Raw genomic sequence first — 56,862 nt, forward strand, 5'->3', positions numbered from 1 at the left:
GTCGGCGCCGACATCGCGCTCGCCTACCGCTACCTCACCGACACGATCGCGGTGACCGCGATGGCGCTCGCGCTGGCCACGCTGCCGCTGCGCGGGGCCGTGGAGACGCTCACCCCGACGCGCACGTCACCCTTCCTCGACGTCCCCCGGCGGGTCGCCGTAGCGACCGCGGTCGTCGCCGCTCTGGGGCTCTTCTCGTCCTACTCCTACGTCCAGGGCTGGCACGAGGACGACAACACCCGGCGCTACATCGACACTGTCCGCGCCGACCTGGCCGAGGTCGAGGAGCCGCTGCCGATGGCCGACGGGCCGGTGCCCCAGTGGATGGTCTGGGGCGCGTCGTACCCCTACAACCAGGTGAGCCGGGTCCTCCGGCCGCTGTCGGACAAGATGGCGTTCCCACGGGCCAGCACCGACAATCTCTACCTGGTCGACGAGGACGGACACATCCGGCCCGCCCTGGTCGAGCCCGAGCGACGCTCGGTCGGCGCCGTCGACCCGACACCGAGCCTGGACAAGTGCAAGCTGCGCGTGCGGCAGACGCCGCTCGAGGTGGGCCTGGACGGCGGCGTCGACGGCGCCGGGTGGTGGATCCGGGTCGCCTACGTGGCTGCCGCCAAGGACGCGGGCCGGATGCGGGTGACCGCCGGCGACCACTCCTACGACGTCGAGATCGAGCCCGGGTTCCGCAGCCTCTACCTGCGTACGGGCGAAGGACGCTTCGACACCATCGGCTTCCAGAGCCTGACTCCGGGGTCGAAGCCCTGCCTGGGTGGCATCGAGGTCGGCAGCCTCGTGCCGTTCGGCGACCCGATCTCAGGGCCCGAGGACGAAGGCTGATGATGGCTGGCCGAAGCGGAGCCCGAGTCGATGTGGATCGTCGATTCCTCACGCTCGACGCGCTGCGCGCCGTCGGGGCGCTGATGGTCGTGCTGACCCACGTCGCGTTCCACACCGGCCGCTACCCGCAGGGCTGGACCGGGGCGATGCTCGCCCACTTCGACCTCGGCGTGGCGCTCTTCTTCGTGGTCTCCGGGTTCCTGCTGGCCAGGCCCTGGTTCGTCGCCAGCGCCGCCGGAGCGCCGCCGCCGAGCACCGGACGCTACCTGTGGAAGCGTGCCCTGCGGATCCTGCCGCTCTACTGGGTCGTCGTGGCCGTCTGCCTGATCGCCGCGCCCGCGAACTCCGACGTCGGCGTCGGCGGCTGGATCGCCAACCTGACCCTGACCCAGATCTACACCCAGGACACGCACGCCTACGGCCTGGCGCACATGTGGAGCCTGTGCACCGAGGTCGCCTTCTACCTCGTGCTGCCGCTGGTGGTGCGGCTGCTGACGCCGCGAGACCGCCTGGACGTACGCCGCGTGCTGGTCCTCTGCCTGCTGCTCTCGATCGGCGGCGTGGCCTTCGCGGCCGGCGCCCGGACCTGGTTCGACCAACCGTTCGCTGCCGAGTGGCTGCCGGCCTACCTGCCGTGGTTCCTGGCCGGCACCGCGCTCGCGGCCTGCTCGGTCGACCCGGGCATGAGGGCTCGGCTGGACGCCGCCGCGCGCGACCTGGCCGGCTGGTGGCTGCTGGCGCTGGGGCTCTTCGTCGCGGCCTGCACGCCGATCACCGGCCCGACCGGGCTGGTGGATGCGCCGACGCCGGCGGAGTCGGCGCTCAAGTGCGTGCTCTACGGCGCGGTCGCGGTGTGCGTCATCTTCCCGCTGGTCTTCGGGCCCGAGCTCGACGGCCCCGTACGCTGCTGGCTGGCCAGTCCGGTGCCCAGCGCCCTGGGCGAGATCTCCTACGGCGTCTTCTCGATCCACATGTTCGTGCTGCTGATGGGCATGGAGCTGCTCGGGTTCGGCACCTTCAACGACCGCTTCTGGACCGTCCTGGCGATGACGCTCGCCGTCACCATTCCTATCGCGGCGCTGTCCTATATCTTCTTCGAGCGCCGGATGATGCGGCTGCGCGGCTGGCGTCCCTCCGGGCGCCGGCCGAAGCGGCGGCCCGAGCCGGAGCCTGACGCCGAGACCGTGCCCGAGTCTGCCTCAGAGCTCGGTGAGACCGAGGCTGCCGCGGCGACCAGCACGATCGCGACCAGCGACAACGCCTGAGCCGTCCAGGCGGGCGGGTCCCAGGGCAGGTCCCAGGCGGTCGGAAGGATCTCGACGGCCAGGGCGCCGGCGAGCAGCGCTGCCCCGGACCCGGCGGCCAGGAGACGTATGAGAGCCGGCCGTCGGCCGGTCAGACGCGGCAGCAGCCAGGCGACCACGGCGGCCAGCGCGCCCCACCAGCCGGCGAGCAGACCGGCCACCAGGACCAGCAGCCCGCCGTCGTACCACCGCCACGGCGCGGCCACGGGGAACAGCTCCAGGCTGGGCGGGGTGCCGCGACGGCGCCATGAGGTCGCCATCGCGAGCGCCAGGACCAGCACCATGCCGCCCGCACCGGCGAACAGGCCGGCACGGTAGGTGTCCTCGGGCGCGAAGCCGAAACGTACCTCTCCCCCGGCGCCGGCGGGCACGATCCAGCCCTGCTGCCAGCCGTCGACCCGCTGGGCGCGCAGGACCTTGCCGTCCAGGGTCGCGGTGGCGCCGGTGTTGATGTTCTGCGGGAGCACGAGGACCCGGTCGTACGCCTCGGCCGAGACCGTCGCGGCGACCGCGGCGTCGCGCTCGTCGCGCTCCACCTCGACCGCCTCTGGGGCCTCCGCGTCCGCGATCACCTCGGCACTGAGCTCGAGGCTGTCGACACGGAGGGCGCCGACCGGATCGGCGAGCAGAGTGTTCTCGCCTGCGGCGAGGCCGACCGGGGCCGTGCCACAGACCCTCAGCGGCACCTCGCCGCCGCGCAGCAGGTCGGAGAGCGACCCGTTGACCGCCGTACGCAGCACCCGCTCGCCCACGCGGATGGGCGGACCGTCGGCGCAGCCTGCCCGGAGCGCGCCGTCGCCGAGCGGACGGCCGTTGACCTCCAGCTCGGAGATGCCGGCGGGCAGCTCGGTCGCGTCGGCCATGCTGGAGGGCTGGTCGTAGGCGGCGTCGGTCTCGGTGATCCGGATCCGGAGCCGGTCGGTGCGCCAGCCGCTGGGCACCGCGACGTCGCCGTCCGAGTCGACCTCGCGGGTGACGGTGCGCTTGGGGCGGCGCAGGTCGGTGATCTCGACCTCGGTGGGGATGCTGACCGGGGCGGCCTCGTTGACCACGAGCCGCAGGGACCTGATCCGCTGCCGCTCCGGCAGCCCGAGGGTCACCGTGGCCGGACCGGTCGACGGCGCCCGCCAGGACGTGCCGTCGTCGCCGTCGGCCATCGCGAGCGCCGACTGGGCGATGTCTCCGCTGCTCGAGGCGGTGACGTCCACACCGGCGAGGGCTGCGGCCGCCGCGGCATAGGAGTGGTCGCGGCGCAGCGACACGGTCCCGGTGACGTCGAACGACTGCCCGCGGGTGAGCGTGATGAGCCGGTCCAGGTCGTCGCCGTCGTCACCGGTGGCGGCCAGGAACGGCTCGCAGTAGAGCACGCCGCCCTGGTCCGCGCTTCGCGCGGTTACTCCCTCGCTCGGCGCGAGCGGACGAGCAAGCTCGCCGCTCGACCTCGCTCCGGTCGTCGCGATGCAGCCGCTGCGATCGGTGTCGCGACCGAGCCGGATCTTGCGGATCGTGGTGTCCTCCGGCGGCTCGGGGAGCGAGACCAGGCGCTGGGCGTCTACGCCCTCGATGTCGAGCTCGCTGATCCCCCAAGGGCCGTAGGCAGTGGCTCCGCGGGCGGTGATGGTGAGGTTGCGCGCACTGAACCCGGTCAGGTCGTACGTCGCCTCCTCCCCCGGCAGCGGGGCGTAGACCTTGCGCATCTGGGCGCCGGCGACGAGCTCGAGGCGTTCGACCCCGACGACGTTCGCAGGGATCGTGATGGTGACCTTGCCGAGGTCGGTCTCGTCCTCGAACCGCACCCGGAACCAGGCGCCCTCCGGGGTGCGGTCCCAACCGGTCTCGGTGCGCCACGCGGTGTCGGGGTCGCCGTCCAGGGCCGCCGAGGGCGCCCGGCCGCGGTCGACCGGGACCTCCTCCGGGGTCGCTGCCGAGCTGGAGGCCTCCACGGCCTCGACCCCGCGCCAGACCATGGTGCTCTGCCACCGCTCCTGGTCCTCCAGGTAGCGGTGGAAGCTCTCGGGCTGATCGGAGTCGACGCCCTCCTCGGCGGTGCGGGTCGCGGAGGAGTTGGCGCGGACCCCGGAGAAGAGGGTCGTACGCCGCCGCTGGCCGTCGGTCAGGATGACGTCGGCCCTCTCCTCGGAGCCGTCGGTCGCCGACCGGGTGTCATCGGCGGTCAGCACCGCGGGCGCCCCGCTCGCGGGCTCGCCGGGGTCGCCCATCACGGTCGTCTTCGCCGGGATCAGGGTGCCGTCGGAGGTGGCGTCGTCGACCTCGTAGATCTCGATCGGGGGGTACTCCCCGGCCAGCCCCCCGTCGACGAGGACGCGGGTGCCCTTCTCGCGGTGGTAGGTGGTGTTGCCGAACTCGGTGCCGAAGCTCGCCTCCCGGGTCAGCCCGGGCGACTGGGCGAGGGTGGCGTGCACCAGCGAGGGCGGTGGGGCGCCGGTGGTGCCCCAGTGCAGGTCGTTGCGCACCAGCAGCCGGGTCACCCCGGCCTTGGCCAGCATCGGGGCGAGGTCCGCGCTGGGGGTGCCGCGCTCGATCTCCTCGGTGACCCGGTCGAGCCAGACGACGTTGCCGGGCTCGGCCAGCGGCACCACGCCGCGTACGGCCCATCGGGAGTCGGCGTAGGGCTGCAGGACCTCGTCGTGGGTGCTGCCCCACAGGTAGTCGCCGAACCGGGCGGCCGGGACCACGAGCGTCACGCCGCCGTCGTCGTTCTCGGAGAGGTAGTCGGCGGCGTCGGTCCAGAAGGCCGGGACATTCTCGATCGACCCCGGTGGCGGCACCTGGCCGCGCACCCAGGGCACCGCCAGGCCGGCCAGCGCGGCCACCACGGCGATGACGAACACCCTCCTGAGCCACTGCGCGGCCTTCGTGGCCGTCCCGGAGGCTCGCGCCAGCTCGGCGCGGAAGAGGATGGTCTCGACGGTGAGCACGACCCCGGCGGCGAGCCCGAGACGGAGCACCGCGTCGTACTTGTGGCTGTTTCGCACCGCGGCCAGAGCGCCGTCGACGAGGTCCTGACGGGCCTCGGCTCCCCAGCCCGCCAGCGCACCGGTGTAGCCGATCCCGACCAGGACGGCGCCGGCCAGCACGCAGCCGATCAGGAACCGGGTCTCGGGGTGGCGACGCGCGCGGCCCACGCCGGCCAGCCCGGCGAGCCCGATGGCGACGACGGCGGCCGCGTCGAGAACCAGGAAGGGCGTGGCGTGCAGGCTCTGCCCGGCCGGGTAGTAGAGCGGGTCGGCGTACGCCACCCAGTCGGAGGTGCCGAGGAGCGTCGGCAGCAGGCCGGTGGTCGAGGAGGTCACCGCGGCGGTCTCGATGTAGTCGAGGAACGGCGGGATGTAGCGGCCCTGGAGCACCAGCGGGATCGTCCACCACAGGGTGGCGAGGATGGTGAACACGCCCCACAGCGCCAGTGCGGCGAACCTCCGGGCACCGGTCCTGGTCAGCAGGAAGATCACGCCCGGGACGATCACCGCCGAGACCGCGGTCGCGTTGACCCCGCCCGCGCAGGCGACCGCGAGGGCGGCCACGGCGCACCAGCGCACCAGGTCCTTCGCAGTGGTGGTGCCACTGGCCCGGATGACGGCGAGCAGCACCCACGGCGCGACCGCGGTCGGCCACAGCTCGGCCGAGTTGGCGCCGAGGATGGTCATCACGCGCGGCGTCAGGACGTACGCGGCGGCACCCGCGACCTGGGCCCACGGCCGCCCCAGCTGCAGCTCCCGGGCCACCACCAGCACGCCGAGGAAGGCCAGGTTGAGCAGCAGCGCCCACCACAGCCGCTGGATCACCCACTCCGGCAGCTGCGCCAGCTGGCCGAGACCGTAGAAGGGGCCCATCGGCCACAGGTAGCCGATCGCCTGGTTCTGCACCTGGCCGAAGGCACCCTGGGCGTCCCACATGTTCAGCGCCCGGGCGAGGAAGGTCCACGGGTCGGCGCTCAGGTCGAACTTGGTGTCCGCGACGATCCGGCCCGGGGCCTGGGTGAACGTGATCGCGGTCAGGATCGCGACGTACGCCGTGATCCTCAGCTTGGACGTGGCCGAAGCGGAGCCCGAGGCAGTGGATGCAGTGGATACGGCGCTGGGTGGATCCGGGGTCACGTCTTGCGCAGCACGAGCAGGAGGTTCCACGAGAGCACCTCCCTCACCACCGGGACCCGCATCAGCCACGCCGCCCACGCCGGGTGGTAGCGCGGAACCGCAGCCAGGATCTCGGCGTTGCCCGCCTTGCGCTGGGCGCGCGCCCAGCGCAGCCCGGCGGAGGCGGTCGCTGCGTACATCGACTCGCCGAACTTGTTCTTGGGCTCGTGGCCGTGCTTGCGCAGGTAGCGGCGGCGCGCGTACCGGCCGCCGAGCAGGTGCCACGGGCTGGTCTCGTGGCCGCCCCAGGGACCCCACCACAGCGTGTAGGAGCAGAAGACGACGCCCCCGGGCCTGGTGACCCGGAGCATCTCGTCGAGCATGGCAGTCGGGGTCGGGACGTGCTCGAGCACGTTGGAGGAGTAGCAGGCGTCGACCGAGCCGGTGCGGACCGGCAGCCGCATCCCGTCGCCCAGCATGCTGCCCTCGGCGACGATCCCGGCACCCTGCATCTCACCGGCGTCGGCGTCGAGCGCGAGGTAGGTCGCGCCGGCCTTCATGAAGGCGTCGCGGAAGTAGCCCGGGCCACCGCCGACGTCGAGCAGGACCGTGCCCTGAAGCGTCTCTCCGTCGGTGTAGTGCGCGAGCTGGCCGACCGAGTCTGCCGCCAGCGCGGTGTAGAAGCGCGCGGGATCGGTCTGCTCCACGCGGAAGTCGCTGAAGAGGCGTACGGAGCGCCGCAGCGTCGCCCGCCAGCCGCTGCCGACCGGGGCGTCGATCTGGTCCCCGCTCCGGGGGTCGAGGAGGTTCGGCACGGCGGGAACCCTAACCGAATTACCCCAGCGGGTGTGCATTTGGTCACGAAGTGTCCTACTCTCCGGTAACTGCGTGACCCCTGGGGAGGGAGCGCTCAGTGCGGGGAAACTGCGAGTCAGGGGAGAACTGAGTTTTGCGCGCCAACGAGGGAGCGCAGCTGGAGGGTCGCCATGTGGCGGTCTTCAGCTGGCGCGATACAGACAACCCTGAAGCCGGTGGAGCCGAGCACTATCTCCACCAGATCACCGCCGGACTGGTCGGCGCGGGAGCACGGGTCACCGTGTTCACCGCCGCCTATCCGGGTGCGCGTGCCCGGGAGGAGCGCGACGGCATCCGCTACGTACGCCGCGGTGGCAAGCTGAGCATCTACCTGTGGGGCGTGCTGCTGCTGGCGCTGGGCCGGCTGGGCCCGATCGGCCGCGTCGACGCGGTCATCGACGTCCAGAACGGGCTCCCGTTCTTCTGCCCGCTCGGCACCAGGGCGCCGGTCACGGTGCTCGTCCACCACGTCCACCGCGAGCAGTGGCCGGTGGTCTACCCCGGGCTGTCCGGACGGATCGGCTGGTGGGTCGAGTCGTGGCTCGCACCGCGGCTCTACCGTCACAAGCAGTACGTCGCGGTCTCCCGTGCCACCCGGGCCGAGCTGGCCACGCTCGGCGTCGACCCCGCCCGGGTCGCGGTCGTGCACAACGGCGCCGCGCCGGCACTGAGCGACCGGCCGGCGAAGACCGAGCACCCCTCCATCTGTGTCGTCGGGCGACTCGTGCCGCACAAGCGGGTCGAGCTCGCCGTCGACGCGGCGGTGGCGCTACGGGCGTCCTACCCGGACCTGAGACTGAGCATCGTGGGCGGCGGCTGGTGGGCCGACGAGCTGGCTGCGTACGTCTCGCGGGTGGGGGCCGGGGACTTCGTCGAGATGCTGGGGCATGTCGACGAGGAGACCAAGGAGTCGGTCTACGAGCGGTCCTGGCTGATGGCGCTGCCGTCGCTGAAGGAGGGCTGGGGCCTGGTCGTCACCGAGGCCGCCCAGCACGGCACCCCGACCGTCGCCTTCCGCGACGCGGGCGGGACGACCGAGTCGATCGACGACGGCGAGTCCGGGGTGCTGGTCGACGACCAGGCCGGCTTCGTGGCCGCGCTCGACCAACTGCTCGGCGACGAGATCCGCCGCAAGGAGCTGGCCGAGGGTGCCCGGTGGCACGCGCGCAAGCACACCTGGGAGCAGAGCCAGCTCAACTTCAACGCCGTGCTCGCCTCGGCGCTCCAGGGGCACGTGGTCAGCGCGGACTGACTGCTCTGGACTGTCGTAACTGTCGTCAATATCGAAAGAGGCCCGGCGGATCACCGCCGGGCCTCTTTCGCTTTGTCGAGCTCAGTCGTTGGTGCCGTACTGAACCGTCGACTCAGAGACGCTCGGAGGATTCTCGACGGTGTTGTCCGTGCTGCTGGTGACGACTCCGACGATGGTCGCTGCGGCGACTCCGCCGCCGACAAGAATGCTGGCGACGATGGCAATGATGTTGCCCATGGATATGTGACCTCCCTCTCCTAGCGGCGAACTTTAGCAGCCGGCCGGCGGACAATACTGATCAGTAGCAGAACTGTTGATGTTGTGGCTCCGAGCCAGGCCAGGCCGTACGCCACCCACGCGACGACCACCGCCGTCAGCGCCACCGGGCCCATGTCGTACGCGGCCGGCTGGGTCGCCTCCCCCGGCAGGCGCTGCACGAGCAGGTCGTCGCTGTCGTGGACCGTCTCGCCCGCTACCTGCGGCGCCTCGCCCGCGGCGCGGTCGGTGATGACGTACCCGATCCCGAGGCGGCTCAGCTCGCTCGCCCGTACCTCGGGGTCCGGTGCGGCGAGGGCCTCGGCGGCGGCCGTCGCGCGCGGGTCCTCACCCTCGATCTCGGTCCGGCCGATGACGAGGTCGCCGTTGGTCACGCTCGCCCTGGGCAGCATCCTCGGCAGCGGATCGAGGACGGGACGATGCTCGTTCCACGCCGGCGCTCGGTAGGCGGTCCAGGGCAGGACGAGCACGTCACCCGGTGCCGTCTCCTCGGCGAGCGTCGCGCTCGCCTGCCGCCAGGACGTCGGGTAGTCGGCCGTGCCGATGCCACCGGCGAGACCCCAGGCGGCGTCGGGCAGGACGGCGACCGGGGCGAGGACCAGGGCGACGGCGGCGGCCCATCGTGGTGCGGTCCCGCGAAGCCGGTCGCGCAGCGCGTCGACCCCGGCCGCGACGGTCAGGACGAGCAGCGGCAGGCACAGCGGAAGCAGGCGGCTGCTGTCCCGCATCAGTGCGAGCCCGGGGATGTCCTGAGCGAGGTCGTCGAGGGCTTCGGGCGCCGCCCAGCCGGCGACGGCGATCGCCATCCCGGCCACCCACAGCCCCATGATCGCGATCCGGTGGCTGTCGGAGACCCACCACCGCCGGAGCCCGGCACCGATCAGCGCGACCAGGAGCGCCAGGGCCACCCAGGCCGGCCAGCTCTCGCGGCTCGCGGGGACTACCGAGGTGTTCCAGATCCCGCCGAGAGTCAGCGCTGCCAGCGGGGCGGGCAGGGCGTCGCCGCGCAGCGCGAAGACCTCGAACCCGGTCGCCGACGCCGCCTCCCCCGCGTGGGTCAGGCCGGCGACCACCCAGGGCGCGTTGACCGCGGCCACCATCGCGAACAGCATCACCGGTCGCCGGCCCCGGCGCAGACCGGTCGCGAGCAGTACGGCGGCCGACACGATCCCCGCACTGGCGCTCAGGCTCCCGACGAGCAGGACCGGGAGCAGCCACACCGGACTGCGCTCGACCGGGCCGGGATCAGCCGCCGCCCAACGGCGGCCGGCCAGCACCAGCCAGGGCACCGCGGCATAGGCCAGCAGCATCGGCCAGTGGCCCATCCACAGCCGCTCGGCGACGTACGCGCTCCATACGGTCAGGCTCACCACCGCCAGCCCCGCGGCGAGCGAGCGCTCCCGCACCAGCTCGGCGGCACCTGCCCCGGCGAGGACCAGCGCTCCCACCAGCACGAGCTTCTGCAGCGCGAGGCCCGGCACGACCTCGTCCAGCACCGCGATCACGGCGTCCGAGGGCACCGCCCGCGGCAGCCCCGACCCCAGGCCGAGCACATCCCGGGTCAGCACGAGATCCGGCACCCACACCATGTCGTAGCTGAGCACGAACCCCGCCCCCAGCGCCGGCCCCAGCATCAGCACCGCCAGCACACCCGCCCACAGGGTCGGGGCCGCCCGTTCGATCACGCGGCAACCCTAAGCCCTCCCCAGGCCCCGCCCCGCCGAGAAGTCACCCCGGCCGGGCGAGACGTCAGTCATGTCGGACGAGACGTCAGTTGTGGCGATCGAGTTCCGGTCCTGGGCGAATGCCGGTGCCGGCATGTGACCCGCCGCACCCTAGGCTTTCCAAGTGCCCACGATGACCGCCAGCCCGACCAGCGCCCGCCGGCGCAGGCTGTCCGCGCTCATCCGCAGCAGCGGTTTCCTCGCCGTCTGCATCATGGTCACCAACGTCGCCACCTACGGTTTCCAGATCATCGCCGCCCGGATTCTCGGCCCCGGACAGTACGGCGGCGTCGCGTCGATGATGTCGCTGCTCCTCGTGGTCGGCGTGGTCCAGCTCGGCATGCAGGCGACGGCGTCGCGACGGGTGACCGAGACGCCCGGCCAGGAGCGCGTCATCGAGCAGACGGTGCTGCGAGCGACCTACCGTGCGGCCATCGTCGTCGGCATCGTCATGCTCGCCGCCTCGCCGCTGGTGTGGCGGGTGCTGCGGCTCGACTCCATCTATCCAGCTCTGCTGGTCGCGGTGTGTGCCGTACCGCTGACCATCATGGGCGGTCAGGCCGGGGTGCTGCAGGGTGAGCGTCGTTGGCTCGCCCTGGCGATGGTCTACCTGGCTCTCGGTGTCCCCCGCGTCATCGTCACCACCGCCGCGATGTGGATCCGCCCCACCGAGGGCGCCGCCATGGCCGGCGTCGCGCTGGCCCAGTTCGCGCCGGCGGTCGTCGGATGGTGGGTGCTACGACGTCGCGCCGACATCGACGCGAGGCCCGGGCCGGTGAAGCCCGTCGTCGTCGAGATGCTCCATGGCTCGTTCGCGCTGCTGGGCTTCTTCGCGCTCTCCAACGTCGACATCCTGATCGCGCGCAACGTGCTGACCGACCACGTCTCCGGCCTGTACGCCGGTGGCCTGATCCTCACCAAGGCGGTGCTGTTCCTACCGCAGTTCGTGGTGATCATTGCCTTCCCGTCGATGTCGGCCGAGGCCAGCCGCCGCTCCGCGCTGGTCAAGTCGCTCGCGCTCGTCGGCGGTCTCGGCGCGTGCGCGATCGCCGGCTCGTGGCTGCTGTCGTGGCTCGCGATGATCTTCATCGGCGGCCCCGACTACGCCGAGATCGAAGGCCTGCTCTGGGTCTTCGCGATCCTCGGCATGGTGCTGTCCGTACTCCAGCTGCTCGTCTACTCGGTCCTGGCCCGGCGCAGCCGGCTCTCGGCATACCTTCTCTGGATGGCCGTCGCCGCCGCCCTCGCTCTCGGCGCGATGCAGACCACCGTCGAAGGACTCGTCTGGGCCGTACTCATCGTCGACGCCGCCCTCGCCGCCGTCCTCTTGACGGTCACCTTCTGGCGCCTCAGCCAGACCCCACACCGCGCCTGATCCGCCGAGGCATCGCCCCCGGACGATGTAGGGACGCCTCGGCGATCAGTGGGCGGCTTCGTGCCAGGACAGGCCGGTGCCGACCGAGACGTCGAGGGGGACGTTGAGGTCGGCGGCGGAGCCCATCTGCTCGCGTACGAGCGACTCCAACGCCTCCCGCTCCCCCGTGGCCACCTCGAAGACGAGCTCGTCGTGAACCTGGAGGAGCATCCGGGAGGAGAGGCCGGCCTCGTCGAGGGCGGCCTGGACCCGCAGCATGGCGACCTTGATCAGGTCGGCGGCCGAGCCCTGGATCGGGGCGTTGAGCGCCATCCGCTCGGCGGTCTCGCGCCGCTGACGGTTGTCCGAGAGCAGGTCGGGCAGGTAGCGGCGGCGGCCCATGATGGTCTCGGTGTAACCGGTGCGGCGCGCCTCCTCGACCAGGCTGCGCAGGTAGTCGCGGATGCCGCCGAAGGTCTCGAAGTATTCCTCCATCAGCCCACGCGCCTCGCTCGGCTCGATCCCGAGCTGCTGGGAGAGACCGAAGGCGGACAGGCCGTAGGCGAGGCCGTAGTTCATCGCCTTGATCTTGGCCCGCTGCTCCACGGAGACCGCGTCGGGGTCGACGCCGAAGACCCGGGCGGCGGTGATCGAGTGGAAGTCGCGTCCGGAGCGGAACGCCTCGATGAGCAGCGCGTCCTCGGACAGATGCGCCATGATCCGCATCTCGATCTGGCTGTAGTCGGCGGTCATCAGCGACTCGAAGCCGTCGCCGACGACGAAGCCCTTGCGGATCCCGCGCCCCTCCTCGGTGCGCACCGGGATGTTCTGCAGGTTGGGCTCGGTCGAGGAGAGCCGCCCGGTGGCCGCGATCGTCTGGTTGAAGGTGGTGTGGATCCGGCCGTCGTCCTGCACGGTCTTCAGCAGGCCCTCGATGGTGACCCGCAGCCGGGTGACATCGCGGTGGCGCAGCAGGGCGAGGAGGAACGGGTGCTCGGTCTTCACGTAGAGCTGCTGCAGCGCGTCGGCGTCGGTGGTCCAGCCGGTCTTGGTGCGCTTCGTCTTCGGCATGTCGAGCTCGTCGAAGAGCACCACCTGCAGCTGCTTGGGCGAGCCGAGGTTGATCTCCTTCCCGATCACGCCGTAGGCATCGTCGGCCGCCTGCTTCATCTGGCCGGCGAAGTGTCGCTCCAAGGCGTCGAGGTGCTCGGTGTCGACCGCGATGCCGGTCTTCTCCATCCGCGCCAGCAGATGCAGCAGCGGAAGCTCCACCTCGGAGAGGAGCCGGTGTCCGCCGGCGGCCTCGACCGCCGAGTCGAGCTCGACAGCGAGGTCGATCACGGCTCGGGCGTAGAGCATCGAGGTCCTCGCCACCCCGTCGCCACCGACCTCTTCGTCGCCGAAGAGCGACTCCTGGCCGCCGTCGTCCTCCTGCTTGAGCTCACGCTTGAGGTAGCGCAACGTCAGGTCGGCTAGGTCGTAGGAACGCTGGTCGGGCGCCACGATGTAGGCCGACAGCGCCGTGTCGGTGACCAGCCCGCCCAAGGACCAGCCGTGGGCGTCGATCGCCAGCTCGGGCCCCTTGGCGTCGTGCATGATCTTCGGCCTCGCGGCGTCCGCGAGCCAGCCCGCCAGCGCGGCCTCGTCCTCGGGGGTGAGCTCCTCCACCCCCACGTACGCAGCCCGCTCCTGTGTCGCGAAGCCGAACCCGTCCACGCGGCCGGTGCCGGAGCCCCAGGTGCCGCGCACGTGCACCCCGACGGGCGTGGCCCCGAGCTCCTCGAGGAATGTCGCGACGGCACCCGGAGCCAGCGCCTCACCCTCCAGGGCGAAGCCGCTGTCGTCGACCGGGACGTCGTCCTCGGGACCGAGCACGTCGGTGATCCGGGTGCGGATCTCGCCGCGGAACTCGAGCTCGTCGAGCAGCTCCAGCGCGGCTGCCCGGTCCCACTCGACCCGCCCGAAGTCGGCCGGGCCGACCTCCAGGGTCAGGTCTCGCACCAGGGCGTTGAGCCGCCGGTTGCGCATCACGTCGCCGAGGTGGGCGCGCAGGTTGTCGCCGGCCTTGCCCTTGATCTGGTCGGCGTGGGTGATGACGTTGTCGAGGCCGTCGTAGGTGTTGATCCACTTCGCGGCGGTTTTCGGGCCGACGCCCGGGATGCCGGGCAGGTTGTCGGAGTCCTCCCCCACCAGCGCGGCGATCTCGGGATAGCGGTGCGGCGGGACCCCGTACTTCGCCTCGACGGCCTCCGGCGTCATCCGCGCCAGGTCGGAGACGCCACGCATCGGGTAGAGCACGGTGGAGGAGTCGGTGACCAGCTGCAGCGAGTCGCGGTCACCGGTCAGGATCAGCACCTCCATCCCGGCCTCCAGCCCCTGGGTCACCAGGGTCGCGATGATGTCGTCGGCCTCATAGCCCGCGAGGGACAGGTGGCGGATGTGCAGCGCATCGAGCAGTCGCTGGATCAGTGGCAGCTGGGACTTGAACTCGTCGGGGGTCTTGTTGCGCTTGGCCTTGTATTCGGAGTATTCCTCGAGCCGGAACGTCTGGCGCGACAGGTCGAAGGCGACCGCGACATGGGTCGGAGTCTCGTCGCGCAGCACGTTGACCAGCATCGAGGTGAAGCCGTAGACGGCATTGGTGTTCTGCCCCGTGACGGTCGAGAAGTTCTCCACCGGCAGGGCGAAGAAGGCCCGGTAGGCCAGCGAGTGCCCATCGAGAAGGAGCAGTCGGTCACGCTTCACGTCAGCCACGGTCCGACTCTATCCACGACCACCGACAACGGCGCGACCGCGGGTCGAGACCCGCGCGTCCCCCGGGCGCCGACCCCTCACAGCACATGCGACGATGCATCCATGACCGATGCATCGACCACCGACCAGACCGTCTCGCCGAGCGACAAGACCGCAGGCGAGACGTTCTTCGCCTCGCTCCCCCACGGCATGGGTGGCCTCAACGACAAGATGGGCGTCAAGATCCTGGAGATCTCCGCCGAGAAGGTCGTCGGCACCATGCCGGTCGAAGGCAACACCCAGCCGTACGGGCTACTGCACGGCGGCGCCTCGGTCGCGCTCGCCGAGACGCTCGGCTCCACCGGCTCCGGCATGCACGCCGCGTCCCTGGGCAAGCTCGCCGTCGGCGTCGACATCAACGCCACCCACCACCGGTCCGCGACCTCCGGCATCGTCACCGGCACCGCGACCGCCATCCACCTCGGCCGCAGCTCGGCTGCCTACGAGGTCGTGATCACCGACGAGCGCGGCAAGCGGGTCTGCACCTCGCGGATCACCTGCTCGCTCATCGACGCCGACCGGATCTCGATGTAGGAACCCACGTAGAAGGGCCCCGGAGCGTGTGTCGCTCCGGGGCCCTTTCACTGGTTGGATCTGGATCAGACTTCGCCAGCGATGTACTTGACGGGGGCGTAGGTCGCCTTGTCGTTGTACTGGTAGATACCGATGGACGCGGCCGTCGGGCTACCGGTCTCGCCGAGCTCGATCGGGCCGGACTTGCCGTCGTAGTCGACGTCCTTGCCGTCCTCGATGAGCGCGAGGCAGTCGGCGTACGTCTCGCACTTCTCACCACCGGTGGTGATGTCGACGATCTCCTCGGCGATGGCCTCGCCAGCGTCGCTGTCAGCCTTCACCGCGGCCAGCGCGGAGACGATGGTCGCGTCGTAGGACTCGGCGGCGTAGGAGTAGTCGGCCAGCTTCGGGTCGACCTTCAGCAGCTGCTCCTTGAAGTCACCAGTGGTCTCGGCGCCCGGGAGGGTGCCCTTGACACCCTTGAGCTCACCCTTGGTGAAGTCCTTGGAGTAGTCCGACAGGTTGCCGTCGACGAAGTACGTCGGCAGCTTGGCCGGACCGGCACCCGCGGCGATGAGCTGCGGGATGAGCTTCTTGGTCTCCTCGAAGGCGATCACGACGACCGCGTCGGCACCGGAGCCGGCGACCTCGTTGATCTGGGCGTCGAACGAGGTGGCGTCCTCGGAGTAGTACGCCGTGGTGGCGACCTTGGAGCCGGCACCCTCGAGGTTGGCCTTGACCTCCTCGGCAAGCGTCTCGCCGTAGGCGTCCTGGCGGGCCAGGATCGCCACGTTGGTGCGCTTGTCCTCGAGCAGCAGGTTGGCCATGACGGCGCCCTGCAGGATGTCGGACGGAGCCGTGCGGAAGTAGAGGTCCGCCTTGGCGAAGTCGCCCTCGTCGAACTCGGTCGAGGTGTTGGCCGGGGAGAACATCACGGTGCCCGACGACATGATCTTGTCGATCACGGTCATCGACACGCCCGAGGACGCGGTGCCGATGATGACGTCGGACTTGGCGTCGATGAGCTTGTCGGCCTCGGTGGGGGCGATCGCGGAGGTGGTGTCACCGGAGTCCGCTACGACGGACACGATGTCCTTGCCGAGCACACCGCCGGCGGCGTTGATGTCCTGGATCGCCAGGTCGGAACCGGCGAACTCGGGCGGCCCGAGGAACGCGAGGCTGCCGGTCTGCGGGAGAAGCTGCCCGATGGTGAGAGTGCCGTCGCCCTTGGCGGCGGCCTTCTTCTCCGGCTCCTCGGAAGCGGTCTCGCCGCCGCAGGCGGCGAGGGTGAAGCTGAGCGCCAAGGCGCCGGCGCCTGCGGTCAGCTTCATCCAGGTAGAGGATGATGAGTTCACTGCTTTGTCCCTCTTTCGTATGGGCTGGCCCGACTCACGCCGGACCTTGCGGAGACACATTAGAGACGCTCGGAGGGTGAATCACCCGAGGGACCTGTCTTTTCACCAATCCGTTACATCTCCCCCATGGCATCATTGCCTGGGTTGCCGCCATCATCGGCTCCGTAATATCGGTGCCGTGGTGACCCATAATCACTCGGGAAACCCGATTCCGCCCAGGAACAGCCACGATCGTGGAGGAATTGTGATCATCTGTACGCACGGCACTCTCGGAGGACGGACTCGATGAGGGTGCCGGTGACGATGCGAGAGGCACGAGCCGATGACGCGCTCTTCCTCCTCGGCATCTGGCAGGACTCGCTGCGGATGGCGGACGCCCAGGACCAGCTGGGCGACCTGGAGACGATCATCCGTGCCGCCGACGCCTCCCCCGACCAGCGCCTGCTGGTCGCCGAGTGCGGCAGCGAGCCCGTTGGGGCGGTCTACGTGCGCGCGACCACCTTCGGTCCGCTCAACCTGGAGCCGACGGTGCAGATCTTCGCGCCCCATGTCGTGCCCAGCTTCCGCCGCCGGGGCGTGGGCCGGATGCTGATGGAGTCGGCCGTCTCCTTCGCCGAGGAGCGCGGAGTCAGGACGATCGCAGCCGCGGCCTCATCCGGTGGCCGTGACGGCAACCGGTTCCTCGCCCGGATCGGCCTCGGCGCCCAGGCCGTGATGCGGGTGGCCCCGACCGCGGTCGTACGCTCCCGGCTCAACGTCCTGGGCCGGGCCCTGCCCCACCACGCCCGCCTGCAGCGCGGCCCGAAGCAGTCCAGCGCCGTCGGCGAGCTGCTCGCCGCCCGGCGCTCCCAGCGACGCTCGCACACCGTCGCCTGAGCACGAACGGCCAGGGCCCCGGAGCATGCTGCTCCGGGGCCCTGGCCGTTTCGGGACGTACCTCGTCAGTCCTCCTTGGCACCCAGGGTGCCGAGGTAGAGCTCGATCACCTTGGGGTCGTCGGCGAGCTCGCGGCCAGCGCCGGTGTAGGCGTTGCGGCCCTGGTCGAGCACGTAGCCGCGGTCGCAGATCTGCAGGCAGCGGCGGGCGTTCTGCTCGACCATCACGACCGAGACACCCGCCTGGTTGATCTTGCGGGTCTGCACGAAGACCTCGTCCTGCATGACCGGCGAGAGGCCCGCGGAGGGCTCGTCGAGCAGCAGGACCGACGGCTCCATCATCAGCGCCCGGCCCATCGCGACCATCTGACGCTCACCACCGGAGAGGCCACCGGCGCGCTGCTTGCGGCGCTCACCGAGGGCAGGAAAGATCCCGGTGACGAACTCGAACCGCTCCGCGAACTTCTTCGGAGCCTGGTAGCAGCCCATCTCGAGGTTCTCCTCGATGGTCAGGCTCGGGAAGACGTTGTTGTTCTGCGGTACGAACCCGATGCCTCGCGAGACCAGCTCGTCAGCACGCTTGCCGGTGATGTCCTCACCGTTCAGCTTGACCGTGCCCTCGTGGATCTTCACCAGGCCGAACAGCGCCTTGAGCAGGGTCGACTTGCCGGCACCGTTGGGGCCGATGATGCCGACCAGCTCGCCGGGCTGGCAGTAGAGGTCGGTGTCGTTGAGGATGTTGACCCCGGGCAGGTAGCCGGCGATGAGCCCGTCGGCGCGGAGCACCGCACCATCGGCCTCGCTCAGATGCTGCTCGCGGAACTTCTCCGCATCGGTGGAAGTCACTTCGAGTCCTCCTCTTCGACGATCTCGCCGTCGAGCTCTGCCTCGACCTCGGCCTCGAGGACCTCTTCGTCGAGCTCGCTCAGGTCGGTGTCGTGGTGGGCCCCGAGATAGGCATCGATGACACGCTGGTCGGCCATGACCGACTCAGGGGTGCCCTCAGCGACGATCTTGCCCTGGGCCATCACGATGACCCAGTCGGAGATGTCGCGGACCATGTCCATGTCGTGCTCCACGAAGAGGACCGTGCGGCCCTCGTCGCGCAGCGACTTCACGTGACCCAGCAACGACTGCTTCAAAGCCGGGTTCACGCCCGCCATCGGCTCGTCGAGCATGACGACCTCAGGGTCGACCATGAGCGCGCGGGCCATCTCGAGCAGCTTGCGCTGACCGCCGGAGAGCGAGCCGGCGAAGTCCTCGCGCTTCTTGTCCAGCAGGAACCGGGCCAGCAGGTCATCGGCCTTCGCGGTGACCTCGTCCTCCTGCTTGCCCCACAGGAACTTGAACGGCGCGGCCCAGAACCGCTCACCCTTCTGTCCCGTGGCGCCCAGGCGCATGTTCTCGATCACGGTGAGCTTGGCCAGCACCTTGGTGAGCTGGAAGGTGCGCACCATCCCGAGGCGGGCGACCTTGTAGGGGGCGACACCCTTGAGCGACTTGCCCTCCAGGCTCCACGCGCCGGTGTTGGGCTGGTCGAAGCCGGTCAGCAGGTTGAAGAACGTCGTCTTCCCGGCTCCGTTGGGGCCGATCAGCGCGGTGATCGCACCACGCTGGATCTCGACGTGGGCGACGTCGACGGCGGTGAGTCCTCCGAACGTACGCGTGATGTTGTCGGCGACGATGATCGGGTCGGACTTCTTGCTGCCCGGCTCCGTGCTCGCGCCGACCAGACCCGCGGGCCCGGTCTTGCTCGCCACGTCGTTCGTCTCGGTGCTCGTCTGGTCAGTCATGTCAGCGTCCATCGATCGCGATCTCCCTACGGTCGCCGATGATCCCCTGGGGACGGAAGATCATCAGCAGCATGATGGCCAGCCCCAGCATGATGTAGCGGATCACACTGGCTTGGGTGTCGGTCATGATCACCGTCGGGATCCATCCGCCCTTACCTGCGGACTGGCTGAAGAACGAGCCTAGCCCCGCAATCAGGAACCAGAACAGGACCGAGCCGATGACCGGGCCCATCACTCGGCCCGCGCCGCCGAGGAGCAGAGCGGCAAAGGCGTAGAACGTCATCAGCGTCGAGTAGTCGCTCGGCACGACCGAGGCCTGCTTGAGCGCCAGGAACATGCCGCCCAGACCACCGATGACACCACCGAGCGCAAGCGCCTGCATCTTGTACGCGAACACGTTCTTGCCCAGTGAGCGGACCGCGTCCTCGTCCTCACGGATGGAGCGGAGCACACGGCCCCACGGGCTGCGCATCAGTGCCCACACCAGCAGGCAGCACAGCGCGACCAGGATCCAGCCGACGGTCAGCGACCACAGGTCGTTGCGACCGAAGGAGATGAACCCCAGATCGATGCCGCTGCTGTAGGGGTTGGCCTCCTGGAACGGCCTGGCATAGCCGTTGAGCCCGTTGGAGCCACCGAAGGTGTCCTTCATCTCCACCGAGCCGAAGACGAACCGCAGCACCTCGGCCGCGGCGATGGTGACGATAGCCAGATAGTCCGCACGCAGACGCAGCGTCGGCACACCCAGGACCACGGCGAGCAGCAGCGGGGCCACGATCGCCATGACGATACCGAGCCAGAACGGCGCTCCGTAGGTGACCACGGAGACGGCCAGACCATAGGCGCCCACCGCCACGAACCCGGCCTGGCCGAAGTTGAGCAGCCCGGTGTAGCCGAAGTGGATGTTGAGGCCGATGGCGGCCAGGGCGAAGACGATTGCCTGCGGGCCGAGTGCCTGCTGCAGCGCCGCCCGGAGAATGTCGAGAATATCCATTGTCTCTCCTACCCGAGCCGCTCTTTACGACCCAGGATGCCCTGGGGCCGCACCAGCAGGATCACGATCATGATCAGCAGCGGGCCGATCTCCTTGATCGAGGCGGGCACGCCGAACAGCGGCCCGAGCTCGTAGACGAGCCCGATCACCAGCGAGCCGACGAGAGCGCCCCAGATCGTGCCGAGACCACCGAGGGTGACCGCGGCGAGGATGACCAGCAGGATCCGCATGCCCATGAAGCTGTTGACCTGCAGCTGCATCGCATAGAGCACACCGGACAGCGCGGTCAGCGCGCCACCGATCACCCACGCGTTGGTGATGACGCCGTCGACTCGCAGGCCGGAGGACGCGGCCAGTGCCGGGTTGTCCGAGACCGCGCGCATCGCCTTGCCCATCCGGCTCTTGGCCAGCCACAGGCAGACCGCGGTGATCGTGATGATCGCGACGAGCACGATGACCACCTCGCGGTCGGCGAGCGAGAGACCGAGGTAGTACCAGTGCTGCTCACGCTGCTGGCCGTTGTACTGCGACAGCGACCGGGTCGAGGAGCCGTAGAAGTACTGGAACAGGTAGCGCAGGAAGATCGCCAGGCCGATCGAGACGATCATCATCGCGATCAGGCCGGTGCCGCGCCGGCGCAGCGGGCCCCACAGGATCTTCTCCTGCGCGAAGCCACCCAGGCCACCGAGGAGGACCGCGATGATGCCGGCGAGGAGCACCGAGACCGAGGCCAGGGCGCCGGTCTTGAAGACCTGGTCGAAGGTCCAAGCCATCAGCGCACCAAAGGTGAGCATCTCACCGTGGGCGAAGTTGGACAGGCCGGTCGTGCCGAAGATCAGCGAGAACCCGAGGGCCGCCAGGCACAGGACCAGGGCGAACACGATGCCCGCGCGCAGGTTCTGGGCGAGGTCCTTGCCGAAGTTCGACTCCTCACCAGCGGTGACCCCGATCGGGAAGATCGCCCGGTTGTTGGGTCCCTGGAAACGTACCTGGACGGTGGCTTCACCCTTGGTGTTCTCGTCGAGGATCGTCCCTTCCGGGAGCGTCTTCTCGTCGAGGGTCACGGTGTACTTCCCGAGCTCCTCGACGACGATGATCGCTACGCCCTTGTCGTCGGTGACGCCCTCGCCGGCCTTCTCGCCGTCCTTGCTGACCTCGAGGGTCACTCCCGGGATCGGTTTCGGATTGCCTTGGGCATCCTTGTTGGCCTCGTCCTGAAGCGTCACCTGGATCGCGGTGGCGTCCGGCGGTGGGGTCTCGGTTGCCTGTGCGGCACCCGGGCTCCCAACCAACAGCACCATCAGCGCACCGATGAGCGCGACGAGGACTCTGTAGAGCCGCTTGCGCACGTGGGTACTCCTGCCTGTGTGTCCTAAAGACGGACCCTGACACCAGCTGAATACGCTGGTCGGCCGGATCCGCGCGGGCAGTCTAGGCCGAGATCACCCACGAACAAGCCACAGGTTGACCCTCATCTGAGACCGCAACCGATCTGTGACACGCCGTTTACACGGATTCAGGTACGTGGCCCGCTCACGCCGTGCTCGATGACGCCCTCGGCGACCTGGCGCATCGACAGCCGCAGGTCCATCGCGGTCTTCTGGATCCACCGGAAAGCGTCGGGCTCGCTCAGTGTCAGACCCTCCTGCAGGATGCCCTTGGCCCGGTCGACCGCCTTGCGGGTCTCCAGCCGGTCGGTCAGACCGGCGACCTCCCGCTCGAGCTGGGCGAGCTCCTGGAAACGGCTCACCGCCAGCTCGATCGCTGGCACCAGGTCGGTGATGTTGAACGGCTTGACGAGGTACGCCATCGCGCCCGCGTCGCGGGCCCGCTCCACCAGGTCACGCTGGGAGAACGCGGTCAGCATGACCACCGGGGCGATCCGGTCGCGCGCGATCGCCTCCGCCGCCGCGATCCCGTCGAGCACGGGCATCTTGACGTCGAGGATCACCAGGTCGGGTCTGTGCTCGGTGGTGAGCTCGATCGCGGCCTTGCCGTCGCCCGCCTCACCGACGACGTCGTAACCCTCCTCGGTGAGCATCTCCTTGAGGTCCATCCTGATCAGGACCTCGTCCTCCGCGATGACGACCGTACGCCGCGCCTGGCTCTCCGGGGTGCTGCTGGGGTTGCTCTGCGTCACGAGCACAGACTAGGCCATCACACGCCCGCACCGGCTACGTGATCTCAGACTCGGTCCGGTAAGTTTGCCCCATGCCAGGCCCGTTCGCGGGCCCCGGAGCCCCGGTACTCCAACGGCAGAGAGGGCGGTCTCAAACACCGTATAGTGTCGGTTCGAATCCGACTCGGGGCACCAAATTCGTTCAGCCAAGTTGCCGGTGGTCGAGTGCAGACTACGAGCATGTACGCAGGCCGCGTCCGCACTGAGGCACTCGCTCTCCTTCAGCAGGGCGCCTCACTGTCGACAGTCGCGCGCTCAACTGGGGTGGCGCGGTCCACCATTCGCGAGTGGCGGAGCCAGGAGCCACGCAGCAGGCCAGGTGCCTGCCCGCGATGCGACGAGTTGCCGATCGACCAGGAAGCGTACGCGGCTCTTCTCGGCTTCTACCTCGGCGACGGCCACATCGCGAAAGCCGCGCGCTACTACTTCCTTCGCATCACGTGCGACCTGGCCCATCCCCGGGTCATCGACGACGTGGTCGACCTGCTCGGCCGGATCAGGCCAGGTGGCACCGTATTCATCGTCGAGAAGCCCGGCTGTGCGGACGTTCAGCTGAACTGGCAGCACTTGCCCTGCCTCTTCCCGCAGCACGGCCCCGGTCGCAAGCACGAGCGCAGAATCGTCCTGGAGCCGTGGCAGCAGGAGATCGTGTCAGCCCACCCGGGCCCGTTCCTCCGCGGATTGTTCCATTCGGACGGGTGCCGAGTGGCGAACTGGGCGACCCGGATTGTCGCGGGAGAGAAGAAGCGCTACGAGTACGGCCGATGGCAGTTCGTCAATCATTCCGACGACATCCGCGACCTCTGCACCTGGGCGCTCGATCTGGTCGGCATCCCCTGGCGCCAGTCCTCCTGGAAGACGATCAGCGTCTCGCGCCGCGAGGCGGTCGCGGCGCTCGACGCACTGATCGGCCCGAAGAGCTAGCCCTTGCGCTCGTAGGCGGGCGCGACCTCGTTGATCGCGTCGCCGATGCGGTGGATCCGCAGGGCGTTGGTGGAGCCGGGGATGCCGGGAGGCGAGCCGGCGATGATGACGACGAGGTCGCCCTCCTCGACGCGGCCGAGCTTGAGCAGGTTCTCATCGACCTGCCGGACCATCTCGTCGGTGTGCTCGACCTCGTCGGTGCGGAAGGTCTCGGTGCCCCAGCTGAGCGCGAGCTGGCTGCGTACGGCATCGGAGGGGGTGAAGGCGAGCAACGGGATCGCGCCGCGCAGCCGGGAGAGGCGGCGGGCGGAGTCACCGGAGGTGGTGAAGGCGACCAGGTATTTCGCGCCGACCCGGTCGGCGACCTCGGCGGCGGCCTTGGCGATCACACCGGAGCGGGTGTGCGGGTCCCAGTCGATGGGGCTGAGCTCGGCGGCGCGGCTGCTCTCCGAGGAGAGGGCGTGGCGCTCGGTGGCGGCGATGATGCGGGCCATCGTCTCGACGGTGTGGATCGGATAGTCCCCCACGCTCGTCTCGGCGGAGAGCATCACCGCGTCGGCACCGTCGAGGACGGCGTTGGCGACGTCGTTCGCCTCGGCGCGGGTGGGCGCCGGGCTGGAGATCATCGAGTCGAGCATCTGGGTGGCGACGATGACCGGCTTGGCGTTGAGGCGGGCCAGCTCGATGATCCGCTTCTGCAGGAACGGCACCTCCTCGAGCGGGCACTCCACGCCGAGGTCGCCACGGGCGACCATGAACATGTCGAATGCGGCGATGACCTCGTCGAGGTTGTCGATCGCCTGCGGCTTCTCGATCTTGGCGATGACCGGGACGACGCGCCCCTCCTCGTCCATGATCTTGCGGACGTCCTCGTAGTCCCTCGCGTTGCGCACGAAGCTGAGCGCGATCATGTCGACGCCGAGCTTGAGCGCGAACCGGAGGTCCTCCTCGTCCTTCTCGGACAGGGCCGGCACGGAGACGGCGACGCCGGGCAGGTTGATGCCCTTGTTGTTGGAGACCGGCCCACCGACCAGCACCTCGGTGTGGACCTCGGTGTCGTCGACCGCGGTGACCCGCAGGCGCAGCTTGCCGTCGTCGATCAGGATCGGGTCACCGACCTTCACGTCACCGGGAAGTCCCTTGTACGTCGTCCCGCAGATCTCGTCGTCACCCTGCACGTCGCGCGTGGTGATCGTCCAGGCCTGGCCGCGGCGCAGCGTCGCGGAGCCTTCCTTGAACCGCTCCAGGCGGATCTTGGGCCCCTGCAGGTCGGCGAAGATGCCGACGCTGTGCCCGCTCGCAGCGGCCGCCTCCCGCACCAGCGCGTAGTTGCTGGAGTGGTCGTCGTGGGACCCGTGGCTCATGTTCATCCGGGCGACGTCCATGCCTGCGTAGACGAGCTCGCGGATGCGACGCTCCGTCCCGACGGCGGGTCCCAGGGTGCAGACGATCTTCGCTCTTCTCACGGGAGCCCAGACTACCCCTCTGGATCGTTCAAACCAGCACCCGCGGGGTGCCCCGAGATGGCCATTCATCGAGCATTCACCCAGGTCCCCGCCTCAGATGGCGCCTGCCCGCGGCACGTCGAGCGTGAGGTCGCCGACGGCTAGCCCCTGCCCACAGGCCCGGCAATGCACGTGAGCGACAAACTCCTCGCCACAAGTGTGTAGGAGCGGGGCCGGTCCGGTGGCAGCTGATCGCGAGGATCAGTGCCGATCAGCGGGCTCGAAGTTCCTTGGCGATTGCCTTGGCGGCGTGTCTGGCCTGTTTGGCGGCGTACCCGATCTGTGCGGCACGTGGGACGAAGCCGATGAAGCGCAGCCCGGGTTCGGCGGGCACCTTGCCGGTGACTGTGGGACGGCCCTGCTCGTCGAGCACGCCGAGGTGGCCGACCACCTTCGCCAGCCCGCGTCTGAAGCCGGTCGCACAGACGAGGGCGTCGGGGCGGATGGTGCTGCCGTCGACCAGGTGCACGGTGTCACTGGTCAGCGAATCGACTGCGCCGACGACATCGAAGGCACGGTCACGGATGGCGGCGATGACCTCACGGTCGACGATCGCAGGAGCGACCCCGAGCCGCTCGCTCCGGGCGAAGATCCCCTCTTCGGGTGCGGGGAGCCCGAACTCGCTCAGGTCGCCGATGGCGAGTCGGCGTCCGAAGCGGGCGATGGCATCCGCGACCCGGACGGGCGAGTTGTGGAGAGGGATCGCGATCACGTCGCCGGGTAGGCCCAGCGGGCCTTCGCGCAGCATGATGTTCGGCGGTGTTCGTACGGCGAGCCAGACCTTGTCCGCGCCGCCGGTGGCCAGGTCGAAGGCGAGCTCGAGGCCAGAGCTGCCGGAGCCGACGACGAGGACCGTGCGCCCAACGAAGGCAGCGGGGTTGGCGTAGCGCGAGGAGTGCACCAGGTCACCGATCCACGACTCGCGACCGGGCCATTCGGGCAGGAAGGGCTCATGGTCGTAGCCCGTCGCCATGACGACCTGGGGAGCCTCGAAGACACCACCGGAGGTGATGATCCGCCAGCCGTCCCTGCTCCGCTCGATCCGCTCGGTCGAGCAGCCCAACCGCAGCTCGATCCCGCCGTCCGTCGCGTGCTGCTCGAGATGGGCGATCACCTGGTCGCGGGTCGGGTAGGTCGGTGTTCCCTTGGGGTACGGGCGTTTCGGCAGGTGCGAGAACTGCCGTCCGGTGTTCAGGCAGAGTCGGTCGTAGCGACTGCGCCACGAGGAGCCGACCTGGTCGGCCCGGTCGACCACCAGCGGCCGGACGCCGCGGTCGGCGAGCGCCACCGCGGCTGAGAGGCCCGAAGTGCCAGCGCCGATGATCACGACCTGTCGGGGGTGCATGTCAGGCCAGTGATCGGTTCGGGAGTGATGGTGTCCATGCCTCCACCATCAGCCTCCTGGACGCGGAGGTAACTCCCAGATTTCTGGGCTGTTCACCGGGCGCCGCGGGCCTATCGTGGAACCATGGACGCCGACAGGCTCGCCGACCAGCTGCACGGCCTCGCCCGTGACGGTCTGGCCTGGACCGACTACGTCGCCGCGGCCGACCAGCTCCTCGGTCGAGCCATCGACTTCGACCGGTCCTGCTGGCACACGGTCGATCCGGGCACCGTCTTGCTGACCGGCAGCGTCAACCGCGAGGTGAGCTGCAGCGGGTCGTGGCTCGCGGAGTTCGAGTACCTCGTCGAGGACGTCAACAAGTGGAGCTTCCTCGCACGCTCCGGCCGACTGGCCGGCTCCACGAGCCAAGCCACCCACGGCACGTTGACGCGCAGCGCACGCCATCGCTCACAACGTGACTTCGGCATCGGAGACGAGCTCCGAGGAAGCATGGTTGACGGTGATGGCTACTGGGCCGCCGTCGGGCTGCTCCGCGACGATGGTCGGGCCTGGTTCGCCGAGGAGGACGTCGCCCTGCTCGCCGGCCTCTCCGCCGTCATCGCCGTCGCCGCACGTCGCGCGCTGGTGAGCACCATCGCGGCCGAGACGATGGCTGGCTCGGTCGGCCCCGGGGTGGTGACCTTCGACGCCGACGGCGGGGTCGAGTCACTGACACCCGCGGCCGAGCAGTGGATCGGCCTCATGACCGAGAACCCGCCACCCGACACGCCCGGGGAGTCCAAGGTCCTCCAGGCCGTGGCTTCTCGAGCCCGCAACGCGACGGACGGCGACCCCCTCGAGACGGCGGCACGCGCACGCCTGCGAGCCGCCGACGGCACCTGGCTCCTGCTCTACGGAAGTCGGCTCAGTGGCGGCGACGGCCGGACCGTGGTGGTCATCCAGCAGGCCTCGCCCTCCGAGGTCGCGCCGCTCGTTGCTCTCGCCTACGGACTGACTCCGCGCGAGGTGGACGTGACCCGCATGTGCATCGCCGGCCTGGCCACCAAGGAGATCGCCGCGCGGCTGCACCTGTCGGCGTACACGGTCCAGGACCACCTCAAGGCGATCTTCGAGAAGACGGGTGTGCGGTCGCGAGGAGCGCTGCTCGGGCAGGTATTTCTCGAGCACTACATTCCCCGCTGGCAGCCACTGGAGCACGCACCCGAAGGCTGGCACGGCTACCAGTCGCGACCCTGACTGCGCGATCCCACGCGCCCGTCGGTCGTCCGCTCAGAACCCGACTGGCCCGGCACCTCCTTTTTGGTGTTCCCGGGCCAGTGGTCGGCACGCCGTTGTGCCTCGGCCTTGGTAGGCCTCAGACCATCAGCTGCCGGTCCGTCGGGCGGATCGGCGCGGGCAGGTTGGTCGAGCCGGTGAGGAAGGTGTCGACGGCGGCCGCGGCGGCGCGGCCCTCGGCGATCGCCCACACGATCAGCGACTGTCCGCGACCCGCGTCGCCGGCGACGTACACGCCGGGGACGGAGGTGGCGAAGGAGTCGTCGCGGGCGACGTTGCCGCGAGCGTCGTACTCCACACCCAGCTGGGTGAGGAGACCGTCCTTCTCCGGGCCGGTGAAGCCCATGGCCAGCAGCACCAGGTCGGCGGGGATCTCCTTCTCGGTCCCCTCCTTCTCGGTCAGCTTGCCGTCGATGAACTCGACCTCGACGAGCTTCAGCGCGCGTACGCGGCCGTCCTCGGTGCCGAGGAACTCCTTGGTGGAGACGGCGTAGACCCGCTCGCCACCTTCCTCGTGCGCGGAGGCGACCCGGTAGGTCATCGGGTACGTCGGCCACGGCTGGCCTTCGGGGCGCTCCTCCGACGGACGCGGCATGATCTCCAGCTGGGTGATCGACTCCGCGCCCTGGCGGATCGCCGTGCCGAGGCAGTCGGCGCCGGTGTCACCGCCACCGATGATGACCACGTGCTTGCCCTCGGCCAGGATCTGGTCGGGGACCGCCTCGCCGAGCGAGGCCCGGTTGGACTGCGGCAGGTAGTCCATCGCCTGGTGGATCCCCCTCAGCTCACGCCCGGGGACCGGCAGGTCGCGCCCGACGGTCGAGCCGTTGGCCAGCACGATGGCGTCGTAGCGGTCCCGGAGCTGCGCACCGGTGATGTCGGTGCCGACGTCGACGCCCGGACGGAAGACCGTGCCCTCGCGCCGCATCTGTGCCAGGCGCTGGTCGACCTGCGACTTCTCCATCTTGAACTCGGGGATGCCGTAGCGCAGCAGGCCGCCGATCTTGTCGGCCCGCTCGTAGACGGCCACGGTGTGGCCCGAGCGGGTGAGCTGCTGGGCGGCGGCCAGGCCCGCGGGGCCGGAGCCGATCACGGCGACCGCCTTGCCGGAGAGCCACTCGGGCGGCTGCGGCTTGACGTGGCCCGCGTCCCAGGCCTTGTCGATGATCGCGACCTCGATGTTCTTGATCGTCACCGCGGGCTGGTTGATGCCCAGCACGCAGGCGGCCTCGCACGGAGCCGGGCAGAGACGACCGGTGAACTCCGGGAAGTTGTTGGTCGCGTGCAGACGCTCCGAGGCGCCCTCCCAGTCGTTGCGCCAGACCAGGTCGTTCCACTCGGGGATGATGTTGCCGAGCGGGCAGCCCTGGTGGCAGAACGGGATGCCGCAGTCCATGCAGCGCGAGGCCTGGGTGTTGATGATCGGCAGCAGGGTCTTGCCGATCTTGCCCGGGTAGACCTCGTGCCAGTCCTTGACCCGCTCGTCGACAGGACGCCTCTCAGCGACCTCGCGGCCGTTCTTCAGAAAACCCTTCGGGTCAGCCATGGAGGACCTCCATAATCCGCTGCGCTGCTTCGTCCTCGTCGAGACCCTCCTCGAGGGCCTCCTCCTGGGCTTCGAGTACGCGCTTGTAGTCACTGGGCATGACCTGCGTGAAGCGGGTCAGAGAGTTCGGCCAGTCGGCCAGGAGCGCCTCGGCCACGGCCGAGCCGGTCTCCTCGAGGTGGTCGCGGACCAGCTGCTCGAGCTCGGCGGCGTACTTCTCGTCCACCGGGGTGGCATCGTCCAGCTCGCTGTTGAGACGCTGCTCCTCGAAGTCGAGGACCCAGGCGACCCCACCGGACATACCGGCGGCGAAGTTGCGCCCGGTCGGGCCGAGCACGACGACACGACCGCCGGTCATGTACTCGCAGCCGTGGTCGCCGACACCTTCGGTGACGATGCTGGCACCCGAGTTGCGGACCGCGGCCCGCTCCCCCACGCCTCCGCGGATGTGGATCCGCCCGCTGGTGGCGCCGTAGGCCAGGGTGTTGCCGGCGATGATGTGCTCCTCGGCCCGGAACCCGGCCGTACGCTCCGGGCGGATGACCACCCGGCCGCCGGAAAGGCCCTTTCCGACGTAGTCGTTGGCGTCGCCCTCCAGGCGCAGCGTCAGGCCGCTCGGGATGAACGCGCCGAAGGACTGGCCCGCCGACCCGGTGAAGGTGATGTCGATCGTGCCCTCGGGCAGCCCCTCTCCGCGGTAGCGCTTGGTGATCTCGTGACCGAGGATCGTGCCGACGGTGCGGTTGACGTTGCGGATCGGCAGCTGGGCGCGAACGGGCTCGCCGCGCTCGAGCGCCGGGGCCGCGAGCGGCAGCAGCTCGTTGACGTCGAGCGACTTCTCCAGACCGTGGTCCTGGCCCTTGGTGTTGTAGAGGGCCTGGTCGGAGAACTGCTGCGGCGACTCCACACGGGTGAAGATCGGCGACAGGTCGAGCCCGGAGGCCTTCCAGTGGTCGATCGCGTCGCGGGCGTCGAGCGCCTCGGCGTGGCCGACGGCCTCGTCGATGCTCCGGAAGCCGAGCTCGGCGAGGAGCTCACGGACCTCCTCGGCGATGTAGCGCATGAAGTTGACGACGTACTCCGCCTTGCCGGTGAACCGCTCCCGAAGGACCGGGTTCTGGGTGGCGACGCCGACCGGGCAGGTGTCGAGGTGGCAGACCCGCATCATCACGCAGCCGGAGACGACCAGCGGCGCGGTGGCGAAGCCGAACTCCTCGGCACCGAGCAGCGCGGCGATCACGACGTCGCGGCCGGTCTTGAGCTGACCGTCGGTCTGCACCACGATCCGGTCGCGCAGACCGTTGAGGAGCAGCGTCTGCTGCGCCTCGGCGAGACCGAGCTCCCAGGGACCACCGGCGTGCTTGAGCGAGGTCAGCGGGGAGGCACCGGTGCCGCCGTCGTGACCGGAGATCAGGACCACGTCGGCGTGGGCCTTGGAGACGCCCGCGGCGACCGTGCCGACGCCGACCTCGGCCACGAGCTTCACGTGGACGCGAGCACTCGGGTTGGCGTTCTTGAGGTCGTGGATCAGCTGAGCCAGGTCCTCGATGGAGTAGATGTCGTGGTGCGGCGGCGGGGAGATGAGGCCCACACCCGGCGTCGAGTGACGCGTCTTGGCGACCCACGGGTAGACCTTGTGGCCGGGCAGCTGGCCGCCCTCACCGGGCTTGGCACCCTGGGCCATCTTGATCTGGATGTCGTCGGCGTTGGTCAGGTATTCGCTGGTGACGCCGAAGCGTCCCGAGGCGACCTGCTTGATCGACGAGCGGCGCTTCGGGTCGTAGAGACGATCCGGGTCCTCGCCACCCTCACCGGTGTTGGACTTGCCGCCGAGGATGTTCATCGCGACGGCGAGCGTCTCGTGAGCCTCCTTGGAGATCGAGCCGTACGACATCGCGCCGGTCGAGAAGCGCTTGACGATCGCCTCGACGGGCTCGACCTCGTCGATCGAGATCTTCTGGCGACCCAGCTCCTCGGCGCCCTTGAGCTTGAAGAGCCCGCGCAGCGTCATCAGTCGCTCGGACTGCTCGTTGACGCGGTCGGTGTACTGCTTGAAGACGTCGTAGCGGCCGCTGCGGGTGGCGTGCTGGAGCCGGAAGACCGTCTCCGGGTCGAACAGGTGCGGCTCACCCTCGCGGCGCCACTGGTACTCGCCGCCGATGGGCAGCGCGCGGTGGGCGTTGGCGACGCCGTCGCGCGGGTAGGCGGTGGCGTGCCGCTTCGCGACCTCCTCGGCGATCACGTCGAGGCCGATGCCGCCGAGCTTGGAGGTGGTGCCGGTGAAGTAGCGCTCCACGACCTCATTCGACAGGCCGACGGCCTCGAAGATCTGGGCGCCGGTGTAGGAGGCGACCGTGGAGACGCCGATCTTCGACATCACCTTGAGGACACCCTTGCCGAGCGCCTTGATCGTGTTGGCCATCGCCTTCTCGGCGTCGGCCTTCACGTAGTAGCCCTCGTAGGCGAGGTCCTCGACGGACTCGACCGCAAGGTAGGGGTTGACCGCGGCGGCGCCATAGCCGATCAGCAGGGCGACGTGGTGGACCTCGCGTACGTCTCCGGCCTCGATCAGCAGGCCGACCTGCGAGCGGGTGCGCTCGCGGACCAGGTGGTGGTGGACGGCGCCGGTCAGGAGCAGCGACGGGATCGGCGCCATCTCCTGGGTGGAGTGGCGGTCGGAGAGGACGATGATGCGCGCGCCGTCCTCGATCGCCTGGGAGACCTCGGCGGAGATCTCGTCCAGGCGCGCCTGCAGCGCCTCGGCCCCGCCGTCGACCTCGTAGAGGCCGCGGACGATGTGGACCTGGAAGCCCGGCATGTCGCCGTCACGGTTGATGTGACGGATCTTGGCCAGGTCGTCGTTGGAGATGACCGGGAACGGCAGCACGATCTGACGACACGAGGCCGGTCCGGGGTTGAGCAGGTTGGACTCGGCGCCGATGGTGCCGTTGAGGCTGGTGACGAGCTCCTCGCGGATCGCGTCCAGCGGCGGGTTGGTGACCTGCGCGAAGAGCTGGGCGAAGTAGTCGAACAGCATCCGCGGCTTGTCGCTCAGCGCCGCGATCGGGCTGTCGGTGCCCATCGAGCCGATCGGCTCGGCGCCGGTGTTGGCCATCGGCGCGAGCAGGATCCGAAGCTCCTCCTCGGTGTAGCCGAAGACCTGCTGGCGGCGGGTGACGCTCGCGTGGGTGTGCACGATGTGCTCGCGCTCGGGGATGTCCTCGAGGCGTACGAGACCGGCGTGGAGCCACTCGTCGTAGGGGTTCTCGGCGGCGAGCTCGGACTTGATCTCGTCGTCCTCGATGATGCGGTGCTCCGCGGTGTCGACGAGGAACATCTTGCCCGGCTGGACGCGGCCCTTGCGGACCACGGTGGCAGGGTCGATGTCGTCGAGCACACCGGCCTCGGAGCCGAGCACGACAAGGCCGTCCTCGGTGACCCAGTAGCGGGAGGGTCGCAGACCGTTGCGGTCGAGGACCGCGCCGATCTGGGTGCCGTCGGTGAAGACCACCGACGCGGGGCCGTCCCAAGGCTCCATCAGCGAGGAGTGGAACTCGTAGAACGCCTTGCGGGCGGAGTCCATCTCCTCGTGCTTCTCCCACGCCTCCGGGATCATCATCAGCATGGCGTGCGGCAGGCTGCGTCCGGCCAGGTGGAGGAGCTCGAGGACCTCATCGAACGAGGCCGAGTCGGAGGCGCCCTCGGTGCAGATCGGGAAGAGCCGCTCGAGGTCGCCGGGGATCAGCTCGGAGGCGAGCAGCGACTCGCGCGCCTTCATCCAGTTGCGGTTGCCCATGACCGTGTTGATCTCGCCGTTGTGGGCGATGAACCGGAACGGGTGGCTCAGCGGCCAGCTCGGGAAGGTGTTGGTCGAGAACCGGCTGTGGACGACGGCGATCGCGGAGGTTACCCGCTCGTCGACCAGGTCGGGGAAGACCTCGGCCAGCTGGGGCGTGGTGAGCATGCCCTTGTAGACGATGGTGCGGCTCGACAGCGACGGGAAGTAGACGTCGGTCTCCCTCTCCGCGCGCTTGCGCAGGCAGAAGGAGAGCCGCTCCAGGGCCAGGCCCGTGACGCGCTGCTTGGCGCCGGCGACGAAGAGCTGGCGGAAGGTCGGCATGACCGCCTTGGCGGTGGCCCCGAGGGAGTCGGGGTTGACCGGTACGTCCCGCCACCCGAGGACCTCGAGGCCCTCCTCGGTCGCGATCTCCTCGACCATCTTCACGGTGCGCTCGACCTGGTCGGCGTCGCCGGGGATGAAGGCGGTGCCGACGGCGTAGGCACGCTCGGCCGGAAGGTCGAAGTCGACGACCTCACGAAGGAAGGCGTCGGGGACCTGCAGCAGGATCCCGGCGCCGTCGCCAGAGTTGGTCTCGGCGCCGGCGGCGCCGCGGTGGTCGAGATTCACCAGGGCACGGATGCCCTGCTTCACGATGTCGTGGCTGGCCACGCCGGTCAGCGTCGCAACCATGGCGACGCCGCAGGCGTCCTTCTCGAACCGAGGGTCATAGAGGCCCTGGGGGGATGGATACGAGTGCTCGTACGGCACCGGGATCTCCCGTCTGTCCGGGCTCAGGCACGCACCGACCGACGCAGCCCAATAGCCCCGGATCTCTGACTCTGCTTCGAGTCCAGTCCGGAGCGGGGGATGTCTGCGACGAGTGCGCGCGCCCTTGCGGGGATGAAACTGGCAATCTGCAGGGGACAGCGTTGGCCCGCGCGAGTGCGGCTAGGTTACCACTGTGTCACGCGTAGGTTGCGAACGAGGGTCCATCGGTGGACACCCTCCCGCGAGGCGCTGCGTTGCGCCCAATATCTGCGTCTGATCAGGCCTTTGTCGAGGATTCCTCGTCGTCGGTCCCGTTGTCGGCTGCGTTGCCGTCAGTGTCGCTCACGGGTTCGTTCTCGCTGTCGTTCTCGACGTCGTTCGCCGGGGCCTTGGCAGGATCGCTGTAGACCTCCTCCTCGAGACTACCCCGGCCGGTCACAGTGGCGTACGTCCACCACGCTGCTGCCAGGACGAACAAGATGATCGACATCCACTCGCTCCAGCGCAGGCCGAGCACGTTGACCAGCTGCACGTTGTCGATGCGCAGGGTCTCGATCATGCCGCGGCCGAGGCAGTAGGCCATCACGTAGAGAGCGACCACACGGCCGCCGCCCAGACGCAGCTTCTTCTGCAGGTAGACGATCACGAAGAAGGCGAGGAGGTCCCAGCAGAACTCGTAGAGGAACGTCGGGTGGAACGTGGTGCCGACCGGGAACTGGCTGGGACCGTCGGGGAAGAACGACGGGTCGATCTCCAGCCCCCAGGGCAGGTCGGTGGGCCTGCCGAAGAGCTCCTGGTTGAACCAGTTGCCCCAGCGGCCGATGCCCATCGCGAGCAGGCAGGTCGGGGCGATCGTGTCCAGCAGCGGGATGATCTTGATGCCCTTCTGCTTCGCGCCGATGACCGCGCCCACGGCGCCGAGCGCGATCGCGCCCCACACACCGAGCCCGCCGCGCCAGATGTAGAGCGCCTCGATCGGGTTGGCCCCGTCGCCGAAGTAGAGCTGCCAGTCGGTCATGACGTGGTAGATCCGGCCGCCGACCAGGCCGAACGGAACCGCCCACAGCGCGATGTCCTGGATGTCGCCGGCCCGGCCGCCGCGGGCCTGCCAGCGGCGCTCGGAGACCCAGACGGCGACGATGATGCCGAGGATGATCGCGAAGGCGTAGCCGCGCAACGGGACCGGCCCGAGCCAGAGCACCCCTTCGGCGGGGCTGGGGATGGACATCGGGAGGATCATGCGGGGCCCTTCTTGGCTACTTCTGAGTGAGAAGGCGGTGGATGTCGTCGGCGAACTGCTTGGGAGAGGTGTTCATCGACCACACCACGCTGGCCTGTCCCTGGGAGACCGCCGAGACGTGGGTGTCGTGGACCCCGAGATCGTAGCCCCCACTGGGTAGCCGGTCGGCCTCCCCTATGTAGAGCCGCATCGACTCGGCCAGGGTGACGATGTCCTTCAGGTCACCGGTGAGTCCGATGAAGTCCTCGTCGTAGCGGTCCAGATACTTCTCGAGCACCTTGGTCGTGTCGCGCGCCGGGTCGGTGGTAACGAACACGACCTCAACCTTGTCCCGGTCCGCGTCGTCGAGGCGAGTCAGTGCCGCGGTCAGGCTCGACATCACCAGCGGGCACTCGTCAGGGCAGCTGGTGTAGCCGTAGAAGACCAGCGTCAGCGGCCTGTCGGCGTCGGTGGCCAGCGAGTACGGCTCGCCGTCGGTGTCGGTCAGCGCGGTGTCGGTGAGCCGGTAGGGCGTGTGCTCCTGCCCGGTCATCACCGAGGCCGGCGCCTGACCGGTCCCGGCGGCGCCACAGCCTGTGAGCACCCCGACGAGAACGAGCAGGACGGTCGATACGAGGAACCTCAACGCGCGCGGACTCCCGCGGCCAGGTCCTCGGTCAGGCTCGCCAGCGCCTTGAGCGCCGCCTGCTCGTCGGAGCGGTTGTCCAGCAGCGTACGCACGAAGGCGGAGCCGACGATGACCCCGTCGGCGTAGGCAGCCATCTCGGCCGCCTGGGCGCCGTTGCTGACCCCGAGACCGACGCCGACGGGCAGGTCGGCCCCTGATCGGTTGAGCATCTTCGTGCGGGCCACCAGCGGGGCGGCCAGGTCGGAGGTCTTGGCGCGGGCGCCGGTGACGCCCATGACCGCGGTGGCATAGACGAAGCCTCGGCACTGGGCCGTGGTCATCGCGATCCGCTCGTCGGTGCTGCTCGGCGCGACCAGGAAGACCTTGTCGAGGTCTCGTGCGTCGGCGGCCTCGATCCACTCCGGTGCGAAGTCAGGGGTGATGTCGGGCGTGATCAGGCCCGCGCCGCCGGCATCCTGCAGCTGCTGGGCGAAGCGGTCCACGCCGCGGCGCTCGATCGGGTTCCAGCTGGTCATCACCAGGGTCGGCACCCCGGTCGCGGCCACGGCCTCGACGGCTCGGAACACGTCGTCGACACGTACGCCGCCGTCGAGCGCCTGCTGCACCGCGTCCTGGATCGTGGGGCCGTCCATGACCGGGTCGGAGTAGGGCAGGCCGATCTCGATGATGTCGCAGCCGGCCTCGACCATCGTCGTCAGCGCCTCGATCGAGCCCTCGACCGTGGGGAAGCCCGCCGGGAGGTAGCCGACCAGGGCGGCGCGGTTCTCGGCCTTCGCCTTCGCGAACGCTTCCGACGTACTCACTGTGCTTCTCCCTGCTTGCTGTCGCCCAACCCGCTGTGCTTGTCGCTTCGGGCCCCGGCTCCTTCGTCGCCGAGCCCGCTGTGCTTGTCGCTTCGGGCCCCGGCTCCTTCGTCGCCGAGCCCGAAGTACTCGATGGCCGTGCCCATGTCCTTGTCGCCGCGACCGGACAGGTTGATCAGGATCGTGGCGCCCTCGCCGTGACGCTCCTTGATCTGCGGCGCGATCTTGATGGCGCCGGCGATCGCGTGGGCCGACTCGATCGCCGGGATGATCCCTTCCGAGCGCGAGAGCAGCGCGAAGGCGTCCATCGCCTCCTTGTCGGTGACCGAGGTGTAGGAGGCGCGGCCGGACTTGGCCAGCCAGGCGTGCTGGGGCCCGACCCCGGGGTAGTCGAGACCGGCGGAGATCGAGTGGGACTCGATGGTCTGGCCGTCCTCGTCCTGGAGCACGTAGGTGCGGGCGCCGTGGAGCACGCCCGGGTCGTTGGCCTGGATGGTGGCGGCGTGCCGGCCGGTCTCGAACCCGTCTCCCCCGGCCTCGAAGCCGTGGATCTCGACGTCCTCGTCGTCCAGGAACGCGGTGAAGAGGCCGATCGCGTTCGAGCCACCGCCGACCGCGGCGAGGACGGCGTTCGGGAGTCCACCGAACTGCTCGATGGACTGCGCCCGGGCCTCGTCGCCGATGCCGCGCACGATGTCCCTGACCAGCGTCGGGAACGGGTGCGGCCCGGCGGCGGTGCCGAACAGGTAGGCGGTGTGGTCGACGCTGGCGACCCAGTCGCGCAGCGCCTCGTTGATCGCGTCCTTGAGGGTGCCGCTGCCGGAGGGCACCGGGACGACCTCGGCGCCGAGCAGCCGCATCCGGGCCACGTTGAGCGCCTGGCGGTCGGTGTCGACCTTGCCCATGTAGACGGTGCAGTCGAGACCGAAGTAGGCAGCCGCGGTCGCGGAGGCCACGCCGTGCTGGCCGGCGCCGGTCTCGGCGATGACCCGGGTCTTGCCCATCCGCTTGGTCAGCAGTGCCTGGCCGAGCACGTTGCGGATCTTGTGGGCGCCGGTGTGGTTGAGGTCCTCGCGCTTGAGGAGGACGCGTACGCCGAGCTGCTCGGAGAGCCGGGTCGCGTGGTAGAGCGGGCTCGGCAGGTTGGCGTAATCACGCAGGATCGCGTCGAACTCGGCCACGAACTCCGGGTCGGCCTTCGCCTTCTGCCAGGCGTCGTCGAGCTCGATGAGCGCCTTCATCAGCGCCTCGGGCATGAAGCGGCCGCCGAATCCCTCGGCCTCGCCACCGAACCAGCCGAACTCGTCGGCGTCGTAGCTCGTCGTTTCGTGGATGTGAGTTGTCATGGCTGGTCCTAGCCTTGGATTCCGGTGAACTCGGCGACCGTGCCTTGCGGGTCGCCATGCTTGACCAGCGCCTCGCCGACCAGGACCGCGCGGGCCCCTTCGCAGACGTGGCGCTTGACGTCGGTGGCGGTGAAGATGCCCGACTCGGCGACCTTCACCCGGTCCTCGGGGATGAGCGGCGCGAGCCGTCCGAAGACGTCCTGGTCGATCTCCAGGGTCTTCAGGTTGCGAGCGTTGACGCCGATCAGCTCGGCGCCGAGGTCGACCGCCCGGGCGACCTCGGCCTCGTCGTGGGTCTCGACCAGCACGGTCAGCCCGAGCTCGCAAGCCTGCTCGTAGAGGCTGCGCATCGTGTCGTCGTCCAGCGCGGCCACGATCAGCAGCGCGAGGTCGGCGCCGGCTGCCCGGGCCTCCAGCAGCTGGTAGGGCTCGACGATGAAGTCCTTGCGCAGGATCGGGGTGTCGACGGCGGCGCGGACCGCGCGCAGGTCGGCGAGCGACCCACCGAAGCGGCGTTCCTCGGTGAGCACCGAGATCGCGGCGGCACCGCCGGCGGCGTACTTCTGGGCCAGCTCGGCCGGGTCCGGGATGTCGGCCAGGGCGCCCTTGGAGGGGCTCTTCCGCTTCACCTCGGCGATCACGCTGCTGCCCGCCGCACGGAAGTGCGGCATCGGGTCGCGGGGCGCGTCGACGTCGGCGAGCCGGGCCCGCAGGTCCGCCTCGGACATCGTCGCCTGGCGCTGCGCCAGGTCCAGACGTACGCCGTCGATGATCGCGTCGAGCACGGACCTGTTTGAACTCACGAGACAAGCCTCTCACCCCACGCACCCCACGCCCGATTTGCGCCCAAGAACCGAGAGGAATGGTTAAGTTCTTCTCACCAGCATCGAGTTCCACGCAACGACCGACACGGAGGTCAGACAATGAGCTACGGCACCCCGCCACCCCCGCCGCCCCCTGCCTATGGGGCCCCGACTCCCCCGGGTGGCGCCGCGGGAAGCGGCGGACAGTCGATCCCGGCGCTGATCTCGCTGATCGCCGGCATCCTCGGCATCGTGAACTCATTCTGCTGCTCGATCATCCCGCTGTTCCCGATCGCGGCACTCGTTCTGGGTCTTATCGGCATGAGCGACGTGAAGAAGTCCAACGGGGCCAAGACCGGTCACGGGCTCGCCCTTGCTGGGACGATCCTGGGCGGCGTCGGCCTGCTCATCTCGATCATCTGGATCATCGTCGCCATCGTCTCCGGCGGCTACGACTGGAGCTTCGGCGAGACCCGGCCCCTGTGACTCAGGGCACCAGCCAGGCACCGCTCGGCGTGTTCCTCAGCACCGTAAAGACAACCAGCAGTCCGAGGAGTGCGGCGAGCACTGGATAGACGACGGTGCGCGTCTTGTGCCGGGAGAGATGGAGCGTACGTCCCTGCCAGGAGTTGCGCATCCAGACCACCCACAGCCCAGCGAACACGGGTAACAGCAACACGAAGTAGAGATTGCTCGACAGCGCCCCAAACGCGTCACCGTGGGTGAGGTCGTTGACCGCCCGCAAACCACCACAAGCAGGACACTGCCATCCAGTCATGGCCAGGAACGGGCAGAGTCCCCAGCTTCCCGCCTCATGCGGATCGCGCACCGCCAGTGCGACGGTCAGCGCCGCGACGCACCCGCCGACCGATCCGGGGACCAGCATTCGCTTGACCGTGTCCATAGACACAGCCTCTCACCCCGGATGCCGCGAGGCCCCGGTCCTGTCCAGGACCGGGGCCTCGCGGCGTACGTCAGTGTGACTCGACGTTGAAGCCGAGCTTGGAGAGCACGATGAAGAGCAGGCCACCGACGACGGTCACGGCGACTCCGATCCAGAAGACGAACCAGCTGATCGGGTCGAGCATCATGGCGACGCTGCCGATGAGGAAGCCGAGGAGGCCGACCGCGACTGCGATCCAGGCTGCCGGGGTGTTGCCGTGGCTGGCGGACATGCGATGCTCCTCTACGAGTTCACTTTGCTTGGCTGCAGTGTATTCATTGATCCCCCGATGTCGGGTCCCGACCCTCGTCCAACGACTTCCAGACATCGATCGTGGACTGCTCCTCCAACGGCTTCTGCTCCGGCTTCGCGGTGGCCGGGGCGTCGTACCTGCGGCCCATCTCGGGCCACGAAGGAGCCAGGCGCACGGCCGCGACCGCCGCCGCGACGGTCAGGACCGCGCCGAGGAGCGCGAGGTAGGGCCAGGGGGTGGTGCTGTGCTCGGTCTCGCCCCATACCACCTCGGAGTCGATCGCCCGGCCGAGCGCGTCGATCCCGGCATGGCCGAAGAAGGTGACGATCACGCCGATCCCGGCCAGGCCGGCGAGGGCGGCCACCAGGCGACGTACGAGACCTCGGGTGACCAGGATCACGCCCCAGGCCGCGAGGGCGACCAGGGCCAGGCCGGTCGTGGCCGGCGAGTCGTTGAGGTCGGCCGGCATCTGGGCCGGGGCGGTCACCTTCACCCATTCGTTGGAGCCGGCCCATGCGGCGAGGGCCGCGCCGGCGAGGCCGGCGGTGACGGTCGGGCCGAACGAAGCCCTCACGAAATAGCACCGTACGAGATCAGGCCGGCGTCGAAGCAGGTGTGGTCGCCGGTGTGGCAGGCCGGGCCCTCTTGGTCGACCTTGAGCAGGATCGTGTCGCCGTCGCAGTCCAGGCGGACCTCCTTGACGTACTGCCGGTGGCCGGAGGTCTCCCCCTTGACCCAGTACTCCTGCCGGCTGCGGGACCAGTAGGTCGCCCGGCCCGTCGCGAGCGTGCGCGCGAGGGCCTCGTCGTCCATGTAGCCGAGCATCAGCACCTCGCCGGTGTCATGCTGCTGCGCCACCGCAGGCACCAGCCCGTCGGAGTTGCGCTTAAGGCGATCGGCGATGGCGGGGTCAAGAGTGCTCACACATCCAGTATCCCCGCGGCACCCGAGCCTCCGCACATCCGTCTCTGTAACGAGATTGCATGGGCTCGGCGATTCACTTGTCGCCGCAGGCAACACCCATGCAAGGATGCGCACGCAAAACTCGGCCCACCACACGCCGGGCCGAGTTCCAAACCATGACCGTCGCGGTCAACACACACTAGAGGTATAGCGCATGTCTGCTTACACCCCGTCCGAGAAGCCCGGAACGGACACCACCGGTCTCGTTCTCGGAATTCTGGTCACCCTGTTCTGCTGCCTGCCGTTCGGCATCGTATCGATCGTCAAGGCCGTTCAGGGCGATGGCGCGGGCGCCAAGAAGTGGGCCGGCATCGGTGCGGCCGTCGGCGTCGTCCTCGTCATTCTGTACGTCATCCTGATCGCGGTCGGCGCGGTCAGCATGGGTGGTTCGACCAGCACGTACTGAGCTCTCGTTAACAAGCAATGAAACGAGTGCGTGCGGGGCTCGTCCCACTGGCCGTCGTGGCCGGAGGGACGGGCCTCGCGGCCGTCTTCGCCACAACACCCGGGCTCGTCGCCTACGTGCCGCCGTGCCCGATCCACGCGCTCACCGGCATCGACTGCCCCGGATGCGGGATGACCCGCGGCACGATGTCGCTGCTCTCGGGTGACCTCGCCGGCGCGGTCGGCCACAACGCACTGATGTTCGTGTTGGGGCTGCCGCTGCTCGCGCTGCTCTGGTTCTTCTGGCTCCGCGACCGCGTCGGCGGCCGCCCCGCACCCGGATGGGCGCGCTCCCGGGCCGCGCTCTACACCTGGCTGGCCCTAACCGTCGTCTTCACGGTCGTCCGCAACCTCCCATGGTCCCCGTTCACGGCACTGGCCGCCTAGCCCCACCCGTATCACCAGGCGGGCAACGGCGCGATTCACAGGTCCAACGAGTAGCGCCGGCATGAGTCCGGAGGTTTCTCCACAGTGAACTGCGATTGGCATTGACTCGCCGCCTGGGCCATGCCAACTTTGCTTTGAGCTAGAAGCTCTTGTTTCCTCGGGTAGAACGAATCTTCGTGCTGGACGTGTTGAACTGCCTACTCCTGAGGAAGACGAGGAGTAAGGAACCACAACCGCACGGGGGATGCCGGTGAACGGGTATGAAGTGACGATAGAGGACCTACGACGCACGGCAGGAAAATACGACGCCTTGCTCGAGGACCTCGGTTCATCCAAGATGCCGGACTCGGCTACCGGGTCTGGCCGGGTTGGCCACATCGAGGTCGCTTCCTGGTTGAAAGAGCTGGTGTCGCGGACGAAGGACGCCCAACGCGAACTGGGGAAGGGCCTGGAGTCGCTGTCGGAGTACCTCCGCGACAAGGCGCGAGACTATGAGCAAGCTGACCTTGACAGTGCTCATCGGATGCAGTCCGACCCCTTTGCGGAAGGAGGTAGCAGCAAGCTGACCCCTTTATCAGACGTCCCGCGACTATCTAGCCAGCAGCAGCCGCTGCCCCACGTCTACGGCCAAGACGGCGCCCAGTTCTCTCCGCTGACGCCCCCACCATCCGGCGCATCGACGGCTGAATGATGGCGCTCCCCAAGGGCGCCGAACTCGGCGCGTCTGATGACCCGAGGGCGTTGATCGTCGGAGACAAGGCGGCCGTGGCTGAGCAAGCCACGGCGATCCTTGATGAGCAGCGACGCATCGGCGACTTGCTCGACACGATCGATGGCCTTGCTGTTCCAACCTGGGAAGGTGGTCTCGGGAAGCTCGGGTACGTCCTCAAGGCAGGGCAGGAGACCGCGAAGTTCGAGGCCTACCGTGACGCTCTGAAGCACGCAGGGACGAACCTGAACGGGTATGCGGACGCGTTGGCGGCCGCCCAAGACCGCGCACAGGATGCCATCGACAAATGGAATGAAGGCGAAGCAGCGACTAAGACGGCGTTGGCCGACCACAACGCGGCCGTCGATGGCTATAACCACAAGGTCGATGCACACAACGCCGCTCTCAGGAGCGGCAGATCGGTTCCTCTGATCGGGTTCGCACACCCTGGACCGTTCGTCGACCCAGGCGAGTCTTTGCGCAAGGAAGCGGAAGAGATCCTGGCGGATGCGCGCGAACAGTTGAACGACGCAGGGAACATAGCCGTCATGCCGGCGGGTCCGGACAAGGACAGCAAGACAGTCGGCGACGGAGAGGCCAAGGCCACTAATTGGGGGGGCCTCGGCGCGCTCGGCAGTATCTTGGGTGGGTTTTTTGACACCAATGCCGATAATCCGGCCGCTAATGGCGGAAAGTCTGGCGAACTCAAGGGTTTCAAGATAAGCCCAGACGGCAAGGCGATCCAGCTTATTGATGCCAACGGAGAGACGCATCAGTTTCAGATCGATGGCAACGTCGGAGCTCAAGCGGGTGATGTAAAGCTGGAGGCGGATGGAAGCCTTACCCTGAACAGCCATTCTGGTGAGGCGATCGGGAAGATTGACAAGGATGGACTCCACCTCAGCGTCGGCGTTCATGAACGCATCGTCGACGTTGAGGGAAATCTCAGCATCAAGGATGGGTACCTGACGATGGGCGCGAATGGGTACGCGTACGTGGGTAGTGACGCCGAAGCCAACCTCAAGGTTGGTCGAGACGGTGTCGAGGCAGGAGTCGATGTATCTAACGGCGCGAAAGCAGGACTAGGCGGCTCCATCAACTACGGCGGAATCGGGATTGGTCTCAATGCCGAAGGCCAGACCGGGAGTGGCGCGACTGGTAGCGTGGATTACGGCTGGAAGGATGGGAAGTTCAATTTCGGTAGCGAGTTTGGCCTAACTCCCGGAATTGGAGGAACTATCAAACCATCGGTCGAATTGGACTTCCCAGAAATGGGGCGCACAGCCAAAGAAATCATCGAGGACCCCGATGTCGCTGCGCGCGACTTGGCCAACACTGCGAATGATATTAACGGAGCCGTGGGCCACGGGATTAGATGGGCCGCGGAGCATCCGGGCGAGTCAGCCGAGGGCGCGGCGAAGGGCGCCCTGGCTCTACCTAAGACCTATTACGAGATCGGCAAGCTGGCAATGGCGAATCCTGAGGAAGCCGCCGATATCGCTGATGGCATGACCACGAATCCCGTTGAGCAATACAACAACATCAAGAGGGCTATTGGCCCCGATGCCGTTGATAAGATCAGTATCGACGCCGGCGAAGCAAAGAATGCTGCCAAAGGCGTGGTCGACGCGATTGGCGGGTTCTTCTGATGCCCGCCACTTTTCCGGTTCCGATTAGGTTCGACCTACCGAATACGCATTGGCGAGGCGCTGATCCGGACGGTCTCGAAAAATCAGACGCATTCGCAGTCGCACTTCGCTGGGGGTCGTTGGCCGACGGGTATGTTCCGATCTTGACCGTTCGAGGCATGTATGGAATGGACTTGCCGAGTCTTGAGGACGTGGCTGACTCGTCGGTGGATTCGTTGCGGGCCAATGGAGCCACAGCCGACCTGGTCAAAAGAACATGGGTCGAATCGGACCAAATGCCTGCGATCGTGCAACTCGCGGAGGTCGACGTTCGCATCGACGGGTCCCGGTTCGATCTCTATCAAGCCCAAGTGATCGAGACGCTCATCGATTCGACGGATAGAAGGAAGCGCGTGATGCTTTCGTTCAGCGTGACCTGTAAGTATGGGCAATTCGCGGTTGTAGGCCCGGAGTTCGAATCATTCATGGGGTCCGTCGTCCTAGGGGGTCGCATCTCCAGCCAGGACGACATCTAGGTCTGAGCACATGGCGCGACGACACGCCACCGGAAGACCGTCCCAGGGCCCAAATCCGTGTCGGAGCCATGCGGGCATGGTAGACCGGGCGGTCGCTACCGGTATTGGGCCAAGCGGACGAGTGCATGAGCAGCACAGCGGGGACCAGGCGTGGCGGAGTTACGCACCCTGCTGGGCGACCCAGGAGGCGTGCAGGCGTGCGTACGTCGAGCCGGCCTGCGCCACCAGGTCGCTGTGCGGGCCCCGCTGGGCGAGTCGTCCGGCGTCGACGACGATCACCTCGTCGGCCGCCTCGGCGGTGGAGAGCCGGTGGGCGATGGTGACCGACGTACGGCCGCTCATCAGGCGCTCCAGGGCCCGGTTGATCCGCATCTCCAGACGCGGGTCGACGGCGGAGGTGGCCTCGTCGAGGACGAGCAGGTCGGGATCGGCCAGCTGGGCTCGCAGGAGCGCCACGAGCTGCCGCTCGCCGGCCGAGAGTGACTCGCCGCGCTGCCCGACACTGGTGCGGACGCCGGCGGGGAGACCGGCCAGCCAGTCCCCCAGACCGAGGATCCGGGCGGCCTCCTCGATCTCCTCGTCGGTCGCGTCCAGCCGTCCGTAACGGACGTTGTCGGCCAGGGTGGAGTCGAAGAGGAAGCCCTCCTGCGGGACGAGCACGACGCTCGTGCGCAGCGAGGCGTTGCCGATCTCGCGTACGTCGACGCCGTCGAGACGGACCCGGCCGTCGGTCACGTCCATCACCCGGGTGAGCAGCTTCGCGATCGTCGACTTCCCCGACCCGGTCTCGCCGACCACGGCGACCCGGCGGCCGGGCGCGATCTCGAAGGAGATGTCGTGCAGGACCGGACGGCCGCCGGGGTAGGCGAAGGTGACCGCGTCGAACTCGATCGAGAGCGAGCCGCGGGGCAGGACAGTGCCCTCGGCACCTGGATCGACGAGGTCGGCGGGCGTGTCCAGGATGCCGATCGTGCGCCGCCAGGAGGCGATCGCGTTCTGCGCGTCGGTGAGGATCTGCGTACCCATCTGCACCGGGCCCACGAACAGCGTCACCAGGAACGCGAAGGCCAGGATCTCGCCGACGGTCAGCGCGCCGCTCGTGCCCTGGTAGGCGAGCGCCAGCAGGACGCCACCTACGATCACGCCGGCGTTGGCGAGGCCGCCGGAGAGGCCACCGAGGCTGAAGAAGACCGAGGTGTAGGCCTGAGCCTTGATCTGGGCGGCGCTGGTGGCGTCGATCTCGCGGTCGATGCGCTCCTGGGTGCGGTCCTCGACGGCGTACGCCTTCACCACGGCCGCGCCGACGACCGGCTCGGAGACCGCGGAGAGCATCTTGGCGACCTGGCGGCGGGAGAGGGTGTAGGCCGCGGACAGCTTGCGCTGGAAGAACCGCAGGCTCAGGAAGAGCGGGCCGAAGCAGAGCCACACCAGGATCGCGAGCTGCCAGGAGTAGATCACCATCACGACGGTGGCGACCAGCATCTGCCCGATGCTGACGATGAAGAGCAGACCGCCGAAGACGATGAACTGGCTGACCTGGTCGACATCGCTGGTCACCCGCGAGACCAGTGCCCCGCGGTGCTCGGTCGACTGGGTGAGCATCGGCAGGTCGTGGACGTGCCGGAAGGCCTTCGTACGCAGCGTCGCCAGGCCCCGCTCGGCGGCGGTGAAGAGCCGGCTGGTCATCTTGAACGACGCCCAGCCGGTGACCGCGATGGCGACCACCGCGATCAGGCCGGCGCGCAGGACGTAGCCGAGGTCGGGGCCGTCGGGACCGCTCAGGCCGTTGTCGAGGGTCTGCTGGACGACGACAGGTACGACGACCTGCCCGACGCTCGCGATCACGGCCAGCGCGAAGGTGCCGCGGATGCCCTCGACCAGCTCCGGGGAGTGCTTGATACCCCGGCGGATGGTCTCGATCGCGCCGAGCTCCTCGCCGCTGTCGACCCGGGTCTCGGGCTCGAGTGTGGCCGTCACTGCGCGGTCTCCGGTGTCTCGTAGGCGTTCACCAGGCGGGCGTAGGACTCGTCGCGAGCGAGCAGCTCGGTGTGGGTGCCGCGGTCGCGGATGCGGCCGGCCTCGAGGTGCACGACCTCGTCGGCGAGCGCGATGGTGGCCTTGCGGTAGGCGACCACGACCAGGCTGGTGTCGTTGGCGCCGCTCCGCAGCGCGGAGAGGATGCGCTGCTCGACCTCGGGGTCGACGGCCGAGGTGGCGTCGTCGAGGATCAGGAGCCGTGGGCGGCGTACGAGCGCTCGGGCCAGGGCCAGGCGCTGGCGCTGGCCGCCGGAGAGGCTCGCACCGCGCTCGCCCAGGGTGGTGTCGAGACCTTTCGGCAGTGCGGTGACGAAGCCGTCGGCCTGGGCGGCCTTGAGCGCCGACCAGACCTCGTCGTCGGTGAGGTCGGCGCCGAGGGTGACGTTGCCGCGTACGGAGTCGTCGAAGACGAAGGCCGTCTGCGGCACCAGCGCCGCCACCCTGGCCCACTCCCCCGCGCCCAGGTCGCGCAGGTCGGTGCCGTCCAGCGTGATCCGGCCGGTCTCGGGGTCGACCAGCCGCGCGAGCAGCATGGTCAGGGTGCTCTTGCCGGCGGCCGTCTCGCCGACGATCGCGACCGTACGCCCTGGCTCGACCTCGAAGTCGACACCGTCGAGGAGCGTCGGGCCGCCGGCGTAGGCGTAGGAGATGCCGTCGACCCGGACGCGGGCGCCGGTCGGCTCGCGGCTGGTCCTCTCTTCGCCGTAGGCCAGACGTCCGGTCGCGTCCAGAACCCGCTGGACCCGCCGGTAGCCGACCACGCTGCGCGGGAACTCCCCCAGCAGCCAGCCGAAGGAACGGATCGGGAAGGCGACGATGGTGAGCAGGAAGCCGATCAGGACCACGTCACCGGGCGCCGCGGCACCGCTGGAGACGCGGCCGACGCCGACGGCCAGGACGGCGAGGACCCCGACGTTGGGCAACGCGGCCAGGATCGGGTCGAAGGCGGCGCGGATCCGGCCGGCGTGGATGTTGACGTCGCGCAGCTCCTGGGCCTTGTCCTGGAAGCGGGTGGTCTCCTCGGCCTCGCGGCCCAGAGTCTTGACGACGAGCGCGCCGTCGAAGGACTCGTGGGCGATCCCGGAGAGCTCCGCGCGCAGCTGCTGGGCACGGGTCATCAGCGGGGAGGAGAAGCGCTGGAAGACCAGGTTGGCGACGACGACCGCCGGGAACACGAGGATCGCGACCGAGGCCAGGACGACGTCGGTCCAGAACATCTGCCCGATCGCGATCACCATCATCGCGAGCGTCCCGACCGCCATCGGAAGCGGCGCGATCGGCGCCCAGGACGCCTCGACGTCTGAGTTGGCGTTGGAGAGCAGCTGACCGGTCGGGTGCCGGTGGTGCCAGGCGAGTGGGAGCGCGAGGTACTGGCGGGTCACCGCGCGGCGCGAATGCGCCTGCATGCGGTACTGCATCACCCCGGCGCCCAGCCGCCGCGCCACCACCCCGACGGCCCGCAGGATCGCGACACCGACGAAGAGCCCGACCACGGCCCACAGCCAGCCGGCGCCGATCTCGCCGTCGCGCAGCGCAGGCACCAGAACATGGTCGGTGGACCAGCCCAGCACCCAGGCGTCGGCGACGGTCAGCGCACCGAAGAGCGCGGAGCCCAGAGTCGAGAGGGTGAAGACCGCCCACTCGCGCCGGATGGCGACTCCGAGAACCTTGAACCCGTCGGTCGTCGTGGCCCGCTGGGGTATCTGTTCCTCGTCGCTCATCTCGAGGTAAAGCCTAGGTCAGCACCGTGACTGCGACGAATTTTTTTGAAACCACCGTGCGCTGGAATGGCTCGATAAGGTGCAAGCCGTGGCTTTCTTCGCGCGCTCCGAGCGCATCGCCCTGTGCGACACCGCCGTCTCTCTCGGGCCGACGGCCCCCACGCTCTGCGAAGGCTGGGACGTCAAGGACCTGCTGGTGCATCTGCTCATTCGCGAACGCCGCCCATGGGCAGCGCCGGGCATCTTCCTGCCACCGCTCGCGCCCGTGCTGAGGAAGGCGGAGGCTGCGTACGCCGCCCAGCCGCTCGAGTCCCTCGCCGACCGTCTCCGCGACCCGAAGGGCACCCCGTTCGCGCTCGGTCCCGTCGAGCGGGCCGTCAACACCGTCGAGTTCTTCGTCCACCACGAGGACCTCCGCCGCGCCCAGCCGGGCTGGGAGCCGCGTACGCTCCCCGCCGCTGCCGAGCGAGCCCTCTGGCGCACCCTGAAGCTGCTCGGCAAGGGCCTGGTCCGCTCCGCTCAGACGCCGCTCGTGATCAACAACGGCATCGACACCGCCACCCTGCGCGCCGGCGACGAGCCCGTCACCATCACCGGCCCGGTCGGCGAGCTCCTGCTGTTCTGCTTCGGGCGTCATGAGGTGCGGGGCTTGTCCTTCGACGGCCCGGCGGAGCGGATCACGCAGTTGGAGAACGCCAGCCTCGGGTTCTGAGGCTTCTCCGCCTATCCGAGTCCACCGAGCCGGAGGGCGTCTTCGATCTCACTGAGCTTCGCGGAGGACAGGGCCCCTGCTCGCTCGATCAAATCGTCGCGGGACAAGATGGTCAGCCACGTGCACGGGGTGGATCCCGGGCGCGGCAACGCGAACCGAAGCACGCCTTCAAAGGGCAGTCCGTCCTTGGCGCCTACTGCCACCTCGACGCCCAGACCGGTGAGGTCGACACCCGCCGGAGCGACGACCTGCATCACCTGGATCCCGGACGCGTCCTCTCCCGACAGCAGCACGACCGGCCGCCGCTCGTCGAACTCCACCCACCAGACTTCGCCACGTTGCACATGTCCTCCTGACACTGACACAGGACGCAGGCCGATGCCGCAGCGTAGACCCTGCCCGCTGGCAGAAGGCGTTCGAGGTCGACGGCCGTAACCTCCTCGCGCTTCGAGACGTTGTGTCTCAGATAACCGAATCCCCCAGGAGGTCCCACGATGCGTCGTGCGGCAACAGTCACCGTCGCCATGCTCTTCGTCTTCTCACTCACCGCAGCCGCCCCAGCAGTGAGCGCGAGCGCGACACCAGAGCTGCGGGACGTGATGGTCGTCGGCAACAACTGGGACGGGACGGCTTCGATCGTCGATGCCCGCAGCTTCGAGGTGCTGCGCAAGGACATCGACCTGGTGCCCGACAAGGACGAGGAGATCGCCGAGATCCACCAGGATCCAGAGCGGCTGGCGATGTACTACCTGGTCCGCTACGGCCCCGGCGAAGGCAACGACCAGCTCGTGGACGACATGTTCACGACCCGGGACGGCAGGCTGCTGGCGGTCTCGCGTCCCAGCCTCGCCGATGTGGTCTGGATCGACATCGAGAAGGCGCTCGCGGGCTCGCCGGACTCCGTCGTGGTCGAGCGGCAGATGGACGGCCACCGCACCGACCACATGGGCCTCTCCCCTGACGGCACCAAGCTGCTGGTCTCGGACTCGACCTCGCGCTCGGTGCACGAGTACTGGATGGGCGGGGCGGGCGATGCGCGGACGGGTGAGCGGCTGCGTACGTTCGAGTCGGGCGAGACGCCCCACGAGAACAACTACTCCAAGGACGGCTCGCGCATCTTCCACGCCTCCATCGGTCGCGTCTACCTGCCCGGCGACCAGAAGGAGATCTCGCTGGACTCGCTGCCGCTGATCAACCTCGACCAGCTCGGCCTCGGCACCATCCCCGGCACCGACCTGCTCCCGCCGATCAAGATCGGCCCGATCCACGACGCGATCAAGGGCGACCGCTGGTTCGAGATCGTCGCCGAGTCCAGCTTCGAGGTCTCCCAGCGCTGGGAGATGGGCAAGGAGCTGGAGGAGGCCGGCTACCCGTCGATCTCCTCAGCCGTACGTCCGATGGCGGTCGCCCCCGGTGAGCGGTTCATCTACTTCCAGATGTCGTTCCTGCACGGCCTGGTCGAGTTCGACACCCAGGCGGCCGACATCGACGGGAAGGTCGGCTACTCCACCGGCTCCGTCGAGGAGCCCCGCACCGGCGCTGTCACCCGGGTCATCCAGCTCCCCAAGCGCACCCCGCTGCCCCGCGAGCTCTACGTCAATGACTCAGCCCACCACGGCCTCTCGATCGACTCCAAGGGCGAGACCCTGTGTGCGGCGGGCACGATGGACGACTACGTCGCGATGGTCGACCGCGCCAGCGGCGAGCACACCATCCTCGACGAGGAGACCACCGGCCACTACTACGGCAAGCCCTACTGGACCACCGAAGGCCTCGGCAACACCTGCTGGGCATCGCTGTCCGACGCCGACGCGCTCGCCGTGATCGACTTCCGCACCGGCGAGGAGCTCGCCTACCTCGACGTCGGCAACCACCCCCAGCGCGTACGCCACGGGCAGATCCCGAGCTCGCTGCTGAGCTAGTTGTCCGCGGGGGTGCATTTTCCCGCCATGGCGGGAAAGTGCTTGCGGCAATCCGTCAGCGAACCGGCGCGCCGGCGCCGGAGAGCGCCTGCTTGACCTCGCCGATCCGCACCTTGCCGAAATGGAAGATGGTGGCCGCGAGGACGGCGTCCGCACCGGCGTCGACCGCGGGCGGGAAGTGCTCGGCCTTGCCGGCGCCACCGGAGGCGATGACCGGGACGGTCACCTCGCTGCGTACGGCCTTGATCAGGTCGATGTCGAAGCCGTCCTCGGTGCCGTCGGCGTCCATCGCGTTGAGCAGGATCTCACCGGCACCGAGCTCGACGGCCTTCGCGGCCCACTCGATGGCGTCGAGGCTCTGCCATTCGCCTCGGGCTCCGCTTCTGCCGGCAGACTTGCGCCCGCCATGCGTGGTGACCTCGAAGCCGGAGTCGGTCCCCTGCGCCCTGCGGGCGTCGACGGACAGCACCAACACCTGGTTGCCGAACCGGTCGGCGATCTCGGCGATCAGCTCGGGGCGGTCGATGGCCGCGGTGTTGACCGCGATCTTGTCCGCGCCGGCGCGGAGCATCCGGTCCACGTCCTCGACGCTGCGGATGCCGCCGCCGACCGTGAGCGGGATGAAGACCTGCTCAGCGGTGCGGGTGACGATCTCGAGCGTCGTCGCGCGCCCCTCGTGGGAGGCGGAGATGTCGAGGAAGGTGAGCTCGTCGGCGCCTTCCTTGTCGTAGGTCGCGGCCAGCTCCACCGGGTCGCCGGCGTCGCGCAGCTCCTTGAAGTTGATCCCCTTGACGACGCGACCGGCGTCGACGTCGAGACACGGGATGACGCGTACGGCCAGACTCATGACTGGTCCCCACGCGGCCGACCGAGGGTGAGGTCGAGCGCGTCGGCGAGGTCCAGGGACCCGGTGTAGAGCGCCGTGCCGGCGATCGCACCCTCGACACCGACCTCCACCAGGCCCATCAGCGCCTCGATGTCGTCGATGGTGGTCACTCCCCCGCTCGCCACGACCGGGCGGTCGGTGGCCTCGCAGACCGCGCGCAGCAGGTCGAGGTTGGGGCCCTGGAGCATGCCGTCCTTGTTGACGTCGGTGACGACGTAGCGCGCGCAGCCCTCGGAGTCGAGGCGGGCGAGCGTCTCGTAGAGGTCTCCGCCGTCCTTGGTCCAGCCGCGCGCCGCGAGGGTACGCCCGCGTACGTCCAGACCCACCGCGACCCGGTCGCCGTAGGTCGCGATCGCCTGCCGGGTCCACTCCGGGTTCTCCAGCGCGGCGGTGCCGATGTTGACGCGGCGGCAGCCGGTCGCCATCGCGGCCTCGAGCGACTCGTCGTCGCGGATCCCGCCGCTCATCTCGACCTTGATGTCGAGCTTGCCGACGATCCCGGCGAGGATCTCGCGGTTGTTGCCGTGGCCGAACGCGGCGTCGAGGTCGACCAGATGGATCCACTCGGCCCCGGTCTCCTGCCACCTCAGCGCGGCCTCGTAGGGGTCGCCGAACCGCTTCTCCGACCCGTCCACACCCTGGACCAGCTGCACCGCCTGCCCGCCCTTCACGTCGACGGCCGGCAGGAGCTCGAGGTAGTCACCCATGAGGACGATCCTATGTTCTGTACGCCGCCACCCCTGCCCCGCCGTCCGGTTGCGAGACGGTTCCTCCAGCAAGGTATGCAGGCGGAGGAGCACATCCCTCGCGGAGCTCCGCACGGGAAGCGGTGCTTCGGCCGCATACCTTCATGGAGGATCACGCTCAGCGAGCCGCCAGCACCTCGAACTCGTACGCATCCGGGTCGGTCATCCTCGCCCACGGCCCGTCACCGTACGTCTCGGCGACGACCGTGGCGCCGAGCGCGACGAGGCGCCGGATCTCATCAGCAGGGCCGGTGTCCTCGGGCGCGATCAGGTCGAAACGGAACCGGTCCCGCGGCCCACGCGGCACCGGTGGCGGCCCGCCCCAGGCGACCTTGGCGCTGCCCGACGGTGTCGCGACCGCGGTCTCGCCGTCCTGGTCCCAGACCAGCGGCCAGCCGAGCGCCGCGCTCCAGAAGATCCCGGTCTCCCGCGACCCGTCCGCGGCCACCTCGCCCAGGAAACCCGTCCCCTCCAGCCACCGGTTGCCGGCCGGGATCACGCACAGCTCGTTGCCTTCCGGGTCGCCGAGCACGACGTGGTCCTCGTCCGGCCGCTGCCCCACGTCGAGGTGAGTGGCCCCGAGGCCGATCAGCCGGTCGACGGTCCGCTGCTGGTCATCGGGCAGGCTGCTGGTCAGATGGAGATGGTGCGGGTTCTCGATCGTCTTCGGCGGGTCGGTGGGTAGGAACCGGATCCGGAGGTCGTCCTCGGCTCGTGGCAGCAGCCGGATCTCGTCGCCATTCGTCTCGGGCTCCCGGCCCAGCACCGCTGCCCAGAACTCCGCGACCCGCTCCGGGTCGTTGGCGTCGACGCAGATCCCGAACCGCCGAGGTGTCATGTCCGGCAACCTAGGTCGCGCCGGGATCGGTACGCAATCAGTTTAGGAGCCGCGCAGACGGAATCAGTCAGTGCCCGCCGGTCGCGCGGCCACGGTCGCCAGCTTGGCCAGCCCCTTCTCCATGTCGGGCGCGATCGCCTTCTCCATCGAGTAGAACTTGGTCATCAGCCCCATCACACCGCTCACCGACCCGGCGTGGGTCCACGTCAGCTGCGTACCGCCGGCGACGGTCGTCAGATCGAAGCTCACGGTGCTCCGACTCTTGAACGGCTTGAGGAACTCCAGCGCGACGCCGATGTGCTCGGGGCTCGACTCGGTGATCTCCATCGAGCCGGCCCCCGCGCGCTTGTTGCCCGACCAGGCATAGCGCGCGCCGACACCGGACTCGGCACCCGAGTAGGTCCGCGTCATGTCCGGGTCGAGTTCCTCCCAGGGCGACCAGGCCGGCCACTCGTGGAAGTCGTCGAGCAGCGCGTGCGCGCGCCCGATGTCGCACTGAAGAATCGCGGACCTGGAGACCTCGTAGTCGGTCATGTTCCGACACTACATCCGGCGGCGACCAGGTCGACGACGATCAGCGCGGTCCTGGCTGGTTCGAGGCTCCGGTATGCGTAGCGCCGGCCTCGCCGAGTCTCGTGTCGCGCGTACTCCCGCTCGGGGATCGCCCAGCTGTGCACCTTCGGCGCCCGCACTCAGGCGCCCTCGGGGTTGACGCCGACCGAGCCGTCGATGCTCTCGCGGAGGATGTCGGCGTGGCCGGCGTGACGGGTGGCGTCGCAGAGGCGGGCGGCCATGACGTTGAGGAGCATGACGTCCTCGTCCCACCACGGTACGTAGCCGGGAGCGTCGATCGGGAGCGCTTCGATGGTGGCGTCCACGTGGGACCAGACGCTGCGGTAGAGGTCGAGGACCTCGGCCCGGGTCTCGTGATCTGTTGCCCAGTGGGTGGCGTCCCACCATCCGGCGGTGTCCCACGGTGGAAGGTCGACCGGTGGCTTACGGCCGAAGACCTCGCCGAAGTAGCGGGCGTCCGAGAGGGCGTTGTGCTTGACCAGCCCGAGCAGGTTGGTGCCCGTCGGTGTCATCGGACGGCGGACGTCATGCTCGGAGAGCCCCTCGAGCTTCCACACCAGGGCCTCGCGCACGCCACGCAGTTTGTCGTGCAGATGTGCCTTCGCGAAGTCGTCGATCACGGCGGCTATCCTGCCGCACTCGACGCACCGACCGAGCGATCCTGCGCGGCAGGCGCGCTACGGACTCTCCACCGCGGAGATGCGGTACTTCCGAACGTCCGCGCCGGTGAGCTGGGGCAGTTCCGGGCCATCCTCGTCGCCACCCGAGATCCGAAACGCCTCGACGTCGGCGTCCGATGCCCAGCGCTCATAGACGTTGATGCGACCGAGGTCGATCGGATCGGCGGCCTGGACGAAGTCGAGGCACCCCGGCGCCTTGCGCGCCGCACGAGCAACATCGGCGGTCGCCACCAGATATGCGTCGCGGTCCGCGGCGTTGCAAGAGAGCGACCCGGCGATGATGATCACGACGCCCACTGTGCCACAGCCGACCGGCCGCTCACGGCCGATCAGAGGGATCAGTCCTCCGCCGCGCGCTTGCCGTAGGTGCCGCCGGTGAGGGTGGCGTACGAGCGCCGGATGATCTCCTCGAGAACGCTCAGATCGACCGCGGCGACGTCCTTGAGATAGAGGCAGCCGACACCGTGGGTGTGTGGGCCGAGGCGGGCGAGGAGGTCTTCATGGGCCGAGATGCCATCGTTGAGGTAGACGACCGAGGCGGCCTTGCGGGGCGAGAAACCCGCGGCCGGGGCATCGCCCTCGGTGCCGCTGGCGTACTTGTAGTGGTACTCGCCGAATCCCACGATCGCGGACCCGAACATCCGGGGCTCCGCCTCGGTGGCGCGCCGCATCAGCTCCAGCAGCGTGGCGGCGTCCCGACGACGACCCGGAGGCTCGACAGCCTCGATGAAACCCACCGGATCGGCATCGGTCCAGGTCGTCTTGGCCATCCGGCCACTCTAGCGGCGGAACAGCAGCGTGTAGACCACAGGCGCGACCAGCACCGACGCGATGGCTGAGAAGACCACCGTGCCGACGTCCTCGGTGACGAGGTAGACCAACGCGTTGAGGAGCAGCAGGACCACGATCAGGATCCGTACGTTGCGCCGCCGGCGCTCCGCGAGCGCACTGACCGGTCGGGACCGGCGAGCCGGAACCCACCCGGTCAACCGCTCCCGCCGGGCTCGGCGGGAGGCGGACCTGGCCGCCCGGGCAGCACGCTCCTCGGCGGCCTGGGCGGCCAGCCGCTCGCGCTCGGCGCGGGCCTTCGCCCGGGCTCCGGTCTGGGCCACCTACGCCGCCTTCAAGGAGGACACCCAGTTGCGCAGCACCGCGGCGCCGGCGTCCCCGGACTTCTCCGGGTGGAACTGGGTCGCGCTCAGCGGGCCGTTCTCGACGGCGGCCACGAACCGGTCGCCACCCCCAGAATCAGGTCCCGTCTCGGCCCAGGTGACCAGCGGCGCGACGGTGCGGTCGTTGGTGACCAGGGTCCAGTCGCGTACGCCGTAGGAGTGCACGAAGTAGAACCGCTCCTTCTCGACGCCCGCGAACAGCGACGTCCCGGACGGCACGTCGAGCGTGTTCCAGCCCATGTGGGGCACGATCGGCGCCTGGAGACGCTCGACGACGCCGGGCCACTCGCCACAGCCCTCGGTCTCGACACCGTGCTCGATGCCGGTCTCGAAGAGGATCTGCATGCCGACGCAGATCCCCATGACCGGGCGACCGCCGGCGAGCCGGCGGGCGATGATCCGCTCGCCGCGGATCGCGCGCAGGCCCTTCATGCAGGCCTCGAAAGCGCCCACGCCGGGCACCAGCAGCCCGTCGGCCGCCATCGCGGCGTCGAGGTCACCGGTCAGCTCGACCGAGGCGCCGGCGCGCTCGACGGCGCGGACGGCCGAGCGTACGTTGCCCGATCCGTAGTCGAGCACGACCACCGAAGGCCCACTCACAGCACCACGTCCGTGACGCAAGCGCCAGAATACGAACGCGGCACTGTAGGGACACGATCGTTCACTCGCTGACGCTCGTTCACAGTGCGCCCTTCGTCGACGGGATCCCGGTCTCGCGCGGGTCGTAGGCGATCGCATCGCGGAACGCTCGCGCGAACGCCTTGAACTGCGTCTCCACGATGTGGTGCGGCTCGCGCCCGGCGAGCACGTTGACGTGCATCGTCAGGTGGGCGTGGTGGGCGATGGAGTCGAAGATGTGCTGGGTCAGGGAGCCGAGGTAGGGCACCCCGGAGCCGCCGAGCAGCACGTACTGCTGGCCCTCCGGCTCCCCTGTGTGGACCGAATAGGGTCGACCGGAGACGTCGACGACGCACCGCACCAGGGCTTCGTCGAGCGGGACGGTCGCGTCGCCGTAGCGACGGATGCCCTTCTTGTCTCCCAGCGCCTCGCGCAGCGCCTGGCCGAGCACGATCGCGGTGTCCTCGACGGTGTGGTGGGCGTCGATGTGCACGTCGCCCTCGGAGTGCACGGTCAGGTCGACGAGGGAGTGCCGTCCGAAAGCGGTCAGCATGTGGTCGTAGAAGCCGACACCCGTCGAGACGTCCACCCGTCCGGTGCCGTCGAGGTTCACCTCGACGACGACCTTCGACTCCGAGGTCTCCCGCTCGATCCGGGCGGTCCGATCAGTGCGCGTCATGCGCGTGCTCCGTTCACATCGGTCAAAGCTTGCTTGAAAGCGGTCATCTCGTCGGGTGTCCCGACCGAGACCCGCAGCCATCCGTCGGGCCCGGTCTCGCGGATCAGCACTCCGCGGTCGAGCAGCCCCTGCCAGACCGCATGCCGGTCGGCGTAGCGTCCGAAGAGGACGAAGTTGGCATCCGAGTCGGCGACCTCGAGCCCCTGCTCACGCAGCCACTCGACCAGCGTGTCCCGCTCCTCGCGAAGAT

The 56,862-nt window shown here is 69.0% G+C and carries 53 protein-coding genes, 1 tRNA gene and 1 pseudogene (2 of these 55 running past the window's edge); 17 read left to right on the top strand and 38 right to left on the bottom strand.

All coding sequences use genetic code 11. The features are described 5' to 3' along the window. On the top strand, positions 1–840 hold the final stretch of the coding sequence (locus tag ACFWQC_RS16970; RefSeq protein WP_378680177.1) for a hypothetical protein. 1,083 nt of this gene lie to the left of the window's left edge; only the last 840 of its 1,923 coding nucleotides appear in the window; its start codon lies beyond the left edge, outside the window; the stop codon is at positions 838–840. Positions 841–842: 2 nt separating this feature from the next. Next, positions 843–1,913, top strand: a pseudogene (locus ACFWQC_RS16975) (acyltransferase family protein); the annotation flags it as partial. 11 nt (positions 1,914–1,924) lie between these two features. Here the strand turns inward: ACFWQC_RS16975 and ACFWQC_RS16980 are convergent. Together ACFWQC_RS16980 and ACFWQC_RS16985 are read right to left on the bottom strand one after the other, a co-directional pair. Further along, entirely contained in the window at positions 1,925–6,289 is a 4,365-nt protein-coding gene (locus ACFWQC_RS16980; protein WP_378680180.1) for an alpha-(1->3)-arabinofuranosyltransferase family protein, read from the bottom strand. Then, positions 6,256–7,053: a class I SAM-dependent methyltransferase gene (locus ACFWQC_RS16985; protein WP_355231199.1), complete on the bottom strand. Its 798-nt coding sequence runs from the start codon at positions 7,051–7,053 to the stop codon at positions 6,256–6,258. Before ACFWQC_RS16985 ends, ACFWQC_RS16980 begins: the two co-directional genes overlap by 34 nt. Before the next feature lie 134 nt (positions 7,054–7,187). Here ACFWQC_RS16985 and ACFWQC_RS16990 point away from each other — a divergent pair, with 134 nt between their 5' ends. Then, a complete protein-coding gene (locus ACFWQC_RS16990; protein ID WP_378680183.1) occupies positions 7,188–8,345 on the top strand; it encodes a glycosyltransferase family 4 protein in 1,158 nt (385 codons plus the stop codon). An 81-nt stretch (positions 8,346–8,426) separates the two neighbouring features. Here the strand turns inward: ACFWQC_RS16990 and ACFWQC_RS16995 are convergent, their stop codons facing one another. Continuing rightward, positions 8,427–8,582, bottom strand: coding sequence for a hypothetical protein (locus tag ACFWQC_RS16995; protein ID WP_160024268.1), 156 nt, complete (start codon positions 8,580–8,582; stop codon positions 8,427–8,429). A 20-nt stretch (positions 8,583–8,602) separates the two neighbouring features. Next, positions 8,603–10,306 carry a hypothetical protein gene (locus ACFWQC_RS17000; RefSeq protein WP_378680186.1) on the bottom strand — a complete coding sequence of 568 codons (1,704 nt, stop codon included), beginning with the start codon at positions 10,304–10,306 and terminating at the stop codon, positions 8,603–8,605. A 172-nt stretch (positions 10,307–10,478) separates the two neighbouring features. Here ACFWQC_RS17000 and ACFWQC_RS17005 point away from each other — a divergent pair, with 172 nt between their 5' ends. Continuing rightward, positions 10,479–11,720 (top strand): lipopolysaccharide biosynthesis protein, encoded by a 1,242-nt coding sequence (locus tag ACFWQC_RS17005; protein ID WP_378680310.1) that lies wholly within the window; start codon positions 10,479–10,481, stop codon positions 11,718–11,720. Positions 11,721–11,765: 45 nt separating this feature from the next. On the opposite strand, the gene polA is transcribed toward ACFWQC_RS17005, so the two are convergent. Beyond that, positions 11,766–14,453, bottom strand: a complete 2,688-nt coding sequence (gene polA / locus ACFWQC_RS17010) for a DNA polymerase I (protein ID WP_378680188.1) — start codon at positions 14,451–14,453, stop codon at positions 11,766–11,768. Positions 14,454–14,555: 102 nt separating this feature from the next. Between polA and ACFWQC_RS17015 the strand changes: the two genes are divergently transcribed. Next, entirely contained in the window at positions 14,556–15,026 is a 471-nt protein-coding gene (locus tag ACFWQC_RS17015) for a hotdog fold thioesterase (RefSeq protein ID WP_378680191.1), read from the top strand. 65 nt (positions 15,027–15,091) lie between these two features. Here ACFWQC_RS17015 and ACFWQC_RS17020 read toward each other — a convergent pair whose 3' ends face one another. Then, complete coding sequence (locus ACFWQC_RS17020; protein WP_378680194.1) at positions 15,092–16,336, bottom strand: ABC transporter substrate-binding protein; 1,245 nt, start codon at positions 16,334–16,336, stop codon at positions 15,092–15,094. A 309-nt stretch (positions 16,337–16,645) separates the two neighbouring features. Between ACFWQC_RS17020 and ACFWQC_RS17025 the strand changes: the two genes are divergently transcribed. Then, positions 16,646–17,236 carry a GNAT family N-acetyltransferase gene (locus tag ACFWQC_RS17025; protein ID WP_378680197.1) on the top strand — a complete coding sequence of 197 codons (591 nt, stop codon included), beginning with the start codon at positions 16,646–16,648 and terminating at the stop codon, positions 17,234–17,236. Between the two features lie 65 nt (positions 17,237–17,301). Here the strand turns inward: ACFWQC_RS17025 and ACFWQC_RS17030 are convergent, their stop codons facing one another. From ACFWQC_RS17030 to ACFWQC_RS17050, 5 genes are all read right to left on the bottom strand, one after another. Continuing rightward, positions 17,302–18,081 carry an ABC transporter ATP-binding protein gene (locus ACFWQC_RS17030; RefSeq protein ID WP_378680199.1) on the bottom strand — a complete coding sequence of 260 codons (780 nt, stop codon included), beginning with the start codon at positions 18,079–18,081 and terminating at the stop codon, positions 17,302–17,304. Then, the gene (locus ACFWQC_RS17035) at positions 18,078–19,028 is read right to left on the bottom strand and encodes an ABC transporter ATP-binding protein (RefSeq protein ID WP_378680202.1); all 951 of its coding nucleotides are present in this window, start codon (positions 19,026–19,028) and stop codon (positions 18,078–18,080) included. Before ACFWQC_RS17035 ends, ACFWQC_RS17030 begins: the two co-directional genes overlap by 4 nt. A gap of 1 nt (position 19,029) precedes the next feature. Next, the gene (locus ACFWQC_RS17040) at positions 19,030–20,022 is read right to left on the bottom strand and encodes a branched-chain amino acid ABC transporter permease (protein WP_378680204.1); all 993 of its coding nucleotides are present in this window, start codon (positions 20,020–20,022) and stop codon (positions 19,030–19,032) included. An 8-nt stretch (positions 20,023–20,030) separates the two neighbouring features. After that, a complete protein-coding gene (locus ACFWQC_RS17045; protein ID WP_378680206.1) occupies positions 20,031–21,371 on the bottom strand; it encodes a hypothetical protein in 1,341 nt (446 codons plus the stop codon). Between the two features lie 167 nt (positions 21,372–21,538). Then, positions 21,539–22,168 carry an ANTAR domain-containing response regulator gene (locus ACFWQC_RS17050; RefSeq protein ID WP_378680209.1) on the bottom strand — a complete coding sequence of 210 codons (630 nt, stop codon included), beginning with the start codon at positions 22,166–22,168 and terminating at the stop codon, positions 21,539–21,541. 92 nt (positions 22,169–22,260) lie between these two features. On the opposite strand from ACFWQC_RS17050, the gene ACFWQC_RS17055 reads away from it, so the two are divergent. Continuing rightward, a tRNA-Leu gene (locus tag ACFWQC_RS17055) sits at positions 22,261–22,336 on the top strand. Between the two features lie 207 nt (positions 22,337–22,543). Beyond that, positions 22,544–23,125 carry a transcriptional regulator gene (locus tag ACFWQC_RS17060; protein ID WP_378680212.1) on the top strand — a complete coding sequence of 194 codons (582 nt, stop codon included), beginning with the start codon at positions 22,544–22,546 and terminating at the stop codon, positions 23,123–23,125. Here the strand turns inward: ACFWQC_RS17060 and pyk are convergent. Beyond that, positions 23,122–24,591, bottom strand: coding sequence for a pyruvate kinase (gene pyk, locus ACFWQC_RS17065; protein WP_378680215.1), 1,470 nt, complete (start codon positions 24,589–24,591; stop codon positions 23,122–23,124). The two genes, ACFWQC_RS17060 and pyk, sit on opposite strands and share 4 nt — an antisense overlap. 250 nt (positions 24,592–24,841) lie before the next feature. Next, positions 24,842–25,975, bottom strand: a complete 1,134-nt coding sequence (locus ACFWQC_RS17070; protein ID WP_378680217.1) for a flavin-containing monooxygenase — start codon at positions 25,973–25,975, stop codon at positions 24,842–24,844. Positions 25,976–26,098: 123 nt separating this feature from the next. Here ACFWQC_RS17070 and ACFWQC_RS17075 point away from each other — a divergent pair, with 123 nt between their 5' ends. Further along, positions 26,099–27,211, top strand: coding sequence for a helix-turn-helix transcriptional regulator (locus ACFWQC_RS17075; RefSeq protein WP_378680219.1), 1,113 nt, complete (start codon positions 26,099–26,101; stop codon positions 27,209–27,211). A gap of 118 nt (positions 27,212–27,329) precedes the next feature. On the opposite strand, the gene ACFWQC_RS17080 is transcribed toward ACFWQC_RS17075, so the two are convergent. From ACFWQC_RS17080 to trpC, 7 genes are all read right to left on the bottom strand, one after another. After that, positions 27,330–28,796, bottom strand: a complete 1,467-nt coding sequence (locus tag ACFWQC_RS17080; RefSeq protein ID WP_378680221.1) for a glutamate synthase subunit beta — start codon at positions 28,794–28,796, stop codon at positions 27,330–27,332. Continuing rightward, complete coding sequence (gltB, locus tag ACFWQC_RS17085; protein ID WP_378680224.1) at positions 28,789–33,345, bottom strand: glutamate synthase large subunit; 4,557 nt, start codon at positions 33,343–33,345, stop codon at positions 28,789–28,791. Before gltB ends, ACFWQC_RS17080 begins: the two co-directional genes overlap by 8 nt. 277 nt (positions 33,346–33,622) lie before the next feature. Then, positions 33,623–34,573 (bottom strand): prolipoprotein diacylglyceryl transferase, encoded by a 951-nt coding sequence (gene lgt, locus ACFWQC_RS17090; RefSeq protein WP_378680226.1) that lies wholly within the window; start codon positions 34,571–34,573, stop codon positions 33,623–33,625. 28 nt (positions 34,574–34,601) lie between these two features. Next, positions 34,602–35,210 (bottom strand): SCO family protein, encoded by a 609-nt coding sequence (locus tag ACFWQC_RS17095; protein ID WP_378680229.1) that lies wholly within the window; start codon positions 35,208–35,210, stop codon positions 34,602–34,604. After that, positions 35,207–36,016, bottom strand: a complete 810-nt coding sequence (gene trpA, locus ACFWQC_RS17100; protein WP_378680232.1) for a tryptophan synthase subunit alpha — start codon at positions 36,014–36,016, stop codon at positions 35,207–35,209. Before trpA ends, ACFWQC_RS17095 begins: the two co-directional genes overlap by 4 nt. Further along, on the bottom strand, positions 36,013–37,362 hold the full coding sequence (gene trpB, locus ACFWQC_RS17105) for a tryptophan synthase subunit beta (protein ID WP_378680236.1): 1,350 nt from the start codon (positions 37,360–37,362) through the stop codon (positions 36,013–36,015). Before trpB ends, trpA begins: the two co-directional genes overlap by 4 nt. 8 nt (positions 37,363–37,370) lie before the next feature. Beyond that, entirely contained in the window at positions 37,371–38,165 is a 795-nt protein-coding gene (gene trpC, locus ACFWQC_RS17110; protein WP_378680238.1) for an indole-3-glycerol phosphate synthase TrpC, read from the bottom strand. A 120-nt stretch (positions 38,166–38,285) separates the two neighbouring features. On the opposite strand from trpC, the gene ACFWQC_RS17115 reads away from it, so the two are divergent. Next, positions 38,286–38,651 carry a DUF4190 domain-containing protein gene (locus tag ACFWQC_RS17115; protein ID WP_378680241.1) on the top strand — a complete coding sequence of 122 codons (366 nt, stop codon included), beginning with the start codon at positions 38,286–38,288 and terminating at the stop codon, positions 38,649–38,651. Between the two features lies 1 nt (position 38,652). Here ACFWQC_RS17115 and ACFWQC_RS17120 read toward each other — a convergent pair whose 3' ends face one another. The 4 genes from ACFWQC_RS17120 to hisI all read right to left on the bottom strand — a co-directional run bounded on the left by ACFWQC_RS17120 (position 38,653) and on the right by hisI (position 40,285). Continuing rightward, the gene (locus ACFWQC_RS17120; RefSeq protein ID WP_378680243.1) at positions 38,653–39,069 is read right to left on the bottom strand and encodes a DUF2752 domain-containing protein; all 417 of its coding nucleotides are present in this window, start codon (positions 39,067–39,069) and stop codon (positions 38,653–38,655) included. Positions 39,070–39,139: 70 nt separating this feature from the next. Beyond that, positions 39,140–39,340 (bottom strand): HGxxPAAW family protein, encoded by a 201-nt coding sequence (locus ACFWQC_RS17125; protein ID WP_091046498.1) that lies wholly within the window; start codon positions 39,338–39,340, stop codon positions 39,140–39,142. A gap of 43 nt (positions 39,341–39,383) precedes the next feature. Then, positions 39,384–39,935: a Trp biosynthesis-associated membrane protein gene (locus ACFWQC_RS17130; RefSeq protein ID WP_378680246.1), complete on the bottom strand. Its 552-nt coding sequence runs from the start codon at positions 39,933–39,935 to the stop codon at positions 39,384–39,386. Further along, positions 39,932–40,285 (bottom strand): phosphoribosyl-AMP cyclohydrolase, encoded by a 354-nt coding sequence (gene hisI, locus ACFWQC_RS17135; protein ID WP_378680249.1) that lies wholly within the window; start codon positions 40,283–40,285, stop codon positions 39,932–39,934. Before hisI ends, ACFWQC_RS17130 begins: the two co-directional genes overlap by 4 nt. A gap of 193 nt (positions 40,286–40,478) precedes the next feature. Between hisI and ACFWQC_RS17140 the strand changes: the two genes are divergently transcribed. The 5 genes from ACFWQC_RS17140 (at position 40,479) to ACFWQC_RS17160 (ending at position 44,028) form a co-directional block, all read left to right on the top strand. Beyond that, complete coding sequence (locus ACFWQC_RS17140) at positions 40,479–40,730, top strand: CD225/dispanin family protein (protein WP_378680252.1); 252 nt, start codon at positions 40,479–40,481, stop codon at positions 40,728–40,730. A 56-nt stretch (positions 40,731–40,786) separates the two neighbouring features. Beyond that, the gene (locus ACFWQC_RS17145) at positions 40,787–41,155 is read left to right on the top strand and encodes a DUF2752 domain-containing protein (RefSeq protein ID WP_378680253.1); all 369 of its coding nucleotides are present in this window, start codon (positions 40,787–40,789) and stop codon (positions 41,153–41,155) included. 250 nt (positions 41,156–41,405) lie between these two features. Further along, positions 41,406–41,846: a hypothetical protein gene (locus ACFWQC_RS17150; RefSeq protein ID WP_378680254.1), complete on the top strand. Its 441-nt coding sequence runs from the start codon at positions 41,406–41,408 to the stop codon at positions 41,844–41,846. Continuing rightward, the gene (locus ACFWQC_RS17155; RefSeq protein ID WP_378680256.1) at positions 41,846–43,513 is read left to right on the top strand and encodes a putative T7SS-secreted protein; all 1,668 of its coding nucleotides are present in this window, start codon (positions 41,846–41,848) and stop codon (positions 43,511–43,513) included. Before ACFWQC_RS17150 ends, ACFWQC_RS17155 begins: the two co-directional genes overlap by 1 nt. Before the next feature lie 191 nt (positions 43,514–43,704). Then, positions 43,705–44,028, top strand: a complete 324-nt coding sequence (locus tag ACFWQC_RS17160; RefSeq protein WP_378680259.1) for a hypothetical protein — start codon at positions 43,705–43,707, stop codon at positions 44,026–44,028. A 159-nt stretch (positions 44,029–44,187) separates the two neighbouring features. Here the strand turns inward: ACFWQC_RS17160 and ACFWQC_RS17165 are convergent, their stop codons facing one another. Beyond that, a complete protein-coding gene (locus ACFWQC_RS17165; RefSeq protein WP_378680261.1) occupies positions 44,188–46,005 on the bottom strand; it encodes an ABC transporter ATP-binding protein in 1,818 nt (605 codons plus the stop codon). Then, entirely contained in the window at positions 46,002–47,786 is a 1,785-nt protein-coding gene (locus ACFWQC_RS17170) for an ABC transporter ATP-binding protein (protein WP_378680264.1), read from the bottom strand. Before ACFWQC_RS17170 ends, ACFWQC_RS17165 begins: the two co-directional genes overlap by 4 nt. 88 nt (positions 47,787–47,874) lie before the next feature. Between ACFWQC_RS17170 and ACFWQC_RS17175 the strand changes: the two genes are divergently transcribed. Next, the gene (locus tag ACFWQC_RS17175; protein WP_378680266.1) at positions 47,875–48,498 is read left to right on the top strand and encodes a TIGR03085 family metal-binding protein; all 624 of its coding nucleotides are present in this window, start codon (positions 47,875–47,877) and stop codon (positions 48,496–48,498) included. A gap of 11 nt (positions 48,499–48,509) precedes the next feature. Here ACFWQC_RS17175 and ACFWQC_RS17180 read toward each other — a convergent pair whose 3' ends face one another. Next, entirely contained in the window at positions 48,510–48,842 is a 333-nt protein-coding gene (locus ACFWQC_RS17180; RefSeq protein ID WP_378680268.1) for a type II toxin-antitoxin system PemK/MazF family toxin, read from the bottom strand. Between the two features lie 150 nt (positions 48,843–48,992). Between ACFWQC_RS17180 and ACFWQC_RS17185 the strand changes: the two genes are divergently transcribed. Beyond that, on the top strand, positions 48,993–50,420 hold the full coding sequence (locus ACFWQC_RS17185; RefSeq protein WP_378680270.1) for a YncE family protein: 1,428 nt from the start codon (positions 48,993–48,995) through the stop codon (positions 50,418–50,420). A gap of 55 nt (positions 50,421–50,475) precedes the next feature. Here the strand turns inward: ACFWQC_RS17185 and hisF are convergent, their stop codons facing one another. From hisF to ACFWQC_RS17240, 11 genes are all read right to left on the bottom strand, one after another. Next, the gene (gene hisF / locus ACFWQC_RS17190; RefSeq protein ID WP_378680272.1) at positions 50,476–51,267 is read right to left on the bottom strand and encodes an imidazole glycerol phosphate synthase subunit HisF; all 792 of its coding nucleotides are present in this window, start codon (positions 51,265–51,267) and stop codon (positions 50,476–50,478) included. After that, entirely contained in the window at positions 51,264–52,013 is a 750-nt protein-coding gene (gene priA / locus ACFWQC_RS17195; RefSeq protein ID WP_378680274.1) for a bifunctional 1-(5-phosphoribosyl)-5-((5-phosphoribosylamino)methylideneamino)imidazole-4-carboxamide isomerase/phosphoribosylanthranilate isomerase PriA, read from the bottom strand. The genes hisF and priA overlap by 4 nt, the downstream gene beginning before the upstream one ends. 157 nt (positions 52,014–52,170) lie before the next feature. Then, a complete protein-coding gene (locus tag ACFWQC_RS17200) occupies positions 52,171–52,890 on the bottom strand; it encodes a VOC family protein (RefSeq protein WP_378680276.1) in 720 nt (239 codons plus the stop codon). Positions 52,891–52,953: 63 nt separating this feature from the next. Next, positions 52,954–53,424, bottom strand: coding sequence for an SRPBCC family protein (locus ACFWQC_RS17205; protein ID WP_378680278.1), 471 nt, complete (start codon positions 53,422–53,424; stop codon positions 52,954–52,956). A gap of 158 nt (positions 53,425–53,582) precedes the next feature. Next, positions 53,583–54,083 carry a DinB family protein gene (locus ACFWQC_RS17210; protein WP_378680280.1) on the bottom strand — a complete coding sequence of 167 codons (501 nt, stop codon included), beginning with the start codon at positions 54,081–54,083 and terminating at the stop codon, positions 53,583–53,585. Positions 54,084–54,140: 57 nt separating this feature from the next. Next, positions 54,141–54,431 (bottom strand): putative quinol monooxygenase, encoded by a 291-nt coding sequence (locus tag ACFWQC_RS17215; protein ID WP_378680283.1) that lies wholly within the window; start codon positions 54,429–54,431, stop codon positions 54,141–54,143. Between the two features lie 50 nt (positions 54,432–54,481). After that, positions 54,482–54,913 (bottom strand): DUF1801 domain-containing protein, encoded by a 432-nt coding sequence (locus ACFWQC_RS17220; protein WP_378680285.1) that lies wholly within the window; start codon positions 54,911–54,913, stop codon positions 54,482–54,484. Positions 54,914–54,922: 9 nt separating this feature from the next. Continuing rightward, positions 54,923–55,255 (bottom strand): hypothetical protein, encoded by a 333-nt coding sequence (locus tag ACFWQC_RS17225; protein WP_378680287.1) that lies wholly within the window; start codon positions 55,253–55,255, stop codon positions 54,923–54,925. Further along, complete coding sequence (gene hisH, locus ACFWQC_RS17230) at positions 55,256–55,915, bottom strand: imidazole glycerol phosphate synthase subunit HisH (RefSeq protein WP_378680290.1); 660 nt, start codon at positions 55,913–55,915, stop codon at positions 55,256–55,258. Between the two features lie 79 nt (positions 55,916–55,994). Continuing rightward, positions 55,995–56,612, bottom strand: coding sequence for an imidazoleglycerol-phosphate dehydratase HisB (gene hisB, locus ACFWQC_RS17235; protein ID WP_378680293.1), 618 nt, complete (start codon positions 56,610–56,612; stop codon positions 55,995–55,997). Continuing rightward, positions 56,609–56,862 carry the 3' end of a histidinol-phosphate transaminase gene (locus ACFWQC_RS17240; protein ID WP_378680296.1) on the bottom strand. Its footprint extends 841 nt past the window's final position, so the window shows 254 of its 1,095 coding nt (coding positions 842–1,095); its start codon lies off the right edge, out of view; it ends in the stop codon at positions 56,609–56,611. Before ACFWQC_RS17240 ends, hisB begins: the two co-directional genes overlap by 4 nt.

Origin of the sequence: Nocardioides sp. NPDC058538 (assembly GCF_042719275.1) — a bacterium.
Classification (GTDB): domain Bacteria; phylum Actinomycetota; class Actinomycetes; order Propionibacteriales; family Nocardioidaceae; genus Nocardioides.

Bases quoted from the DNA above. Each gene is read 5' to 3' on its own strand.
- ACFWQC_RS16995 (WP_160024268.1), bottom strand. From the start codon at position 8,582: ATGGGCAACATCATTGCCATCGTCGCCAGCATTCTTGTCGGCGGCGGA.
- ACFWQC_RS17005 (WP_378680310.1), top strand. From the start codon at position 10,479: ATGACCGCCAGCCCGACCAGCGCCCGCCGGCGCAGGCTGTCCGCGCTC.
- ACFWQC_RS17015 (WP_378680191.1), top strand. From the start codon at position 14,556: ATGACCGATGCATCGACCACCGACCAGACCGTCTCGCCGAGCGACAAG.
- ACFWQC_RS17020 (WP_378680194.1), bottom strand. From the start codon at position 16,336: ATGAAGCTGACCGCAGGCGCCGGCGCCTTGGCGCTCAGCTTCACCCTC.
- ACFWQC_RS17025 (WP_378680197.1), top strand. From the start codon at position 16,646: ATGAGGGTGCCGGTGACGATGCGAGAGGCACGAGCCGATGACGCGCTC.
- ACFWQC_RS17035 (WP_378680202.1), bottom strand. From the start codon at position 19,028: ATGACTGACCAGACGAGCACCGAGACGAACGACGTGGCGAGCAAGACC.
- ACFWQC_RS17040 (WP_378680204.1), bottom strand. From the start codon at position 20,022: ATGGATATTCTCGACATTCTCCGGGCGGCGCTGCAGCAGGCACTCGGC.
- ACFWQC_RS17070 (WP_378680217.1), bottom strand. From the start codon at position 25,975: ATGCACCCCCGACAGGTCGTGATCATCGGCGCTGGCACTTCGGGCCTC.
- ACFWQC_RS17075 (WP_378680219.1), top strand. From the start codon at position 26,099: ATGGACGCCGACAGGCTCGCCGACCAGCTGCACGGCCTCGCCCGTGAC.
- ACFWQC_RS17080 (WP_378680221.1), bottom strand. From the start codon at position 28,796: ATGGCTGACCCGAAGGGTTTTCTGAAGAACGGCCGCGAGGTCGCTGAG.
- lgt (WP_378680226.1), bottom strand. From the start codon at position 34,573: ATGTCCATCCCCAGCCCCGCCGAAGGGGTGCTCTGGCTCGGGCCGGTC.
- trpB (WP_378680236.1), bottom strand. From the start codon at position 37,362: ATGACAACTCACATCCACGAAACGACGAGCTACGACGCCGACGAGTTC.
- ACFWQC_RS17115 (WP_378680241.1), top strand. From the start codon at position 38,286: ATGAGCTACGGCACCCCGCCACCCCCGCCGCCCCCTGCCTATGGGGCC.
- ACFWQC_RS17120 (WP_378680243.1), bottom strand. From the start codon at position 39,069: ATGGACACGGTCAAGCGAATGCTGGTCCCCGGATCGGTCGGCGGGTGC.
- ACFWQC_RS17125 (WP_091046498.1), bottom strand. From the start codon at position 39,340: ATGTCCGCCAGCCACGGCAACACCCCGGCAGCCTGGATCGCAGTCGCG.
- ACFWQC_RS17140 (WP_378680252.1), top strand. From the start codon at position 40,479: ATGTCTGCTTACACCCCGTCCGAGAAGCCCGGAACGGACACCACCGGT.
- ACFWQC_RS17155 (WP_378680256.1), top strand. From the start codon at position 41,846: ATGGCGCTCCCCAAGGGCGCCGAACTCGGCGCGTCTGATGACCCGAGG.
- ACFWQC_RS17170 (WP_378680264.1), bottom strand. From the start codon at position 47,786: ATGAGCGACGAGGAACAGATACCCCAGCGGGCCACGACGACCGACGGG.
- ACFWQC_RS17185 (WP_378680270.1), top strand. From the start codon at position 48,993: ATGCGTCGTGCGGCAACAGTCACCGTCGCCATGCTCTTCGTCTTCTCA.
- hisF (WP_378680272.1), bottom strand. From the start codon at position 51,267: ATGAGTCTGGCCGTACGCGTCATCCCGTGTCTCGACGTCGACGCCGGT.
- priA (WP_378680274.1), bottom strand. From the start codon at position 52,013: ATGGGTGACTACCTCGAGCTCCTGCCGGCCGTCGACGTGAAGGGCGGG.
- ACFWQC_RS17200 (WP_378680276.1), bottom strand. From the start codon at position 52,890: ATGACACCTCGGCGGTTCGGGATCTGCGTCGACGCCAACGACCCGGAG.
- ACFWQC_RS17205 (WP_378680278.1), bottom strand. From the start codon at position 53,424: ATGACCGACTACGAGGTCTCCAGGTCCGCGATTCTTCAGTGCGACATC.
- ACFWQC_RS17220 (WP_378680285.1), bottom strand. From the start codon at position 54,913: ATGGCCAAGACGACCTGGACCGATGCCGATCCGGTGGGTTTCATCGAG.
- hisB (WP_378680293.1), bottom strand. From the start codon at position 56,612: ATGACGCGCACTGATCGGACCGCCCGGATCGAGCGGGAGACCTCGGAG.